This is a genomic window from Arthrobacter sp. TJ-58 (assembly GCF_058269295.1).
Genome location: NZ_JBZCNM010000008.1, coordinates 1 through 56111 on the forward strand (window position 1 = coordinate 1; position 56111 = coordinate 56111).

Sequence of the window (56111 nt, forward strand, 5' to 3'; positions counted from 1 at the left end):
GAGCGAAGAAGCCAGGATCGCTGATTACGATGCCTGGCTTCATCACTACAATCATCATCGACCCCATACCGGGATCGAGGGCCTCTCACCTATCGAACGCGTTCACAACGTCCGTGAGAGTTACAGCTAGCGCCCGGCTGGCGCCCGGTTGGGGCCCGGTTGGGGCCCGGTTGGCGCCGCAGAACGAACGGCCGTCAGGTTGCCGCCAAAGCGGCCCCCGGCTGCCGCCGGACCGCAGCTCGGGTGGATGCGGGTTAACCCGTTAGCGACGCAGGATTTTCGTGTACAGCCGGTGCGCGGAAAGCGCTGCCTTGACCGTGCGGGAGTTCAGCAACCGCTGGTGTTCAGCCTGAAGACCCTCAAGCTCCCGGTCCCGCTGCGCGGCGTACGAGCGGAGCCTGTCTTCTTCGACCTCTGTCTGGGCTGCCGTCGCAGACCGGCCATGGAACCCGGCGGCCGCCTCTTGTACCGCCGCATGCCAGGGCCCTGCGGCACGCAGCACAGGCGCCGGAGCAAGGTCTTCCACAGCAGCAGAGGCGTTCTTGCTGCCGGAAAGCACCGCCGCGACACCGTCCCACCACTGAGTGAACCAGGCTTTCCGGGACGGCTGCAGTTCTGCCAGATGAGCCGAGATTTCGGCCCGGCGCTGCCAGGTCTCGCCCATTGTTTCGGCCAGCAGTCCATCGGACAGTCCCGGCAGGGGAACCACAAAGTCCGCCAGGCCCCAGTTGGCCATGACGCCGGCGAGCCGGACACCGCTGTAATTGTCTACGGTCAGCGCGGCCACGGGCACCGCTGCGGAAAGTGCGAACACGGCGGGGTGGTAGCGCGTTGTCACTACGAGGGAAGCGCCGGCAGTGACCGCCGCGACGTCCCGGGCGGGCAGTACCGGAAGCTGGCGCCGGGGCGAGGTCATGCAGGCCGCGATCCGGGCATGCGTCTCCCTGTCGCAGGTGTCCTGCGTTCCAACACCGAAGTGCGGCAGGAAGACCGTAGCCAGGCCCGTACGGGCATGCAGGGCATCCAGCTGGGCCCCCAGGAGTTCGTGGAACTTCTCGGGGTTCCCTGAATGCGGGGCGACGGTGACGGCAACATAGCCGGTTTCGGGCAGATTAAGACCGAAGGCTTCCTGCCTTGCATCGTTCCCTGCCGTTCCGCCGCCGAAGGCCAGGAACGACGCGTCATCCAGACCGGTCACTGCCCGTACCCCGAGCCGGCGGGAGAGCTCAGCCGAAGACCGCTCCCGAACCGAGCACAGGTTCGCTGCCTCAAACATGTCCGCCAGAATCCCTGCGTCCACACCCGTCAGCTGCGGGCCCAGCGTCTGGCCGGATATCACCACGGGCTTCCCCAGGGAGCGGGCAACGGCAACCACCGCGGCACGTTCATGCAGAAGCCAGCCATAGCGCGAATTCAGGTTGCCTCCGCCCGCGATGACGACGCCGTCGCACTTCTGAAGCTCAGCGATCAGTGCCAGGGCCGGGTCCCCAGCTGGAAGCGGGGAGGTGCCGGAGAGGTGTTCGCGGATGCTCTTCAGATACGCTTCACGCTCGGCCGGAGGCCAGGGAAACGGCAGAGTGGCCGCTGCCTCGGACCCAAAGAGGCGCTGTGTCTGCTCCGGATTGCGGGACAGCAGGAGAACCTCGAACCCGCGGGCCAGGAGTTCATCTGCCGCGGCATGGCCCATGGCCTCATCGCCCGCGTGGTACAGATCCTGGCCAAGATCCGCAAGGACTGCAATCTTTGCAGTCATGATTCGCGCCGTGACTGCAGGGCATCCCGGACCACTGATACAGCAGCTTTCCCTCTGGAGAAAACACTGCTCAGGCTGGTCCGGTGCTTGACCGTGTCTTCCAAGCGCCGCAGAGCCTGGGTCAGTTCCTCCTGCATCCGGTCCATCCGCCGCTGGTTTTCCAGCAGCAGTTCTTCCTGCTGCGCCATCAAGGAGCTGAGCTGGAGCATGAAGCCCAATCCGCCCTTGGCCAGGTCATCCCGGAGAAAATTATCCCGGACCATGCGGTCAAAGTGCCGATGCTCCTCCGCCTTCTCAAAAATACTGTTGGCTTCGGCACCGGAGGCCGTGGGCCGCTGGCACCAGAACGCCAGCGGTTCCCCGTCGAGAAAACCGATGGGGTGCATCGCCAGGACACGAAGGTTGAATTCCCAATCCCCGCACACCGCCAGATTTTCGTTGTAATAACCCACTTCTTCATGAAGTGAACGCCGGTAGAGGAAGGAAATAGGCACCGCGCGATTAATGCGCAGCTGCTCCCCCAGCGAAATCCGGTTGAAAGCCGGCCAACAAGGTTCGGAACGGGTTTCGACGATATCTTCGCCGACCACTTCCTCAAATCGGACGTTCGTCCGGACAACAACTCCGGCATCGAACGAATTTTCAAGATGCCGGACGGTGCGCTGCAGGAATTCCGGATGCCACAGGTCGTCGTCGTCATGGATGGCAATGTAAGGGGAATCACAGCTGCGGATGCCGGCGTTGGATGCTGCTTCCATGCCGGTGCTCTTCTCGCGGTGGAGAATGTTGACCCGCTCCCGGACGTCCAGGGGCAATTCGGCAACCACCCCGTCGACCTCGTCGACGTCGCCTCCGTCATTGACCACGACTACGGAGAAGTCGCTGTGCGTCTGGTCAAAAATGTCGCGGAGTGCCCTTCTCAGGAACAGCGGCCGATCCTTGGTCCTAACGATTACTGCTACGTGCGATGGTTCGTGCGATGCCACTTGGCTCCCATGGTTCGGCTCCACTTCAGCCACTACGATATACCGGCCGGCCGGGGCGGCACTCCGGGGAAAATTGTGTCCGTTCATACTGTTGACATTCGATAAGAGACAAACAAAGGTACAAGCAAGGCCCAATTTGTTTCCTGACCGAAAAAATCGTGGACCTGATTCAGCTCCGTCTTTACGTCACTACGTCATTGCCAGGTCTCGGTCGGTGGACTCGAAATCAACAGATTTCAATTCCGGCTCCGGCGGACCCTTAATAAGGAGAAGTATGAAGCATCCAAACCATCGGAGATCAGGAAAGGCCGCGCTGGCAACAGTTGCCGGCCTTGCTCTGGTCTCCAGTATGTGGACCCCGGCCGCGGCCGTTGAGGGGAACACTCAGGGGGAACCGACGGCCAAGGGCCTTGCCCGTGTGACGCCGGAACTTAAGGTCTCCAGCGACTTGTTGACCAAACAAGGTCAGGTTTCCGTATATGTTCAGTTCACCGGCAAGGGTGCCTTTGAGCAGACCCAGCCGCAGGAAGTCCGCGACGGACTTGCAGCACCGCTGAACAAGACAGCCGAGGTCCAGCAGATCCGGGCCTCCATCGAGGCGCAGGCCGACGAAGTTGCGGCGCAGGCGTCGTCCAGCATTATTTACACCACCACCAACACCATTCCGGGCGTAGCCATCAACGGTGACGCCGAAGCGATTCGGGCACTGGCAGCTCGCGGTGACATCGCCAAGATCACCGGCATTGTGCCCAAGACGTTCGACAACAAGGGCGGGGACATTGATGTCCGGGCCCTGGACTCCTGGGTTCAGCGCGACCAGACAGGTGAGGGCGTCACCATCGCCGTCCTGGATACCGGTCTGGACTACACCCACTCCGATTTCGGCGGCCCCGGAACCATGGAAGCCTTCGCTCAGGCCCAGGCATCGGACACCATTCCGGCCGCGGACTCGGGACTTTACGACCCGGAGAAGTTCGCCGGCGGCTGGGATCTGGTGGGCGACGATTACAACGCCGACCCCTCGGTCCCCGAGCTGTACAACCCCATCCCCAAGCCGGACGCCAACCCGCTGGACTGCCAGAGCCACGGTTCGCACGTGGCCGGTACCGCAGCAGGCTACGGCACCAACGCCGACGGCAGCACCTTCCGGGGCGATTACTCAGCCCTGACCGCCAAGGACGTCAACGGAATGGGCATCGGCCCGGGCACCGCGCCCATGGCCAAGCTTGTCAGCGTCCGTGTCTTCGGCTGTGAAGGTTCCTCGGAAGTTGTTGGCCAGGCACTGGACTATGTTCTTGACCCGAACGGCGACGGCAACTTCGATGACCGCGCCCAGGTAGTCAACATGTCCCTCGGCTCTTCCTTCCCGGCCTATGACGATCCGGAAAACGACATTGTCAATGCGCTCACCGCGCAGGGCATCCTGTCCGTTGTCTCCTCGGGTAACTCCGGCGACATCTACGACATCGGCGGATCCCCGGGCAGCGCCGAAACCGCTCTGACCGTGGCCAACAGCGTTGGTTCCCAGACCACTCTTGATGCCGCCGAGGTTCTCGAACCGACGTCGCAGAAGAAGTCCGGAACTGCATCCGGCCAGTACACCGCGAACTACAACTACGCAGCCGCAACAGATGAAGCGCTGACCGGCACCGTTGTTATGGGCCCGGCCGGAGATAACTCCGACGGTTGTGCCACGCTCGAGCCTGCAGGCGCCAACAAGGGCAAGTGGGTTTGGCTGACCTGGGATGACAACTCCAGCACCCGCGAGTGCGGATCCGGAGTTCGGTGGAACAACGCCGCAGCAGCCGGTTACGCCGGTGTCATCATCGATTCCACACTCAACGGTTTCGATGCCGGCATTGCCGGCAACGCCACCATTCCGGGCATGCAGGTCACCGCGGATTCCGCGAAAGAACTGCGTCCCGCCGCTGAGGCCGGAACTCTTCAGGTCCGCCTGAACAAGGACCTGTTGGGCACCGTGACCGGCGAGTCCGGCGCACTGGATACCCTGAACGCCAGCTCCTCACGCGGTATCCACGGTTCCAACGGCGTCGTCAAGCCGGACGTTGCCGCTCCGGGCACCCAGATCAAGTCCGCTCAGGTGGGCACGGGCACCGGATCCTCCATCAAGAGCGGAACCTCCATGGCGGCACCAAACGTCGCCGGACTTTCCGCCCTCGTCATCGCCGAGACCGACTACAACCCGTACGAGGTCAAGTCGATCATCATGAACACCGCCACCCATGACCTGCTGACTGCTGACGGTGTTGTTTATGCACCCAACCGCACCGGTTCAGGCCGCGTGGACGCGTTGGATGCCCTCAATACGAAGGTCCTGGCCTACGATTCCGAGCAGCCCGGTCTCACCTCGGTGAACTTTGGCGTCCTGGAACTCGGGTCCAACCCCATCGAGGTAACCCGCAGCGTTACGGTCGAGAACAAGGGCGACAAGCCTCAGACCTACTCGGCTGAATACCTGGCCGCAACGGAAATGCCGGGCGTCACCATCACTGCCGGCGGTCAGGTCACCGTACCGGCCAACGGCAAGGCAACGGTTCCCGTCACACTGAGCATCAAGGATCCCGCAGCGCTGGCCAAGACGATCGACCCCGCTGCTGAGAAGACCCAGGGCACAAACGACATTCCGCGCCAGTACCTGGCGGAAGCCTCGGGCCGACTGCAGCTGACGAGCGACACCGCCGGAACCCTCCGGGTGCCGGTCTACTCCGCTCCGAAGCCGACCTCCGACATGCAGGCCAGCACCAAGATCACCTTTGCTGATTCTGCTGCAGGTACTGCCGCAGTGACCTTCAGCGGCCGTGATCTCAACCAGGGCACGGACAGCGAAGCCTACACCTCGCTGGTAACTCCGCTGGTGCTGGGTGAAGAGAGCGCACGCCGGGACAACCTGGCTCTGGAATCCCTCTACTCGCTGGACCTGCGCACTGTGGGTGCCGCTTCCACCGTTCCCGCACTGACCGCCGCCAAGGGAGACCTGGCGGAGTCGATCCTGAATATTGGCGTGAGCACCTGGGAGAACTGGGCGTCACTGAACAGCAACAGCCAGATCTCCGTTGAGCTGGACACCAACAACGACGGCGCTGCCGACTTCCTGGCGGCCACGTCCTCGGCTGACGGCATCGATCAGTCAGTGTTCGCGCTCTACCCGGTTGTCAACGGCACACCGGCTGTGAAGCCGCTGGGCACCTTCCCGGTCAACGGGGTTGTCGGAAATACAGATACCAACAACTTCGACACCAACGTGGTCACCCTGCCGATCCCGGCCGCTGCGCTTGGACTGGACCTCTCCAAGTCTGCTCCGATGCAGTACCGGGTCTCCACCTACAACGCCTTCAGCGTGAACGCGGACGGCGCACAGGTTCCGGTTGATGAAACCGCCTGGGTCGGATTCAATGTCACCGAACCGGCTATGTGGTTCCAGGGAGCTCCCGGCTCCGAAGGCGCCAACGCGTTCGTAGACGAGAACGGCTCGCTCATGGCAGTCAACCGCCAGGCTTCCACCACCAGCGGCAAGGCCCTGTTCCTGCACCACCACAACGCTTCAGGCGTCAAGGATCAGGTCACTCCGGTTGAGGTGGGCGCCCTGCGCTTCACCGATGTTGCCGGTACCAAGTTCGAGAACGAAATCAACTGGATGGCAGATCAGGGACTGACCACGGGTTACGCGGACGGCACCTACCGCCCGCTTGGCTCGATCAACCGTGATGCCATGGCGGCGTTCCTCTACCGCCTGGCCGGATCCCCGTCCTACAGCGCTCCGGCCACCAGCCCGTTCACCGACGTAGCCACGAACAACCAGTTCTACAAGGAGATCTCGTGGCTTGCTGAGACGGGTGTTTCCACCGGCTACCCGGACGGCTCCTTCCGCCCGCTGGCTCCGGTCAAGCGTGACGCGATGGCTGCGTTCATGAACCGGTTCGCCGGCGAGCAGTGCTCGGTTGAGGACGCTTCGGAGTACAAGTCCCCGGCCGCGGCTTCCTTCACCGACGTGGCCACGAACAACCTCTTCCACAAGGAAATCTCGTGGATGAAGGACTCGGGCGTTTCCACAGGTTGGTCGGACAACTCGTTCCGCCCGCTTGAGGATGTCTCGCGTGAAGCCATGGCGGCGTTCATCAACCGCCTGGACGGTTACACCACCGACAACGGCGGTAACTGCAAGTAAGCACCAACAGCTAGAAAGACAGCGGGTCCGGGAGATTATCCCGGGCCCGCTGTTTTACTGTTCCCCGGAACTCTGCCGGCCTCACTTGAGCAGCTTGGACATCCGGCGGTCAGCCAGCAGTTTTCCGCCGGTTTGGCAGTTGGGACAGTACTGGAGGGAAGAATCGGCAAAAGATACTTCCCGGACTGTGTCACCGCAGACCGGACAGGGTTCCCCCGTCCGGGCATGGACCCGCAGCGCCCGGCGTTTGGAGTCCTTCAGCTCGGCAGCGGGCCGCCCCGAGGCATTGGCAATGGCCGATTTCAGCGTGCCGTCCATCGCCTCGTACAGCCGCCGGACCTCCTCGGGCTGAAGCCGGGCAGCGTTGGCGAACGGTGAGAGGTGCGCAGCGTGCAGGATTTCATCGCTGTACGCGTTCCCGATGCCGGCAATCACCGACTGGTCCCGCAGCAGCCCCTTGATCTGGCCGCGGTGCGAGGCAACCAGTGCAGCAAAAGTGTCATAGTCGACGTCGAACGCCTCCGGGCCCAGCCGCGCAATGCCTGGAACCTCCTGAAGATCCTCCACCAGGTAGACGGCTAGGGATTTCTTGGTTCCGGCCTCGGTCAGGTCGAATCCCGGCTCAGCCCCGCCGTCGTCGTCCGGGGAGGCAGCAAAGCGGACCCGCAGCGCCATGGGCCCCTTGCCGGGCCGCAGCCGTCCCGGCTTCAGTGCGTCGGACCAGCGCAGCCAGCCCGCTTTGGCCAGGTGCATCACCAAATGGACGCCTCCGGCGGTGATGATCAGGTACTTGCCCCGGCGCCGGACGGCGGTCACCGGCGCACCGATGAGGGCCGTCAGCGGCACTCCCGCTGTCTTCAGGACGGAGAACGACAGGACCTCGACGTCGGAAACCACGGCGGCGGGTGCATCGGCGGGAAGCAGTTTGGTCCGCAGGAAATCGGCGAGTCCCTGCACCTCGGGCATCTCTGGCATGCCTACACCCTAAACGGTCTGTGCCGCTGCCAGAACAGGCCGGGGTGAACGCCGCCGGAAAGTGGTCCCGGAGTGGGGCAAAGCCTTCAGGAGGCGAGCCGCTCTTCCGTGCCGCCGTCTGATCCGCTGCGCCTGGCACCGGACTGTTCAGCACCGGGCTCGGGCCGGCTGATCTCCTCCCACACCGCGTCCAGGGATAGCCCGAGGACCCCGGCAATGGCAGCGACGGTGGGAAAGGCGGGTGTGGCCACGCGGCCGGACTCGATTTTTCGCAGGGTCTCCGGGGAAACATGTGCCTGCAGCGCGATGTCCAGCATGGTGCGCTCTCCCCGCGCCCGGCGCAGCAGGGCGCCAAGACGCTGTCCGCGCTCGACTTCTCCGGGGGTAAGCGGCAGTCTGACCATGGGCACTATCCTACCGGGATAATATGGCCGGTATAGTTATTGGACATCTCGAAAGGTACCGCATGATCGAAATCCTGAACGCCGCTGAAGTTGCCAAGGCCCGCACCACGGGTGCACTGGTCGCAGACATTCTTCAATCGCTGAAAAGCCGCGCCGTGGTTGGCACGAATCTTCTGGATATTGACCGGTGGGCTGCGGCAATGATCACGGAAGCCGGAGCCGAGTCCTGTTACGTGGACTACGAGCCGTCCTTTGGGCGCGGACCTTTTGGGCATTACATCTGCACCTCGGTCAACGACGCGGTACTCCACGGCCTTCCGCACAACTACACACTTGCCGACGGCGACCTGGTGAGTCTGGATCTCGCCGTCCTCAAAGCCGGTATCGCCTCCGACTCCGCCATCAGTTTCATCGTGGGCGATGTCAGGCCGCCGCAGAGCGTGAAGATGATCAAGACGACCGAGCGCGCCCTGGCCGCCGGCATCGCCGCAGCTCGCCCCGGTGCACGCATCGGCGATCTTTCCGACGCCATTGGCTCGATCCTGAGCGAGGCGGGGTTCCCGGTCAACACGCAGTTCGGCGGTCACGGCATCGGGTCCACCATGCACCAGGATCCGCATGTTCCCAACGCCGGCCGGCCCGGCCGCGGATACAAGCTGCGCCCCGGGTTGCTGCTTGCACTGGAGCCGTGGGTCATGGCTGACACCGATGAACTGACTACCGACGACGACGGGTGGACCCTGCGAAGCGCAACGGGCTGCCGCAGCGCGCACAGCGAGCACACGATCGCCATTACCGACGACGGCGCGGAGATCCTTACGCTGCCGTCTCAGCGTTCCTAGGGGATCCCTAGTCCGCAGCGTGCGCCTGCAGAAACGAATACACCTCGGTTTCATCCACGCCGGGAAAAGCTCCCGGGGGCAGGGCCGCCAGCAGATGCGAATGTGCCCGGGCACTGGGCCAGGCAAACCCGGACCACTGTGAGGACAGCTCGCCCGGAGGCGTGCGGCAGCAGTCCGGATCCGGGCAGCGGGACTTGGAACGTGCGGTGGTGTCACGGCCGCGGAACCATTTCACGTGCGCGTAGGGAACGCCGATGCTGAGGGAGAACAGGCCGCCGGAGCTGCGTTCGGTGCGGGCGGTGCACCAGTAGGTCCCGGCAGGGGTATCGGTGTACTGGTTGAATGCGCTGAATTGGTCCGGCACGGAGAAGACCTCCCGGGACGTCCAGTACCGGCAGATCGGCTGGCCCTCAATGGCGCCGGTGTGATCGGCGGGGAACGTCACGCCGTCGTTCTCATAGGCCTTGTAGACAATGCCGCTCTCGTGCACCTTCTGGAAGTGGGTGGGGATGCCCAGATGCTCCGTGGCGAGGTTCGTGAACCGGTGCGCCGCGGTCTCGTAAGACACGGCGAAGGCATCGCGGATGTCCTCCACAGCAATCTCCTTGGCAGCCTTGGCCTGCTGCAGGAACTCCACGGTGGCTTTCCGGGGCAGCAGCAGTGCCGCCGCAAAGTAGTTTGTGGCCACCCGCTGGCTGAGGAACTCCCCGTAGCTGCTGGGTGTCCGGTGCTGGAGCACATAGTGGCCCAGCGCCTGCAGCAGCACCGAGCGCGGATCGTGGTCCGACCGCTGGGACTGCGTGAGATAGATCCGCCGGTTCTTCAAATCAGTGACGGACCGGGTGGAGTGCGGCAGGTCATGCACGTGATGCAGGCTGAAGCCCAGATGCGCGGCAATATCAGCGATCACGTGCTGGGACAGCGGCCCGGATGTGTGTCCCACCGAATCCAGCACCTTCTGGGCCGCGGCTTCGTATTCGGGAAAGTAGTTGTTGCGCTCCCGCATCATCTTCCGCAGTTCGCCGTTGGCCCGGCGCGCCTCCTCCGGCGTGGCCACCTGCTCGTTGAGCCGGCGCTCCAGCTCCGACTGCAGTCCCACCAGCGATTCGAGGACGTCAATGGGAGTGCGCGAGCTGATCCGCACCTTCGGCAGGCCCAGGGAGGAATACAGCGGTCCGCGCTGGGCCCGCTCCAACTCGATCTCAAGGGCAGCACGCCGGCTCGGAGGCTCGGCACCCAGCAGCGAATCGATGCTGACATCCAGTGCGGCGGCCAGCGCCTGCATCATGCCCAGTTTCGGTTCGCGCTTGCCGTTCTCAATCAGCGACAGCTGTGAGGCCACGGTTCCGACGGCGGCGCCCAGGTCATCGAGCGTCATCCCCTTTGCCTTGCGCAGGTGCCGGACGCGCCGGCCCAGGCTGATCACATCCAAAGTGCGCTCCGCTTCGGACCCCGGAGCGGATTTGCGGGCTGCCGGAGCGGGCCGGTTCCATGTTGTGTCAGTCACAAATTCACATTATGCGAAGAACTGCATTTCTTGCCAGAGAAAAGTCCTAGAAAGGGGGTTGTTATTGCCGCAGAGTGGGTTGCACAGAGGAAATCACCGGTTGAAACGGCCGGAGATGCAGCACCACTTCAAGGAGACGTTGGTCATGACCCAGGAACACAACACCGCACCCACCGCCGAGCAGCTTACCTCCGAATGGGCCACCGATCCCCGGTGGGCCGGCATCGAGCGCGACTACTCCGCCGACGACGTCGTGAAGCTCCGCGGCCGCGTCTCCGAAGAGCACACGCTGGCACGCCGCGGTTCCGAGAAGCTCTGGGACCAGCTCCGCAATGCCGGCGACGAGGGCTACACCAACGCCCTGGGCGCCCTCACCGGCAACCAGGCTGTGCAGCAGGTCAAGGCCGGCCTCAAGGCCATCTACCTTTCCGGCTGGCAGGTGGCAGCCGATGCGAACAACTCCGGCCACACCTACCCGGATCAGTCCCTGTATCCGGCCAACTCGGTTCCCACCGTGGTCCGCCGCATCAACAACGCTTTGCTCCGTGCCGACCAGATTGAGTTCGCTGAAGGCATCTCCACCGTGGATGACTATTTGGTGCCGATCGTGGCCGACGCCGAAGCCGGCTTCGGCGGCCCGCTGAACGCCTACGAGCTGATGAAGTCCATGATCCAGGCAGGCGCAGCAGGCGTGCACTGGGAAGACCAGCTCGCTTCGGAGAAGAAGTGCGGCCACCTCGGCGGCAAGGTCCTGATCCCCACCGGCCAGCACGTCCGCACCCTGAACGCCGCCCGTCTGGCCGCGGATGTTGCCGGCACGCCCACCGTCGTCATAGCCCGCACCGACGCCGAGGCAGCCACTCTCATCACTTCCGATGTGGACGAGCGTGATCAGGAGTTCATCATCCGTGAGAACGGAGAGCCAGTTCGCACCCCCGAAGGTTTCTACAAGGTGCGCAACGGGATCGAGCCCTGCATCGCCCGTGCCAAGGCCTACGCCCCGTACTCGGACCTCATCTGGATGGAGACCGGCACCCCGGATCTGGAACTGGCCCGCAAGTTCGCCGAATCCGTCCGCTCCGAGTTCCCCGATCAGATGCTGGCTTACAACTGCTCGCCGTCCTTCAACTGGAAGAAGCACCTGGACGATGACACGATCGCCCGGTTCCAGCGCGAGCTCGGTGCCATGGGCTTCAAGTTCCAGTTCATTACCCTGGCCGGCTTCCACGCCCTGAACTACTCCATGTTCGACCTGGCCCACGGCTACGCCCGCAACGGAATGAGCGCCTACGTGGAACTGCAGGAAAAGGAGTTCGCTTCCGAATCCCGCGGCTACACCGCCACCAAGCACCAGCGCGAGGTCGGTACCGGATACTTCGATGCCATTGCCACCGCACTGAACCCGACCGGAAGCACCCTGGCCCTGGCCGGTTCCACGGAATCCGCCCAGTTCCACTAAACCCCGCTTCCCCTATCCTCCACCTCCACCCCCGCGAGATGGCAGAAAGTGCACGCACCAGCCCTGGGAAGAGCAGTTTCTGCCATCTCGGCGGGTCCGCAGAAGCGGATTCCCTCATCTTGAAGACCCGAAGGAGAACGCCATGAATGACCCAATCACCCTGAACGGAATTTCCCTCACCGCTCCCGTTGTGCGGCGCCAGGAGGAAATCCTCACCCCGCAGGCGTTGGACTTCGTCAAGGCGCTGCACCGGGCCACGGCCACGCGCCGGCAGGAACTGCTGCAGCAGCGCCAGACCCGCCGCCGGCAGATCTCCAATGGAGCGGACCCCGCATTCCTGGCCGAGACGCGCTCCATCCGCGAGGACGATTCCTGGCGGGTTGCCCCCACGGCACCCGGGCTGGAAGACCGCCGGGTGGAAATCACCGGGCCGGTTGACCGCAAGATGGCCATCAACGCCCTGAACTCCGGCGCAAAAGTGTGGCTGGCGGACATGGAGGACTCCTCCACGCCGTCGTGGTCCAACGTGATCAACGGGCAGCTGAACCTGCGCGACGTCCTGGACCGCCGGATCGATTTCACCTCCCCGGAGGGCAAGGACTACAAGCTGACCGGCTCCTCGCTCACCGATCTGCCCACCATCGTGGTCCGCCCCCGCGGCTGGCATCTGCCGGAAAAGCACATGCTGATTGACAACACCCCGATTGCCGGCGGCATCGTGGACTTTGGCCTGTACTTCTTCCACAACGCCCACCGGTTGATCTCACAGGGCCGCGGCCCCTACTTCTACCTGCCGAAGATTGAGAACCACCTCGAGGCACGCCTGTGGAATGACATCTTTGTCCTGGCGCAGGATCTGATGGGCATTCCCCAGGGCACCATCCGCGCCACCGTGCTGATTGAAACCATCACGGCCGCTTTTGAAATGGAGGAAATCCTTTACGAACTGCGGGACCACGCCGCTGGCCTGAACGCCGGCCGCTGGGATTACATCTTCTCCGTGATCAAGAACTTCCGGACCCGCGGACCCCGGTTTGTGCTGCCGGACCGCAACATGGTCACCATGACCGCACCCTTCATGCGTTCCTACACTGAGCAGCTGGTGCGTGCCTGCCACCGCCGCGGAGCCCACGCCATCGGCGGCATGGCGGCCTTCATTCCGAACCGCAGGGATGCCGCAGTGAACGACGTCGCCATGGAAAAGGTGCGCGCTGACAAGACCCGCGAGGCCGGCGACGGCTTTGACGGTTCCTGGGTGGCCCACCCGGACCTGGTTCCGGTGGCCATGGAGGTGTTCGACGGCGTCCTCGGCGAGCGGCCGAACCAGCTGGAGCGCACCCGGGAGGACGTGGTGCCCAGTGACAAGGCACTGCTGGACATCGCCTCCACGCCGGGCGTCATCACTGAGGACGGCATCCGCAGCAACATTGAGGTGGGCATCCGCTACATCGAGTCCTGGCTGCGCGGCAACGGTGCAGCCGCCATTAACAACCTGATGGAGGACGCCGCCACCGCGGAGATCTCCCGCTCACAGATCTGGCAGTGGATCCATTGCTCTGCCGTCACCGACGAGGGCGAAATCATCACGGACCGCTGGGTGGAGGAACTCCTCGAGGAAGAGTTCAACAGCCTGCAGCGCTTCGACGGCGACCGCTTCGAAGATGCCCGGGCACTCTTCGAGGAAGTGGCCTGCGGCGAGGAATTCCCCACCTTCCTGACGGTTCCGGCTTACGCCCGGTTCCTGCACGAAGCGCGGGAACTGGCTACCGCCTAAACCCTCAGGGGAAGAACCGCAACGTGGGGGAAGCCAACTGCGGAGGAGGCGGAGACCGCTTCCATATCCGCAGAGGCAAGGACCGGAACTGCTCCCGGAGTGTTTGCGCACTCCGGGAATGGCTTCCGGTCCTTTCCGCGTTGCACCGGATATGAAGATTGATATTTGGTCCGACATTGCCTGCCCCTGGTGCTACATCGGCAAGCGCCGCTTCGAGACCGCCCTCGCCGCCTTCCCGCACCGGGACGAGGTGGAGGTCCGCTGGCGCAGCTACCAGCTGGACCCGTCCCTGCCCGAACACTTTGACGGCACCGAAGTCGAGTATCTGAGCGAACGCAAGGGCATCGATCCCGTGCAGCTCGCCGGCATGCTGGAGCAGGTCACCGAACAGGCCGCCGGTGAGGGCCTGCACTATGACTACGACTCCCTGGTGGTTGCCAACAGTTTCTCCGCGCACCGCCTGATCCACCTCGCACGCGCCGAAGGCGGCAACAAGGCCGCCGACGCCGTCAAGGAGGCGCTGCTGTCCGCCCACTTTGAGAAGGGCCGGGACATTGGTGCCGCGGAAACCCTTGCAGAGATTGGTGCCGCGGCAGGCCTGGACCCGGAACGGGTCCGCGCCGTGCTGGCCACCGACGAATTCGCCGACGCCGTCAATGCCGATATTTCACAGGCCCAGTCGCTGGGAATCAGCGGAGTGCCGTTCTTCGTCCTCGACAACAAGTACGGGATCTCCGGTGCACAGCCCGCCGAACTCTTCACTTCGGCCCTGGAACAGGCCTGGCAGGAAGCCCACCCGCTGGTGGACCTGACTCCGGTGCCGGCGTCCGGCTCGGCGGACGGTCCTGCCTGCGGTCCGGACGGCTGCTAGGAGCGGCGCCGGAGGGGGCCGTCCGGCGCCGTACCCTTCACCGGCGTACCATGGATAGGCCGACTATTCGGCCTATCTCCCCAATCTCCAAGGTGCGTTCTCTTTGAAGTCCTCCTTTACCCAGGCGCTGGCCCGCGGCCTGAATATCAGGCACATCCGCTTCATGGCGCTCGGTTCTGCCATTGGCACGGGCCTGTTCTACGGGTCTGCCTCGGCCATCCAGTCAGCCGGTCCGGCGGTGCTGCTGGCCTACATGATCGGCGGCGCGGCTGTGTTCTTGGTCATGCGGGCGCTCGGGGAGATGGCGGTGCGCCATCCGGTTTCCGGCTCCTTCGGCCAGTACGCCAGCCGCTACCTCGGCCCGTTCGCCGGGTTCATCACGGGCTGGACCTTCGCGTTTGAAATGGCCATCGTAGCGATTGCGGATGTCACGGCCCTGGGCATCTACATGGGGTTCTGGTTTGAGGACGTTCCGCGGTGGATCTGGATCCTGGCCGCCGTCCTGCTGATTTCGGCACTGAACCTGATGAAGGTGAAAGTCTTCGGCGAGACCGAGTTCTGGCTGTCCATCATTAAGGTCAGCGCCATCATCGCGATGATTGTGGGCGGCGCGGCCATCGTGGTCTTCGGTTTCGGGCTGCCGGACACCGCCAACCCCGGATTGGACACCATGCTGGGTTCCGGCGGGTTCTTCGCGAACGGCTTCTGGGGTCTGCTGGCATCCTTCTCCATTGTGATGTTTGCCTTTGGCGGGATCGAAACCGTCGGCATCACTGCCGGCGAGGCCGAGAACCCGAAGAAAGCCATCCCGGCCGCGGTCAACACCGTGCCGGTGCGCATCCTGCTCTTCTATGTCTGCGCCCTGGGCGTGCTGATGATGATTTTCCCGTGGCAGGACATCAACGGGGAAACCAGCCCGTTTGTGCAGATCTTCGACTCCCTGGGCATCCCTGCGGCCGCACACATCCTCAACGCCGTGGTGATCACCGCAGCCCTCTCGGCCATCAACTCGGACATTTTTGGTGCCGGGCGCATGCTTTACGGACTCGCACAGCAGGGCCAGGCGCCGTCGTCGTTCTCGAAAATCTCCCGGCACGGCGTGCCGTGGATGACCGTCGCCACCATGGGCGTGGTGCTGCTGGCCGGCGTGGTGCTGAACGCGCTGCTGCCCGAATCCCTGTTTACGATCATTGCCTCGATCGCCACGTTCGCCACCGTGTGGGTGTGGCTGATGATCCTGCTCTCGCACATCGCGATGAAGCGGGAGATCAAGCGCCGCGGCCTGCCGGCCTCCGAATTCGGCACCCCGTTCTGGCCCTTTGCCTCCTACGCGGCCCTGGCGTTCATGGCGTTCATTGTGGTGCTGCTGGGCATCATGCCGGACACCCGCGTGGCCCTGGTGGTGGGTGCGGTCTGGATTGTCCTGCTGTTCGTGGCCTACCGCCTGTGGGTGCGCGGGAACGGACGGATCCGCGCCGAGCTGGCCGACGAAACCGTGGACGGCCGGACGGCCGCGCACGCCGACCGCTAAGTCACCGGCCGTCGGCGGTCCGGCCGGAAGCTGCCGGCGGTGAGCGCAGCGCCAGCACGACGACGGCGGCCCCCACTCCGGCGAACACCGCTTCCAGCGGCTGGAATTCCACGAAGGCGATCTCCCAGGCTTCCAGCCCGATCAATGCCGTTCCCGCGGCGGCCGACACCAGCCGTGCGGCACGGCTGCGGCGCAGCTGCAGCAGCCCCGCGACCAGGTAGCCGCCTCCGCACCCGGCGGCAAGGAGCAGCCCCGGAGCCCGCCAGTCGGTAAACGGCGTGCGTCGCAGGACCGATGGATCGGCGTGCAGGAACGCTCCGTCCGGGCGCAGGGCCAAAAGGATGCCCCCTCCGAGCGCAGCGGCTGCCGTGCCGAACTCCAGGCCCAGCAAGGCACGTTGCTCCCAGGAATGCGGTGATGTCATGAACCCGAGTATTCGCAGCGGGAGACCCGGCGTCCAGCATCAGGGCATCCTTTCGGACACCGGCCCCGAAACCCGGCCCCGGAACCCGGCCCCGGAGCCCAGCCGCGGGTCCCGCTCAGGTGACAACTTTTGCTTGACTGTCGTCATAAGTCTCCCTAGATTGAGAGTGCCGTAGGTCACAGGGCACCACGATCGCACTCAACGAGGAGCAGAGCAGTGACATTCTCCCTTCAGCTGTACACCGTCCGCAGGGAGCTTGAGGCTGACCTTCCGGGGACACTCAAGCAGCTCGCCGCCATTGGCTTCCGCGAGGTGGAACCCTACAACTTCCACGTCAATCCCGAGGAGCTGGCGGCGGCCCTGAAGGACAACAACCTCAGCGCCCCGTCAGGACACGCCCCCCTGCTGCGCAGCGACCAGGATGCCATCTTCGAAGCCGCCCGGCTGCTGGGCATCGGCACGGTGATAGATCCGCACGTTGCAGAGGAACAGTGGACCTCGGAGGAAGATATCGCCGCTACGGCCTCTGCCCTGAACGCAGCGGCGGAAAAGGGCGCGCCCCTCGGTGTCCGCGTGGGATATCACAACCACTGGTGGGAATTGCAGATGCTCCCCGACGGCCGGACCGGCCTGGAAGTGCTGGCCGCACATCTGAACCCTGACGTGGTGCTGGAGGTGGACACCTACTGGGCGGCCGTTGGCGGCCAGGACCCGGTGGAACTGCTGGAACGGCTCGGTGACCGGGTCCGGTTCATCCACATCAAGGACGGCCCGGCAACTTCCAACCCCGCGGACCAGGTGGCCGTGGGAAGCGGCACCCTGCCGATCTGGGACATCATCGATGCCGCATCCGCGCTGGAAAGCGGCGTGGTGGAGCTGGATGACTCCGCCGGGAACATGATGGACGCAGTCACAGCAAGCTTCGAGTACCTCACCGCAGGAAGGCCGTCATGACCAACCGGGGACCAGTCGGCATCGGAATCATCGGCGCCGGTGTCATCAGCAAGGAATACCTCACCAACCTCACGTCCTTTCCGGACGTCGCCGTGCACGTTGTGGCGGACCTGTTTCCTGAGGCCGCCGCGGCACGGGCCCGGGAATTCGGCATTGCGGAATCCGGCGGCGTGGACGCGGCCCTGAACCATCCCGACGTCGAGATCATCGTGAACCTGACCGTGCCGTCCGCGCATGTAGAAATTGCCACAGCGGCGGTCGCGGCGGGCAAACACGTCTGGAGCGAAAAGCCGTTCTCGCTGGACCGCGAGTCGGGGCTGGGGCTGCTTAAAGCTGCCGACGCCGCCGGAGTACGCCTCGGCTGCGCACCGGACACCTTCCTCGGCGCCGGACTGCAGACCGCCCGCCGGATGATTGAAAACGGTGACATCGGCACCCCGCTCACGGCCCTGACCCTGATGCAGTCCCCCGGACCGGAGTCCTGGCATCCCAATCCCGCATTTCTGTTCCAGGAGGGCGCCGGACCGCTGTTCGACATTGGCCCCTATTACCTGACCGCGCTGGTCCAGACCTTCGGCTCCATCCGCAAGGTGGGCGCCTTCGGCTCCCGCTCCCGGGAACTGCGCACCATCGGATCGGGGCCGCGCGCCGGGGAGACGTTCGCCGTCACCGTCCCCACGCACGTCAGCGCCATCGCCCAGTTTGAGGGCGGCGAGTCCTCCCAGAGCATCTTCAGTTTCGACTCGCCCTACCGGCGGCCCGGCCTGGTGGAAGTCACCGGAACGGAAGCCACCATTGCCTTCCCCGACCCCAACACCTTTGACGGCAACGTCATGATCTGCGCGGCCGGCGCCGATGACTGGACCACCGTCCCGTCCGTCGGTGCCACCACCACGCGGGGCAGCGGCGTCCTGGAAATGGCCCGCGCACTGCGGGAGGGCCGCCCGCACCGGGCGCAGGGTGAAATGGCCTACCACGTCCTGGACGCGATGGCCTCCATCACGGAGTCCGTGGAGACCGGAAATTTCGTTTCAGTGGAGAGCTCGGCGGCACGGGTGCCGGCCCTGCCCGAAGACTGGGATCCCACGGCCGCTACCCTGGCCTGATATCCGGGCAACGCACGGCACGCCGGCGTCTCCCCGGCCGGTTATCCGGCGGGAGGCGCCGGCGTTGCCGATTCCCAGGGGCAGCTCATGGGCCCGGCGACAGCTGCAGAAATCTTTTCCACCGGCACCAGCTCGGTGTAACCGGAGCCCAGCACCACGTCGACCGTGCCGTCAGCCCGGTCATCCTGGATATATTCCGTTCCGGGAATCTGTTGCTGCAGGGTGAAGGCAGCGGCTTCGCCCTCCGGGCCGGAGACAATAATGGCCGTCATTCCCTCACGGTTCACTGAACTGTTCCCCACGGTTCCGGCTTGGAACCCGCGGGCCGCAAGGGCCTCGGAGACCTGCGAGGCGAGTCCCGCCGTCGGCGTCGTGTTGTAAACATTGACCGTTATGCTGTCCGGCGCCTGATAGGAGAACGGCCCTGCGGGGCATTCGGTGGACGCCACGGGTGCCGGCTCCGGTTCGGAAAGTACGATCCAACCCTGCAGGACAGCCGCAGCGAAGAGCGCAGCCGCCACCAGCACAGCGGCCAACAGGCCAATGACGATCCGGTGCCGCAGCTGCCTCCGGCGCCGCAGCTGCGCGGCAGCGTCCGCTGCGGGATCAAACACAGCCCCCAGAACATCTTCGGTGACAATCCGGTGGCCGTGCCACTCGGTGGGGTCATTCCTCGCTGCCCTGTTCCGGTGCTGCGCGCCGGAGGGCTCGTCAGTCATCGATCACCAGGACGCGCGCATGCAGGATGGTCCGCTGATGCAGCGCAGTCCTCACGGCCCGGTGCAGCCCGTCTTCCAAGTACATGGTGTCCTTCCATTGCACAACATGCGGAAACAGATCGCCGAAAAAGGTGGAGTCCTCGGCCAGCAGTGCGCCCAGGTCCAGAGTGCTCTTGGTGGTGACCAGCTCATCGAGCCGGACCTGCCGGGGAGGTACCGCTGCCCAGTCCTTGGGTGTCACGTATCCATGGTCGGGGTAAGGGCGTCCGTCGCCAACAGCTTTGAAGATCACTCATACAGAGTATGGAAGATCGGCGGCCTTTGAAACAGCGTGCCCCGGCGGGGCGCCTTCCATTCCGCTACATTACGGGCGCCAAGGGGTTCTTTTTCGATAATTCGTGCTCTCACCAGCATCAATGCGAAGCTACGCCCCGCACGTGCCGTTTTTCGCCGCGGCTGCCGCAGTGAAATACTGGCACCGTGACTTCTCCCCGCTTTGGCCTGCTGCTCGACGTCGACGGCCCGGTAGCCAGCCCGGTTACCCGCTCCGTACCGCCCCGAATCATCACTGACCTCGTGCAGCTGGCGGTTGCCGGCTGGCCCGTTATCTTCAACACCGGCCGGTCCGATGAGTTCATCCGCGAACAGGTCATGGCCCCGATGATCGCCGCCGGGCTGCCGACGGACACCACGGTGCATGCCATCTGTGAAAAGGGCGCCGTCTGGTTCTCCTTTACCGGATCCGGCCCCGGCGAGCCGCAGGTGGATTCCGCCCTGGCGCTTCCCGCGGATTATGCCGACGCCGTCCGGAAACTGGTGGCGGAGAAGTACGCCGCCCACATGTTCTACGACGAAACCAAGCGCGCCATGGTCTCCGTGGAGCAGCACGTGGACGTGGACAACGCAGAATATCTGGCCGAGCAGCAGCAGTTCGATGCCGATGCCCTGGCCCTGATGGGCGAGCTGGACCTCGGCGTCTGCCGGCTGGACCACCATGTTCCGGACAGCGGCGACTCGATCGACTACCGCATCGATCCCACCATCATCTCCACCGACATTGAGGCGCTCGGTGTCGGCAAGGACCTCGGCGCCCGGCGCGCCCTGGCACTGCTGGAGGCCGCCGGCACCGAGGTCCCCCGCATCTGGCGCACCGTCGGGGATTCCCGCACCGACTACGCCATGGCCGATGAGCTGCACGCCCTGGGTTACGACGTCGCGCATGTGGATGTCCGCCCGGCGGACGGCGTGCCCGCCAAGCCGTACCCGGTCCTGACCGCCGGCGACCGCATTCACGACGACGCCGGCGGCGTGTACTTTGCCCGCTGGGCCGCGATGGCAGCAGGCACGGCGGCCAACGACGACGGCGTCAGCTAGCTTCTCAGCTGCCGGGCGGCCCGGCGGACGGCGGACGTGAGCCGATCGAGCCGCTCGGACTGAAGCGTCCACGACTGCCAGTACAGCACCACGTCGCGGTGCGCCTGTTCGTCGAGCAGCGCCAGCCGACCGTCCGCAAGGTCCGATCCAATCTGCAGTTCCGGCACCATCCCCCAGCCGAGTCCGGCCCGCACGGCGGCCACGAAGGCCTCCGATGACGGCACGGTGTGGCTCGGCGGCTCATGCCCCGGGCCGCGGGAGGCCAGGAAGCCCCGCTGCAGATCATCCTTGGCGTTGAAGTGCAGCACCGGCATCGCCTGCCAGTCGACGCCGCCCGGTGCGGTAAACCGCTCGCGCAGTCCCGGAGCCGCAGCGGGGACGTAGCGCATAGCGCCGAGCCGCACGGCCCGGCAGCCGTTGACCGGCGCCGGATCCGCCGTCACCGCTCCCAATACGTCTCCCTGCCGCAGCAGCCGGCTGCTGTGATCCTGGTCCTCCACGTGCAGGTTCAGGGTGCTGTCCGTCCATCCGGCGGCGTCCCTCAGCACGGGCAGGAACCAGGTGGCCAGGGAATCGGCGTTCACCGCCACCGGCGTGGCGGCGGCCGGAGCTGCCGTCCCGAGGGCCTGCCGGGCCTCGGCTTCCAGCAGCTGCACCTGCCGGGCCAGCCGCAGCAGCGCGGCCCCGGCCTCGGTGGGCGTGCAGGGAACAGCGCGGCGCACCACCACCTGCCCCGCCGACTTCTCCAGGGCCTTGATCCGCTGGCTGACAGCGGAGGGACTGATGTGCAGCCGGTCCGCTGCGGCCTCGAAGGTGCCCTCGTCAATAACGGCGGCCAGCGCCCGCAGATGCTCAAAGTTCATGAAGAAAATCTAACGCATCATCAAAATCATTCGTTTGCCTGTGCCGGCTCGCAGAACTACCGTCGAAGGCATGTGGAGCATTGGAGGAACCGGCCTGCTAACCGGGTTGGGGCTGATCGTGGCCATCGGGGCGCAGAACGCATTTGTCCTGCGCCAGGGCATCCGCCGGGAACACATCGGCACGGTGGTGGTGCTCTGTGCAGTGAGCGACGCCGTCCTGATCCTCGCGGGCACCGCCGGCATCGGCGCCCTGGTCGAGAGCTTCCCTCCGATCCTCGACATCCTGCGCTGGGGCGGCGCAGCCTACCTGGTCTGGTTCGCCGTTCGGTCCTTTCTGTCCGCGCTGAAACCCTCCGCCCTGACCGGCCAGGGGCCGGGTTCGCGCAGTTCGGTGATCGCCACCACCCTGGCCCTCACTTTCCTGAACCCGCACGTATATCTGGACACCGTGGTGCTGCTGGGCAGCCTGGCCAACCAGTACGGCGAATCGGCCCGGTGGATCTTCGCCGCCGGGGCCGTACTGGGCAGCATCCTCTGGTTTTCCGGCCTCGGCTACGGTGCCCGGATGCTGTCAGGGGTCCTCAGCCGGCCGCGCACTTGGCAGGTCCTGGACCTGCTGATCGGCATCGTGATGCTGGCGCTTGCGGTGAAACTGGTCCTGGGCTGACGCCGCCGGCGGGAACGGCCGCGGTGGCGGCCGGCAGCATCTCGATGAGCGTTTCCCTAGGCGGGAACGTACGTGGCGGTGACCCAGCGCAGCAGTGAATACAGCAGCTGCGAAGCGCCGGGCATAAACCCTGAACCGTGGTGATAGACCGGATCCATGGTGGTCACCAGCAGACGGGCGGGCTGGTTCACCTCATCCACGTAGAGCAGGACGCCAATTTCCACGCCGTTTTCCTCCATGACCACCGGCGACCGCGCGCCGGCGGGCGGATGCAGCAGACCGTGATGGTGCCATGACACCGCTCGGGGCGTGAAGTATTCCCACATCGGATCCTCGGGCAGACGCAGCCGGGTGCCGTTGTCCTCCCCCGTGCGCCAGGTCCAGAACACGGTGGGCCGGAAGGTGTATCCAACCCCGGGCAGCCACTGTTCCACCTTGTTTTCACCGAGCACAATGACAGTTTTCCCAGGGTCCTGAAGTGCAGCACGGATGGCAGGGGCAAACCGGGCCAGCTGCCCTTCGTGCAGCCGGTCCCCCACGATCATCACGTCCAGGCCGGCGAGCACCGAGGGATCAGCCTCCGGCAGGTGGACGGACTCGAGCCGGTACGGCTGCAGGGCGGGATCGGCCAGGGTGCGCAGCGGCGGGAAGGTGCCGCAGTGCAGCAGGCCGATACGCGGTGCGGTGCCGGGCGCAGGATTGCTGGGGCCGACGGCGGGGGCCCGGTTGGCGCCGCGGCTCGCCTCCACTGAGGCCGCGGGCGCCGGGGGACCCGTTTCCACCACCCGGTGTCCGCCCTCAAGCCAAGCCACCAGGTTGGGGCCAATCCGGCCAATGGAGTAGCGGTCGTCGCTGAAGCTCTCCAGGTCGTTGCCGCCGTGAACCAGCACTTCCCCACGGCCCAGACGGTAGCTGTAATCCAGCGGCAGGGAGTACTGGCCGATGCCGGTGACGACGGTTGCGCCGTCGGGCAAATCCAGGTGGTAGCCGCGCCCGTAGAAGCCGGCGACGCCGATTTCTTCCAGCTTTTCGTAGCTATGGATACCGGGCACACCGGTGCGGTAGTGCAGATCCTTGTAATCCACGCCCTCCCATACCGGATGGGCCGTGACGGCGTGCGGATGGATGTCCCGGGCCCCGCGGAATTCCAGTTTCCGCCAAACGGCCAGCCCCTCGATGAACGGGGTTACCACCTGGGCGTTAACCAGCACGCGGCCGCCGGAACGGACAAATCCGGTGAGCGCTTCGCGGTGGCGGTGCAGCAGCAGATGGTCGGCGCCGCCGCTGATGATGAGGCCGTCTGCGGCGAGAATCCGGGCGCGGGCGGCGTCGTCGTCGAGGTCATAGGCGTCAACGTCCTCCAGCGCGCCGCGCCAGGAGGGATCAGACTGGCCGCGCATCGGCGTGCCGCCGATCAATCGGTAAATCACGGGAGGTCCTTTCGGGAGGGTGCAGCAGCGATCGGTCCGGCGCAGTCCTGGCGGCACGACGGTCCGAAGTCCGGCACCGCGATCACACGGTTGCCCGAGCCGGTGCCGACCGTGGGCGTGCAGATGGGCAGCCCGTACACCGCGGACAGGGCGGAACCGGTCAGAAGTTCGTCAGTGGGACCCCAGCGGGTATCGTCACTGCCCACAAAAAGCAGTGCGTTGCGGGAAACATGCAGCGCGTGGTCGGGATGGTGGGTGGTCATGATGACTGACATGCCGTCGGCGGCCAGGCCGGCCAGGACTCCGAGCACGCGGGACTGGTTGTGCAGATCCAGTGCCGAGGCAGGTTCGTCCAGGACCAGCAGTTCGGATCCGGAGGCCACGGCGCGGGCGATCAGGACCAGCTGGCGCTGTCCGCCGGAAAGCTCGGAGTAGGCGCGGTGAGCCCAGTCGGCCACGCCAACCCGTTCCATGGCAGCGTCAGCGGCTTCGTGGTCCTCGCGGCGGGGGGTTTGGTAGGCGCGCAGGTGACGGCTGCGTCCCATCAGCACCATTTCGGCAACGGTGAAGGAAGTGCCGCCGGCGCCGTGGTCCTGCGGTACGTAGCCGACGGCGGCGGCCGAGCGGATCTGTCCCTCACGCGGAGTCAGCAGCCCGGAAAGGCATTTGAGCAGCGTGGTTTTGCCGCGCGCATTGGGGCCGAGGACGGACAGGATTTCCCCGCGTTCCAAGGTGAAGCCGAGGTTCCGGAACAGCCACGGCCGGACGCGGGAGTAGCGGAAACCCAGCCCGGAGACCTGCATCAGCCCGGTGTTCAGGACGGGGACGGTGGTCATGAGATCTCGCCTTTTTTCTGGGAACGGGCCAGCAGCACCACAAATACGGGCGCGCCGATGACGGCGGTCAGGATGCCCAGCGGCAGTTCGCTGCTGGTGAGGGAGCGGCTGAGGGTGTCGATCAGCATCAGGTAGGTGCCGCCCAGGAGCAGCGAGGCGGGCAGGAGCACCCGGTGGTCCGGGCCGACCCAGAGCCGGGCAAGGTGCGGAACCACCAGGCCCACCCAGCCGACGGCGCCGGCCACCGCCACGGTGCCCGCGGTCATGAGGGCCACGGCGCACAGCAGCACCACCCGGGAGCGGTGCGGATTCACGCCCAGGGCTGCGGCGTCGTCGTCGCCCAGCGAGAGTACGTTCAGCCGCCACCGCATGGCCAGGACCACGGCTGCGCCGACGGCAATCGGAATCAGGGCGGTCAGCACCTTGTCATAACCGGCGGCGGCAATGGAGCCCAGGAGCCAGTGCACGATCGAGGGGAGTTCGGAATACGGGTCCGCGGTGTAGGTGATGAAGGAGACCAGGGCGTTGAAGAACGCCGCCACCACAATTCCGCCGAGGACGATCATCAGCATCGGACCGCCGCTTCCGCCGAGCCGGCCGAGCAGGAGGACGACGGCGAGCGCGGCCAGGCCGAAGCCGAACGCTCCGCCCACCATCGCGCCGCCGGACAGGCCCAGAGTCAGCACGAGCACTCCGCCGAAGGAGGCTCCGGCGGTCACCCCGATGATGTCCGGACTGACCAGCGGATTGCGGAACAGCGCCTGCAGGCAGGCACCGCCCAGGGACAGGGCGCCGCCCACCAGGAAGGCCAGCAGCACCCGGGGCAGGCGTACGTCCAGGATTACCGTGGCTTCCTGCTCGGTCCACGTACGGCGCAGGGCGCCTTCGCCGCCGCCTGCGCCGAAGAGGGCAGTGGCCTCGTTGGCCAGGATGCGCAGGATCTCGTTCGGCGGAACCCAATACCGGCCGGCGGCCATCGAGATCAGGGCCACCGTGCACAGGATCAGGACGCACAGCAGCAGCGGGATGCGGTGGCGGCGGGCCCGGGGCTGCGGCGACGGTTTGGGTGACGGTTTGGGTGACGGTTGGGAGCCGGAAGACGACGCCGGGGCGGCGGCGGCCCCCGCCGTCGTCGTCGTACCGGCCCTAACCGCGGAAGACGTCATAGCCGGCGCTTCCGCTGTTGAGGTCCAGCCGCAGGGCGGCGTCGATCTGGGCTTCGGAAATCTCATAGTTGTACAGGTAGGCAATCTTCTCGGCCATGGCGGCGCGCAGCGTATGGCCGGTGAGCTGCGGGTGGTACAGCTCGGCCGCCCACTGCCACATCAGCGGGGACTCGGCACAGGGGACCTCCCAGCGGTAACCGCCCAGCGGCGCCTTGTAGACGCGGCGGTTGCGCACGGCGGAGACGGAGGCCAGTGACTTGTCGGCGTAGACCTCCGCGGGGGTGCGGGCGTCAAAACCGCCCAGCGTGATGACTTCCGGGTCCCAGGTGATGAGCTGTTCGGCGCTGACCACGTTCTCCGCGGAAATGTTGTCCGCGGCCATGTTCTGCCCGCCGGCCAGTTCCATCCAATAGTGCATGTAGGAGGACTTGTTGGAGGCTGAGTAGCCGTCACCGGACTGGCCCAGGTGGACCACGCGGACCGGGGTGGTAACGCCCGCGAGTTCCTTCTTCAGGCGGGCAATCTCAGCGTGCATCCAGTCCACAATCTCGGTGCCGCGCTCGGGCTTGCCGAGGATCGTGGAGAAGAGGGAAACCCAGGTCTCCAGGTACTCCTGTGTGCCGTAGAGCAGGCAGACGGTCTTGAAGCCCGCGTTTTCCAGCGGTTCCACCAGGCCGTCGCCCTGGTCCGCCCATTGGAAGACGACGTCGGGCTGCAGCTTGGTGATGGTTTCAATGTTGGGGGTGAAGCTCGACGGGGAGATGGTGGTCGTGGACTTCGAGTCCGGATACATCTCCCCGAACAGGCCCTGCTTGTTCGCCTGGAGGGTGGATTCGTTGATTCCCACCACCCGGCCGTAGCCGCCGTCCACTGCGGCCAGCATGGAGGGAGAAGGGATCACCGTGGTGGCGATCCGCTGCACCGGAGCGTCGAAAGAAACTTCGACGCCGCGCATGTCTGTCACCGTAAAGCCCCCGGTACCGGCGGCACTGCCGGCAGCTGCAACTGTTTCACGGGAGGAGCAGGCACTCAGGGCCAGGGCCAGAAAGCCCAGACCGGCACCGCCGAGGAGCGTACGGCGGGAGGTTCCAGGGAGAGGAAGAGAGGCGGGCAACGAGATTCCTATCGCTTGGGCAGGTAAGGCATACCTAAAAACTGATGTAGATATCAGATCATATGGAATCGATTAGCGCATATTTACGTTTCGTAATTATTTGCGGATCCGGGCCGCTGACACGGCCCTCCGTGCCATTGCCCGCGCGGCGGCGGGCGGGTCACGCTTCGACCTTTTTCGATGCCGCCGTGGGCTCCTGCCCGCTGCCCTGCCAGGAACCGTGGAGTCGCCCGAAGAACCCGCAAGGTGACCTCATAAGTCGCTGTGTTACATCGAAGCCCGGTTTATCGTGAGTAAACGCGCAGGTCAGAGGCACCTAAGAGCATCAGTGCGTAACAATTGCTACTTACTTGACAGAGGGCGGTGGTAGCTTCGTCGCATGCCTGAAATTCCCAGCTCCATCCCTGTCCTGGACCTGAGCACGGCCCGCAACGCCGACGGTTCTTTCAACCCGGAGTTCATCACGCAGCTGCGTGACGCAACTCACCGAATCGGTTTCTTTCAGCTGGTGGGTTACGGTGCGGGCGAAGCCAAGGTGGATGACCTGTTCGACATCACCAAGCGCTTCTTCGCCCTGCCCCTGGAAGACCGGCTGGAGCTGGACAACCGGAAGTCTCCGCACTTCCGCGGCTACACCCGGCTGGGCACGGAACTGACGCAGGGCCGCCCCGATGCGCGTGAACAGGTGGACTTTGGTCCGGAGCGGGCTCCGGTCGCGGACTACCCGCAGGACCAGCCTTACTGGCTGGTTCAGGGCCCCAACCAGTTCCCCGATGAGGTGCTGCCGGAGCTGCGGCAAAAGTCCATGGAATGGGGCGAGCTGATGTCGGAGGTCGGCGCCGAACTCCTCAGCGCCATCGCCGTGTCACTGGAACTGCCGGAGGACCACTTCACGGAACCGTTCGAGGGCACGCCCGCCTGGATGGCCAAGCTCATTCACTACGTGGGCGGTGTGGTCAAGGAAGCCGGCACGCAGGGCGTTGGTGCCCACGCGGACTACGGATTCGTGACGCTGCTGCTGCAGGATTCCGTGGGCGGCCTGGAAGTCCGTCCGCATGAGTCAGACACTTGGCTTCCCGTGGAACCGATCCCGGGAGCACTGGTGGTGAACCTGGGCGAGATGCTCGAGGTCGCCACGCAGGGTTACCTCTCCGCCACCATCCACCGCGTCACGGCTCCGGCTCCCGGCGTGGACCGTTACGCCATTCCCTTCTTCTGGTCCCCGCGGCTGGACACCGTCATTGATCCGGTGGAGCTTCCTGCTGAACTGGCCGCACAGTCCCGCGGAATCTCGGACGATCCGGAAAACCCGATGCTGGCGTCATACGGCTCCAACGTGCTCAAGGGCTGGCTTCGTGCACATCCGCAGGTGGCTCAGCTGCATCATCCGGAGCTCCTCGCTTCCAAATAATGCTGACCTGAACAGGAACGAAGAAGTCCGCTGCGCTGCTCCGTCAGCTCACATGCACCCACGGCCTGCGGGAAACGTCCGGTTCTGCTTCGCGCAGCACCTCCCGGGTGACCGGCGCAATCTCACCTTCACCGAAGATAAGGAACTTGAAGAGGTTCGACAGCGGGTCGCCCTCAGTCCAGCGGAAGTACACGTGCGGCATGACTCCGGTGATGTCGCGGATGTGGAGCATCACCGCGGCAACCGTCGTCGGTACGTTCGAACTGTGGACCTGCAGGATACGGAACCCGTGGCGCCTGACGCCGCACACGTACAGGTGCGTTTCGAATTCCGATGAGTCATCCACCATGACCTCGATGAACAGCGGCTCATCCGCGGGGGCGAGGTGGCTGACGCTGCAGGCATGCTGGAATTTACGGCGGTAGGCCGCGGCACTGGACCGGCCGGGCTCGTGGGCGATCAGTGAAATCTGCCCCGAATCCTGTGCTGCGACGAACGCCAGCGCCTCGTCGTCGAGGGTAATGGTGGTGGCCCGCAGCTCAAACGCCCGCCGGGCCCTTGAGACGAAGGACACCACGAGGATCCCGAGGATGAACAGGGCCGCAATCCAGGCGCCGTCGGGCCTGTCCCAGATGTTGGTGAGCGTGGTCCAGATGAGGATCAGGGAAATCACCCCGAATCCCAGTGCGGCGGCAGGCTGAGCGCTGCGGCGGGCGGAGAGTGTCACGGCCACCGACGCCGAGGTGATCAGCACCAGCACTCCGGTCGCATAGGCGCCGCCCTGAGCCTCAACATCGGCGCCGAAAGCAATGGTGACCACGGCGGCGACCAGCGTGAATACCAGGACCATGGGTCGAACGGCCCGCGACCAGGCCGGCGCCATGCCGTAGCGGGGCAGGTACCGCGGCACAAGGTTGAGTAACCCGGTCATGGCGGAGGCACCGGCAAACCAGAGGATGGCTATGGTGCTGATGTCATAGAGGGTGCCGAAGCCTTCGCCCAGGTACTGATGTGCTAGGTACGCGAGCGCACGGCCGTTGGCGTCACCGCCCTCCTCAAACTCGGAGGCAGGTATGAGCAGGGTCGTCACGAAGCTCGAGGTGATCAGGAATCCACTCATGATCACTGCAGCCGTGGTGAGCAGTTTCTGCGCTCCCAGGATCCGGCCGTGGGGGTTGGCCGGCGTGTCGCCCGGCGCCCCCTTGATCTGGGGCATGACAACAACACCGGTTTCGAACCCGGACAGTCCCAGCGCGAGCCGGGGAAAAACCAGCAGCGCGAGGGCGATCATCGTCAGCGGGTTGCTGTGCTGGACGGTGAGCGTGGTCCACCAATCGCTGACGGGTTCGGGATTGGCGGTGATCTGCGCAGCGGCGACCACGACGACGATGAGGTTCAGGATGAGGAAGGTGGCCACGAGGGCGACGGCGATGCCGATCGCCTGGTGGAACCCGCGGAGGAAGACGGCGGCGAGGAGCAGCAGGAACCCGAGGGTCACGGGTACCTCCTGTCCGTGCAGCCAACCCGGGGCAAAGGGGTTCTCGATCAGGTGGGCACTGGCGTCGGCGGCTGACAGGGTGATCGTGATGATGAAGCTGGTGGCGGCGAACCCCAGCAGCGCGAGCACAAAGAGCTTGCCCCTCCATTTCGGCAACAGCTTTTCCAGCATGGCAATGGAGCCTTCACCGTTGGGGCTCTCCCTGGCCACGCGTTTATAGACAGGCAGCGCCCCGAACAAGGTGACGGCAACCAGGATAAGCGTGGCGACCGGCGCCAGGACGCCTGCGGCAGCAGCGGCGATGGCCGGCTGATATCCCAGGGTGGAGAAATAGTCGACGCCGGTCAGGCACATGACTTTCCACCATGGCTGCACGGCGGACCCTGTCCGGCGCTTCGGCTCGGGAGTGCGCTGGTTCTCGTCATCGAGAAGCCAGAGGCGGAATCGGCCGGGACCTCGGGACTGAATGATGTGGTCTTTGGTTGCTGTCACTCGCTCGAATGTATGCCCGGGTCCGGTGTCAAACAGGGGTTCTTAACGGATCCTTAACACCCGATTGTCTCCCCCGTGGGCAAAGGAACCACCGACACGGCGATCGGGCCGTGGCCCGTCCCCACGGTCAGGGCTCGAAGCGGTATCCCATTCCGTTTTCAGTGGTGAAGTAACGGGGACGGGCAGGGTCCGGTTCCAGCTTGCGCCGCAGCTGATTCAGATAAACCCGCAGGTACTGCGCCTCACGGGTGTACGCCGGCCCCCAGACCTCCAGAAGCAGCTTTTGCTGTTCAACAAGCAGGCCGGGATTGCGCACCAGCAGTTCGACAATCTTCCATTCGGTCGGAGTCAGCCGCACCTGCTCGCCGTGTCGCTCGGCCTTTCTGCGGGCAAGGTCCAGACTAAAATCCGCTGTTTTGACCACGGGCATTTCCGCAGTGGCGACGAATCTCCGTTCGGCCGCGCGGAGGCGGGCCAATAGCTCGTCAAGGCCAAACGGCTTGGTCACATAGTCATCCGCACCCGCATCCAGGGCCTCGACCTTGTCCTCGGGACCGTGGCGGGCGGACAGGACAATGATCGGCACCTGGCTCCAGGCGCGGAGAGCGGAAATAACCTGCACGCCGTCCATGTCCGGAAGGCCAAGGTCAAGGAGCACCAGGTCCGGACGATGTTTGGACGCCGCCGCAAGCGCGGACGCGCCGTCGACGGCCGTCACCGGGTGATAGCCGCGGGTACGGAGATTGATCTGGAGCGCGCGCAGGAGCTGCGGTTCATCCTCAACGATCAGGACGGTAATCACTGCCTCACCCCGGTGGAGAGCGGGAGACGGATAATCATCGTCAGGCCGCCGCCCGGAGCCGGTTCGGCAACCAGCTCCCCGCCCATCACTTCAGTGAATCCACGGGCGACAGCCAGCCCCAGCCCCACCCCTGCGGTGCCGGTGTCATCGAGGCGCTGGAACGGCTGGAACATTCGGATGAGCCCGTCCTTACCGACCCCGCGGCCACGGTCGCGGATGCGCAGTTCACTTGCCGGGAAGCCGCCGACTATGCCGGAGACCGCAGAAGTGACCACGATCTCGGAATCTGCCGCGTATTTTTGTGCGTTCTCGGCGATGTTGGCGATGACGCGCTCGAGCATGCCAAGGTCGGCCTGCACCGGAGGAGTATTGGGCTCCAGCAGGATCCGAATACTCTCCGACGGCATACCCCGCAGGGCGGCGGCCAATACATCCGCCCAATGCACGGGACCCAGATGAGCGGTGGCTGCATCACCACTGAGCCGGGACATGTCGAGCAGATTATCAATCAGCGAGGTCAACCGGTCCGAGGAGGATTCGATGGTGCCGAGCAGCTCGGCTTCTTCCTCCGGGGTGAAGGCAATGTCCTGCTGCCGCAGGCTGCTGACGGAAAGCTTGATGCCCGCCAGCGGAGTGCGCAGGTCATGGGAGACCGCCCGGAGGATCGCAGTCCGCATGATGTTCCCGTCGGCCAAGCGCCGGTTCTCCTCAGTAGTGGCCAGCAGCTGCTGCCGCTGCCGCAACGCTGCAAGCTGGGACCCGAAGGCCGCCAGCAACCGCTGCTCCCGAGCCCCCAGGGCATGGCCGTACAGCACCAGCTTCAAGCCCCCGGGAACAAGAATTGCCGCATCACCTTCGCCGGGCGTCCCAACCCCCTGCCGATCTCCGCCGTCGGACGAAGGCTCCTGTGTGCCGGCCGCGGCGAGGACCTCCCAGGTGCCGGACCGGGCGGCGCCGTCGTCGTCGCCTCCGTCCTCACCAGCCGGGCGGGCATACAGCACGGCGCCCGCCATCCTAAAATGCGTGCGGACATGCTGGAGGAAACTCTGCAGCGTGTCCTCCGCGGCCAGCACACCCCGGGCAAGCTCCCCCAGTGTTGCGGCCTCGGCCGCAGCGGCCGCAGCTTCCCGGGCCCGCCGGGCCGCGAGCCCGACCACCAGGGATACCGAGACAGCAACCGCTACAAAAATCAGGACGGTGAGCAGGTTCTCCCCATCAGCGATTTCCAGGGACCCGAACGGCCGGGTCGAGTAGTAGTTCAGAATGAGGCTGCTCCACAGTGCGCCCGGCAGCGCCGGCCACAGCCCGCCCACCAGCGCCACCGCCACCACGCCGGCAAGCTGAAGCAAGACACCGACGGCAAGCAGGTCATTGCCCACAACAAACATGCCCCACTCCAGCAGCGGCGGAAGCAGCAGAGCCAAAACGAATCCGGTGAGGGTACGCAGACGGCCGACTTCCGGTGCAGCTATTCGAGCCATTCCAGAATTCTCGCAGGTGCACCGGGATATCCGCTTATCAGGCCGGGTGCGAAGGTTGCCTGCAGTGGCTGGCGCAGCACAGTCTTGCTTGAGTCCGGCTCAGGCCCGGCCGAACACCGCCACCAGGAAATCGGAATCCGGCGCGAAGGGGCGCAGGTCCCAGGTGGAGAACTTCTGTTCGCACTTCAGCCCCACAGCGGCAGCATCCTCGAGGAACGTTCCAAAGTCGTAACCGCGGCCGGCGCCGAACCCGGTGACCAGGCGGCCGCCGTCGGCCAGATGGTTCCGCAGCCGGGTCAGCACTTCACGGTGAGTGCCGGGGGCAACGAAGGTGAGTACGTTGCCCGTGCAGACGATCACGTCGAAAGGCTCGGCGATACCGGCCGCCGAAAGGTCCAGTTCCGCCAGGTCCCCCACTACCCAGGGAACATCGGGGAAATCGGTGCGGGCGGCTTCGATCAGTTCGGGATCGACGTCCACGCCGACGACGTCGTGCCCGCGGGCTGCCAGCTCGCCGCCCACCCGGCCCGGGCCGCAGCCGGCGTCCAGGATCCGTGCCCCGCGCGGCACCATGGCGTCGATCAGCCGCGCTTCGCCGTGCAGATCCATGCCCTGCTCACGCATTTGGTCGAACCGCGAGATGTACCAGGCGGAATGGCCCGGCGATGAACGTTTTTGGGCTTCCCAAAGGGTTTCTTTTCGCACCCTTCCAGAGTACGCGGCGGCCATCTGTCCCGATCCTCAGTCTGGACCCCTGTTTCCTAGGCTGATCCCCCTCAGACAGGTAGGTTGTTCGCCATGAGCCTCCACCAACCGTCACCTGCCCGCGCATGGTCCCGGCGTGCGTACGGCCTGGGCGAACATGCGACACCCGTGTGGGCGGTGGTATGTGCGGCAGCGGCGTTGACGGCTTTTCTCGTGTCTTCTGCACTTCTGATGACCGATGCCCTCTACTGGCCCGGAGCCGAAAGTGTCCGGGTCGCGGCATCGATGTTCATAGGTCCCCTCGGCCTGTTACTGGCCGTCGTCGTCCTGTGGCATCAGTCAGGCCGGATGTCTGCAGCGGCCGCCGCGTTCACCGCGGTTGCCGGAATCCCTGCGTGTGCGTTGGCGGCTGTCACGGTGGGCAGCTGGTCCGTTGGTTTCGAGGCCGCCGACGCCGGCACTGATCCGGGCTGGTTCGGAGCTTCCACTCTGCTCTTCTTCGCGGCGGCCTGGACGGCCGGGACCGCCGCTTTGGTTCCTGCAGTGGACGATCTGTGGCAGCTGCAGCGTTTCCGGCTTCTCCGCGGTGCACTGAGGGTGTTGCTCGCGGCGGCGGCGGCGTTTGTGCTGGGCCTGGTTCTTCTGGTTGCCTTCCCGCTGGCTCCGCTTGCCGCAGCAGTGCTGCTGTTCGTCTCCCTGCGGGCTGCCAAGGAGAATCAGCCTGCAGCAGATCACCGGAAACCCGGTGTGCCATTCCGTGACGCGGCACCGTCGGCATTCCAGCAGGAGGGGCTCGTCCAAGGCGCAGCCCCGCCCCGGCATCTGCGCCCGGCCGTCGCCGTGATTGCAGCAGCCACCTTGGTTCTCGGTCTGATGTGCGCGGGATTCGCGCTCACCGGCAGTGACTGGTCGAATGCCGTCGAGGATTCCACGGCCGCAATGAACCTCGGCCTGGCTGCCGGAGCGCTCAACGCCGTGCCGCTGACCGTTGCGGCCGGAATCGTGCTCCGGCCGCGGCTTGGCAGAGTGATCCGATGGACGGTGCTCCTGATGTCCGGAGGCCTGTTGGCCGAAGCGGCAGCCCAGTTTGCCGGCGTCGGGCACCCCTGGCAGTGGCCGCTGACGCTGACCGGCGGCATTCTTCTGGGCTTCGGCTTTGCCCTTCCCTTGGCCCGGCTCGCTCCGGGAGGTCCGCTGCTGCGCTTCAGCGTGACCGCTGGAGCCGGCCTGGCCCTGGCATTCGTCGGAGTGATTGTTGTGGCGGGGGCCGGGTTCATTGCCCCTGCAGTATCGGCCGCGCTCCTTATTTGGTGTTTCCTTCCGCCCGCCCGGCAGCGGGCTGTGCTCCAAACGGCCTAAAGCCCGCTCAGCGCACGCGATCCAATTCACGGAACAGGGTGTCGGCGTCCGCGATGTCGAAGAAGGCGAAACCCTGGTCTCCCCGATTAAAGAACTCCAGCCCGGTGTTCTGGTATGCAGCGTTTCGGCCGGTTCCAAAGATAACCGAGGCATGCCGGCCGTCCCGGGAACGAACGGTTTTCATCGGGCCGCCCTTTAGACCGATGTCCTGAACCGACCGGTCGCCGGTGAGGATGATGGCGCGTTCGTCAGTGAGCGCGTAAACCGTTTTCAGCTTGCGCCGCTTCTTGTAGATGAAGCGGCCAAAGAGGAAGTAGAGGCCAACTCCCATGAACGGGATTCCCCAGAGGGCAAAAAACCACGGGGCGTCAGTGGTAATGACCATAAACTCCCAGACGACCGTGAAGCCGCAGAACATCAGGCTGAACGGCACCATGAGCATGTCTGCCGGGGCAAAACGGACGGCAGGATCAGGGCGTCCGGACCACCGCAGCTTTTCTCCGGATCTCAGGATGGGCTCAAGTCGTGACCAGTCATCATTCATCCCCGGAGTCTTCCATAAGATATAACCGCTGGATCAGCACGCGCCGAAGGAGTTTTGAATCAATGGTCATGCCCCGGAATCTGTTCCTCGTCCGCCACGGACAGAGCGAAGCGAATGTCATGCAAAAGGCTTCCAGAGCCGGCGACCAGAGCCTGTACACCGAAGAGACCATGACCGTTCCCGACCGTTCCTGGCGTCTCACCGAACTTGGCGTGCAGCAGGCAAAAGTCGCCGGGGCGTGGATCGCGCAGCAGAACATCGACTTCGACCGGGCCGTTGTCTCCACCTTCACCCGTGCCCGGGAGACCGCCGCAATGCTCGGACTCGACGTGCGCTGGGAGGAAAGCCGGGTGATCCGCGAGCGTTCCTGGGGCGAGATTGGATCCATGTCGAAGCAGGACTTCGCCCAAAAGTACTCGCAGAACGCGTCGTACCGGGACAGTGATCCGCTGTACTGGGCTCCTCCGGCCGGGGAATCCATCGCCAACGTCGCCGAGAACCGTGTCCGGAACATCCTCAGCACCCTGCACCGGGAGAACCCCCGCGAAAATGTTCTGATGGTGACGCACGGCGAATTCATGTGGGCCACGCGCCTGGTGCTGGAGCGCTGGAGTGATGAAGAGTTCCTGGACCGGGATGCGGACAGGTCTGAGATGATCCACAACTGCACTGTCCTGCAATACACCGCCGTTGACCCCTGCAACCCGGAAAAAGTCCACGAAAAGCTCAACTGGGTCCGCCGCAGCTGGCCGGCCCGGGTGGACGGTGAATGGACCATGTTTGTTGGGGAGTGGGAAGAGTTTGGCCGCAAGTACTTCAGCGGCGACGACCTCCTCGAAAAGGTGGAAGCAAACCGGCATTTCTTCCAGGACGCCTTCGGCCACTAACGGAATTCTCTTTCACTCCCGGGAATAGAACACGGGCCCTGCAACTTGTACCGCCCATGAAAGCAATCGTGTATTCAGCCACCGGTCCCTCATCCGTCCTCTCCCTCGAGAACCGCGAGGCCGCAGCGCCCGGTCCCGGCGAAGTGCGGGTCCGCGTCGCCGTTTCCGGCGTGAATCCCACGGACTGGAAGGCGCGCGCCGACGGCGATCTTGCCTTCCCCGAGGTGGTTCCGAACCAGGACGGCGCCGGTGTCATCGACGCGGTTGGCGACGGAGTCACGGACCTGCAGCCCGGTGACCGGGTGTGGCTCTACCTTGCGGCCTACGGCCGTCCCACCGGCACCGCCCAGGAATTCACCGTCCTTCCCGCCGACCGGGCAGTGAAGCTTCCCGAGGGTATCGGATTCGACGTCGCCGCCAGCCTGGGCGTCCCGGCAATGACCGCACACCGTGCCCTGACCATCCACGAAAACGGACCGGCCCGGCTCTCCCCGGGAGCACTGGCCGGACGCATGGTCCTGGTCCAGGGCGGTGCCGGAGCCGTGGGACACGCCGCCATCCAGTTTGCCTCCTGGGCCGGCGCCACAGTGATCGCCACCGTCAGCAGCGACGCGAAGGCCGAGCTCGCCCGCGCCGCCGGAGCGCACCACATTGTCCGCTACCCGGCCGATGCCCAGGCCGAGCGCATCCGCGAAATCGCACCCGACGGCGTGGACCAGATTGTGGAGGTCTCCCCCGCCCAGAACGCAGCCCTGGACGTAAGCGTCATCGCCAACCACGGCAGCATTGCTTACTACGCGAACAACAACGGCGACGAGTTCACCGCCCCCATCATTCCGAGCTTCGCCAAGAACGTCCGCTGGCAGGGCGTGCTCATCTACACGGTCGGAGAAGCAGCCCAGCACGCCGCGGCGGAGGACATCACCGCAGCACTGCGCGACGGCGTGTTCCCTGTGGGTGAGTCCGCCGGCCTGCCGCTGACCTGGTTCCCGCTGGAGGACACAGCCGCCGCCCACGACGCCGTCGAAAACGGCACCACCGGCAAGATCCTCATCCGCGTGGCCGAAGAAACCGCCTAAAGCCGCAAAAGCGCCTCGGACCAGAGGGCTCGATGACGCAGGGCGTACCGGGTTGCGCCCTGCCAGTGGTCTCCGTGACCCTGCTTATACATCGAGCCCCATGGTTCGCGGCCGGCGTCGTGCGATGTTTTCAGCAGCCGGTACATGGCAGCCGCACGGCGGCGCAACGCCTCGGGCAGGTGTTCGCGCAGCCTCCGGTCAGCACCGTATCCGTCCACGAACGCCGCGAGATTGTCCGCTGCTTCCTCGGGATCCTGCCGGATGTCCGAGAGTGTGAATGACTGCGCTGCGTAGGCAAGGTCCCACAGCCGTGTACTCGGTGCCGCGGCATCCCAGTCAATAAACACCCAGCGTTCCCCGAGGATGAGATTCCACGGGGCGAGGTCGTTGTGGCAGATCAGCTCGTCCCCCGGCGCCGGGATGGCCGTGGTCCAGGATGCGTCCGGTGCGGGCACATAGGACTCGCTCGCATCGTGGATCGCCCGGACCATCTTTCCCACCTGGTGGAGTTCGGCCCGGGTGAGCGGCTCCGCTTCGAGTGCGAGCTGCCCGGGGATGAACTCGAGGACCTGCCGGCCCTGATCGTCAGGGTCAAAGACTGCCGGCACATCCACGCCGTTGTCTCGGACTGCTGCCATGAACGCCAGAACGCTTGGAGTGGACTCGGTCCACGGCTTGCGGACAGTTGAGCCGATCCGCACTACGCCGCCGCTGGCGTTACCGCCTGCCAGTTCCTGCTCCTCTTCCATTCTGGAAATGCTAGCTTCGCAATTGCCCGAAACGCGGGCGGCTACCCTTGGGAAATGTCGAGAACAGCGATTGTCCTGCTCAGTATCTGCGGAATTGCCCTTTTTTGGCTATTGTCCCAAGGGGCGATCAGCCAGGGACTGGCCCAGTGGGCAATTCCAGGGTGCTTCCTTCTGATCACGGCCATCATCGCTTTTGGTGCTCTTCGGAGCCAGCGAGAATAATCGTCGCCCGGTATTTGGCCCCGAAGCCGGTGCCAGCGCCGGACGCATGAGGCACACTGGTCGCGTGAACGGAAACCAGTGGGTGCTGCACGTTGACCTCGACCAGTTCATCGCGGCCGTGGAAGTGCTCCGGCGCCCGGAACTTGCCGGGAAGCCGGTCATTGTTGGCGGCCGGGGAGATCCGACGGAACGCGCCGTGGTGTCCACCGCGTCCTATGAAGCCCGCGCCTTCGGCGTAGGTTCCGGCATGCCCCTGCGGGTGGCCGCCCGGAAAGTGCCCGACGCCGTCATCCTGCCGGTGGACCGCGAGGCCTACCTCGCGGCGTCGGAGGAGGTGATGGCCACCCTGCGCGCCCGGCCCGGCGCCGTCGTGCAGGTCCTGGGCTGGGATGAAGCATTTGTGGGCATACAGACGGAAGAGCCGGAGGCGTACGCCCGGGAGCTCCAGGCCGCCGTGCTGGAAAAGACACGCCTGCACTGCAGCGTCGGCATCGGCGACACGCTGGTCCGCGCCAAGAACGCCACCGATCTCGGCAAGCCGGCCGGAGTCTTCCGGCTCATCACGGAGAACTGGCTGGAGGTCATGGGCGGCCGCCCCACCAGGGAGCTTTGGGGCGTCGGCCCCAAGATTTCCGGCCGGCTGGCCAAACTCGGAATCACCACGGTCTCGGAACTCGCCGCCGCCGATCCCCAAAGCCTGGTGCCGGAATTCGGGCCCAAGATGGGTCCCTGGTATGCGGAGCTCGGCCGCGGGGACGGGTCGAGCGAGGTCGATGACACGCCCTGGGTGGCCCGCGGGCACAGCCGGGAAACCACCTTCCAGCGCGATCTGACGGAACTCGACCAGGTGCGCGACGCCGTCCGGGAACTGACCGCGGGCGTCCTCAAGGACGTGGCGGCGGAAGGGCGGCCCGTGATCGGGCTGACCCTCAAGGTCCGGTACGCGCCGTTCACCACCAAGACCCACGCACGGAAAATTCCGGAGACCTTCGACACGCAGGAAGTCCTCGCGCGGGCACTGGATCTCGCGGGCGCCGTCGAAGCCGGCCGTCCCGTCCGGCTGCTGGGACTCCGCGCCGAAATGCCGATGCCGGAGGACGCCCGCCAGGGGCACACCCCCACGCGCGGCGGCTGGTGAGCGCCGCCGTCATCCCGGCGCAGACGGCGGAAAGCCCGCCGCCGGTGCACAGCTCAGGAGCCGTTCCAAGTTGGAAAGGGTATTCTAACGGTACTAATCTTCTCAGGACCCATTAACGGGTCGGATGTCAAGGGTGTGCAGCGAAAAACGCGGGCATCAGGAACGCGGGGTTTGAATGGCTGGCCGGATTTTCCACGTCTCCCGACGGACTCTGGCCGTCGTGGGTCACCTCTTGGTCTATGTCCTGATCTGGGCCGGACTCGCGATGCTCATCGCCGCCGTCGGCATCCGTCACTTCTGGGGCGAGATCTCCCTGGCCCAGATGCGCCTGAACCTGGTCTCCGTCGAAACCGACGGAGGGGGCGGCGCCCTGGTCTGGATCGGCATCCTGGGCATCGGCGTGGCACCTGCCCTGATCACCCTTGGCATTGCCCTGGCGCGGCACTTCCGGCGCCGCAAGCGCCACCGCGCGGCCGTCGTACATTCCCGCCGATCCCAGTGGGTTCGGCGGACGGTTTCCACCGTTTTGGTGTCCGCAGTGGTTGTGGGCGGCACCACCGCCTTCAGTACCACAGTGGGCGTGGCGGACTACATCAAGTCCGCGAACTCCCCGTACGACATCGCTGATTACCATGTGGAGCCCGCTGTCACCGGACATCAGAACAAGAACAACCTGGTACTCATCTACCTTGAGTCCGGTGAAGCCACCCTGGAGGACGACCAGCTCTTCGAAAAGGACGGTTTTGCTCCGCTCAAGGAGGCCACCGACCTTGCAGCCGGCTGGCAGAGCGTGAGCGATCTGCAGCAGTACCGGGGCGGAGGCTGGACCATGGCGGGCCTCACTTCAACCCAATGCGGCATCCCGCTCAAGGGTGCAGGCGGCTCCTCGGGCAGCGACACCGGCAACGCAGACGACGTCGACACCTATCTGGGCGGCACCACCTGCCTCGGTGATGTCCTGGCGGACCACGGCTACACCAACGTTTTCCTGGGCGGAGCCAACGGGTCCTTCGCGGCGAAGAGCACTTTCCTGGACAGCCACGGCTATTCCAAGGAAAAGGACCTCTCCGACTGGCGGGCTGCCGGTGAACCGGAAGAGAACTTCCGCAAGGACTGGGGCTTGAGCGACGAACGGCTCATGGCCCACGCCGCAGCGGAAGTTGATGAGCTGCATGCCGAAGCGCAGCGGACCGGCCAGCCGTTCAACCTGTCGGTGCTGACGCTGGACACCCACGAGCCGGTGCACGTCTATGACTACTGCGACGTGGATACGGAAAGCAACGTCACCTCCGTCTTCGCCTGCTCCATGACCCAGGTGGCGGGCTTCGTGAACCACATGAAGGACATGGGTTACCTCGAGGACACTGCTGTGGTGATCATGGGTGACCACCTCAAGCACATGAGCGCCGGCGACGCTTTCCATGAGCAGCTGGACGGCCACACCAACCGCACCATCTTCAACCGGATCTGGGTTCCGGGCGGCACTCCGGGCAGCACGCTGCGCCCCGGGGTGGACCAGTTGAACATGTACCCCACGATCCTGGAAGCCGCCGGCCTCACCTTGGAGAACGGTGCCGCCGGGCTGGGCGTATCCGCCTTCGCGCCGGAGGTTCCCGCCGGCTCCGCACAGTCCATGGAGCCTGAGGCCTATGCCGAGCTGCTGAATTCGCATTCCTCGGAGTTCTATGCCCAGGCGTGGGGTCCCCGGGACCTGTCCAACTAGCGCCGCTTTTTCCTGCACATTTCCCGCGCAGCAGCGCAGCCGGACCCGGGACCGGGCAAAGATTTTCCGCCGGGGGTGGCACCCGGACCGTGCCGGGTGAAGGATGGGTGAGTCAGACCGGGCCGCACACCGTGCGCCCCGGACCTCAGCGGAAAGGACACCCAATGGCGGATCTGGGCGGCATGGCAGACAAGGCAAAGGACGCGGCCAAGGACAACCCGGAAAAGGTTGACCAGGCCAAGGACAAGGTCAAGGACGCCGTCGACGGCAACAAGGACGACGACCAGAAGTAAACGCGTCCGCAGAATCGGACGGCTTCGAAGCCGGGTCATTCCCTCAGGGAAAGGCCCGGCTTCCTATTGCCCCGGCGCCTGCGCTGCCGCCGGGTTCGATAGCTCACCGGCGGTGTCCGGTGCTGTTTTCAGGACCCTGTCGGCCAGCTCGCTGCCGGCGGGATCCGGGTCCATCTCCATCCGCAGCCCCATAAGGGTGTTGATAAGCATGCCGCGGGCAATGAAACTGTCGGCCTCGGCGGGAGCGAGCCCTGCTTCATCGAGCAGGAATCTCAGCAGTTGAAGGAAACCGGCACGTGCCGCTGCCCCAATGACGGGGTCCGAGCCCATCGAGAAGGCATGCATCAGGGGAAGGTGGATGCCGCGCTGCTTGGCCAGCGCGACGTAGGCGGCGCCGAGCCGGTCCACAGTGGAGGGCCCATCATCGCTGGAAGCGAGAGCCGCGCGGAACGCATCCAGGATGTTGTCCAGCGACTGGCCGATCACCGCCAGGAACAGCTGCTCCTTCGAGCCGAACATCCGTACGACGTAGGCCTGGCTGATGCCTGCTTCCCTGGCTATCCGGTCCGTCGTGGCTCCGTAGTAGCCGTGCTGTGCAAAGACCTCCGCTGCAGCGCCGAGAGTCATCTGGCGACGATCAGCCGCAGACAGGCGAGGGGTTTGATTATTCATGTGATCAGGTTATCGTTCGATTACATGTTGCTGTAATCAATTGATTACAACTAGAGAGGACATCATGAGTTCATCGGAACAATCCGCAGAGCAGCCCCGCCTTGCCGGGGGCCGTCTCGCCGGCATGCTGGGAAGCCAGATTGTTGTGGGGGCCGCTGTCGCAGCTGCCTTCGTGGGTCTGTACGTTGGACTGCAGCGCGACCCGCAGCCGCATGAGCTGCCGGTGGCGGTTGTAGGCGTGGATTTGGCCGAGGCCGCTTCGGCAGCATGGGGCACGAGCGCTGACGTACTTCAGGCCGCGGATGCCGCGGCGGCGAAGCAGCTCCTCGAAGACCACGTGGCTGTTGCAGCGATTGTGCCCGCCTCCGGCGGGCCCGGCTTGGATCTGCTGACCGCCGGTGCCAACGGGCGCAGTGTCGTGGCCGCGGCGAGCGCCCTGTCGGCAGGGTTCGCCGAAGCGGCCGGCCTCCCCGTAGTTTCCACGACCGACGTCGTACCGCTTGCGCCGCACGATATGCAGGGGCTCTCCGGGTTCTATCTCGTTTTCGGGGTCACCCTGGCCTCCTTCATCCTGGCGCAGATCATGTACTCGGTGGCCGCCATCGTGCGGCTCCGCTGGCGGCTGGCCACCCTCGTACTCGGTGCCCTGGCCATCGCCGGGGTAGCCGCAGTCCTCGCCGGACCGGTGTACGGGGCTATCCCGTCCCCCTTGGCTGCGGTTATTCCGGTGCTCACGCTCCTGGGGATCGGCGTCTCGGCCTCCACCCTGGCGGTTGCCGCCCTCCTGGGACCGCTCGGCAACGTCGTCTCAACCATCACGTTCACCACCCTTGGCAACGCCTCCAGCGGCGCAACCGTGAGCGCTTTTCTCATGCCCGCCGGAATTGCCGCTGTCGGGGCCGCGCTTCCACCCGGCGCCGCATTTCGTGCCATCAATGACGCCAGCTACTTCGGCGGCCACGGAGCGGCGGGCCCGATTCTCGTTCTCATCGGCTGGGTGCTCGCAGCAGGCGGCGCAATCACCCTGCACGCCCTGCGCGGCCGACGCCGGACGAACAGCCCGCTCCGAGCGGCCAGCGGGAGTGCGGCCGCGGAGGCAGCCGCGGCGTAGGCGACATTTCTCAGCCCGCTTCGCACGAGGGGGCACGGACCGGCCGGCTGCCGGTGAACCGGCCGGCTGGGTTCTCCCGCTTTGACGGGGAACATGACTTATGCCATCGTCTACGCGTGAACATTCAGCGCGCGGCATTTGCCAAGCTGAGTTACTAAAGGACAGCAACCCGTGACACAGCAAGCCGCCACCCCGGAATCCAAGGTTCCGAAGCGCACCTCCGACGCCGGCGTCGAACACGAGGACGAGGGCTACCACAAGGGTCTCAAACCCCGCCAGGTGCAGATGATCGCCATCGGCGGCGCCATCGGCACCGGACTCTTCATGGGCGCCGGCGGCCGCCTGGCCACCGCAGGTCCCTCGCTCGTCATCAGCTACGCTGTCTGCGGCTTTTTTGCCTTCATGATTCTCCGGGCCCTGGGCGAACTGGTCATGCACCGCCCCACCTCCGGGTCCTTCGTCTCCTACGCCCGCGAGTTCTTCGGTGAGAAGGCTGCCTTTGTTTCCGGCTGGCTGTACTGGCTGAACTGGGCCATGACCGCGATCGTGGACATCACCGCCGTCGCGCTTTATATGAACTTCTTCAAGAAGTACTGGGCGCCGATCGCCGAGGTGCCGCAGTGGAGCTGGGCCCTGGCCGCCCTCCTTCTGGTGCTGGGCCTGAACCTCATCAGTGTGAAGGTCTTCGGCGAACTGGAGTTCTGGTTCGCGCTGATCAAGGTGGTGGCCCTGGTGACCTTCCTGATCGTGGGCATCTGCTTTGTCATCTTCGGCACTCCCGTGGAAGGCCAGGATGTTGGCTTCAGCCTCATCTCCGGCAACGGCGGCCTGTTCCCCAACGGCCTGCTGCCCGCCGTCGTCGTCATGCAGGGCGTGGTGTTCGCCTACGCCTCGATCGAACTCATCGGCACCGCCGCGGGCGAGACCGAGCACCCCGAAAAGATCATGCCCCGGGCCATCAACACCGTGGTGATCCGCATTGCCGTGTTCTACGTCGGCACGCTCATCCTGCTCTCGCTGCTGCTGCCCTACACCTCCTATCACGCCGGCGAAAGCCCGTTCGTGACGTTCTTCGGCTCCATTGGGGTGGGCGGCGTGGACGCCATCATGAACCTCGTGGTCCTGACTGCGGCGCTGTCTTCACTCAATGCCGGCCTGTACTCCACCGGCCGCATCATGCGCTCCATGTCCGTGGCCGGTTCCGCCCCCAAGTTCGCCGCCCGGATGAACAAGGCGGGCGTTCCCTACGGCGGCATTGCGATGACCGCGGCGGTGGCCCTGCTCGGCGTTGTCCTCAACGCCGTGGTTCCCGCCGCAGCCTTTGAAATCGTCCTGAACATCGCCTCCCTGGGCATCATCAGCACCTGGGCGATGATCGTGCTGTGCCAGATGGAACTGACCAAGCGGGCCAAGCTCGGTGAACTGGACCGCCCGGCGTTCCGGATGCCCGGTGCCCCGGTCACCGGTTGGATCACCTTGGCGTTCCTGCTCGCGGTGTTGATCCTCATGGCCTTCGATTCCCCCGTGGGCACGTGGACCATCGGCTCCCTGGTGATCATCATTCCTGCGCTGATGTTCGGTTGGCGGCTGTGCCGCGACCGGGTCCTCGAGATTGCTGCGGCGCGCGACGGAGACGGCCTGCAGGGCTAGGCGGCTTCGACGTCGATCACCCACGTCACGCCAAAGCGGTCCGTCAGCATGCCGAAACCCGGGCTCCACGCGGATGCGGCGAGCGGCTCGATGATCTGCGCCCCGTCCGCCAGTCCGTCCCACAGACGGGCGACTTCTTCCAGGTCCTGCCCGCGCAGGGACTGGAAGAAGGTGCGGTCGGTGACGGTGGTGCCGTTCTCGCGGCGGGTGACCCCGGCAGTTTCGGTGGAGTCAGCGCTGTTCTGGCCGGGGATGTCGTAGGCCATCAGCCGAAACCCGTCGTCGGTCTCGAGCTGGCCGAACACCATCTTGTCCGCACCCGGAACCTCCTTGGGCATTCCGAAGTCGCCGTAGCTGGCCGTGGTCAGGCGGCCGCCGAAGACTGACCGGTAAAACTCCAGGGCGGAGGAGGCGGTGCCGCGGAAGTTCAGGTGGGTGGTGGTGGTGATGCTCATGGGATCTGTCCTTTATCTCGTAGCGGCCGCGGTTTGCGGCTTCAAGAACAGACTGAACCCGGTAGCGGACAGGTTGTGTCCTCTTCTGGCCACATACTGAAACCATGCCCGGAACCTCGTCCCGAATGCTCGCCCTGCTCTCGCTGCTGCAGTCCCGCCGGGACTGGCCCGGCCAGGTGCTGGCCGAACGCCTGGCCGTCACTCCCCGGACCGTGCGCCGAGACGTCGACCGGCTCCGCGAGCTCGGCTACTCCATCACCGCGGCTAAGGGGCCCGACGGCGGCTACCGGCTGGCAGCCGGATCGGAACTTCCGCCGCTGCTCTTTGACGACGAGCAGGCGGTGGCCATCGCCGTTGCGCTGCAGAGCGCGCCCTCCAGCGGAGTGGACCTGGACGACGCCGCCGCCCGGGCGCTGACCACGGTGAAGCAGGTGATGCCTTCCCGGCTGCGGCACCGCATTGAGGGCATCCGGTTTACCGACGCCGGTGCTTCCGCGCGCGTGGATCCAAAGGTCCTGGAAACCGTCAGCACCGCCGCCCGGGACCGGAAGATTCTCCGGTTCGACTACGGCGGGGATGAGTCCCGGCCGCCCCGGCGCGCGGAGCCGCACGCCGTCGTCGCCCGGCAGGGCCGCTGGTACCTGATCGGCTGGGATCTGGAGAAGGCCGACTGGCGCATTTACCGGCTGGACAAGATGGTGCCGAAATTCCCGGGCGGTGCGGCGTTTGCCCCGCGGGCACTTCCCACCGGCGATGCAGGCACGTTCCTCGCGGCGCGGTTGAAGGGGTCCGGGGGCGGGGACGCGTGGCCTTGCTACGGGGAGCTGCTCATCGAACTTCCCGCCGCCCGGATCGCGCCCTGGCTCGGCGACGGCGAACTCCAGCAGGTGTCCGACGGCGCCTGCCGCGTCCGCGTCGGGTCGTGGTCATGGGCGGGGCTGATCTCCTGGACACTGCGCTTCGATGCTCCGTTTACGGTCCTTGGCCCCGACACGTTCCTCGACTCGCTCGCCGGTTTCGCGGCCCGGGTTACCGCCGCTGCAGCCGGACCGTTCCCTCAAAACGGTCTATGACATGGCCGCCGGCCCGCTTACGGCCTGAGGCTGCGCGCCCGGACCTTGATCGCCGAAATAATGCCGGTTTTCGCGTCGGCGTAATCGTTCATGTCCTCCCACTGCCGTTGCAGCAGTGCTCTCTTGGCGGACTCATACAGGGCACGGTCCGCCGCATCCACCCGCAGATGGTCACGCAGCAGCAGGTAGTCATCCACGGCAGGATCACCGCGCTCATACAGATGCACATGCACGTCCCGGGCCGGCGTGCGCACCAGGCGGTGCCCCGGCTCGCGCACCCGCAGCTCGTAGCCGGCGGCCAGCAGCGGGCCGAGGTAGTCCTCCTCGGCGGTGATGTCCTCCACCACAACGACGACGTCGATGATCGGCTTCGCGGCCAGCCCGGGCACCGACGTCGAGCCGATGTGCTCGATCTGAACGCGCGTGGGCGCCAAGGCACCCTGAATTCGCCGACGATGCGTCGCATAAACGTCCGGCCACCGGGTGTCATAGCTGTGCAGTGTGAGTTCGAGCCGCTCGGGGCCGCCGATCAGTTCCACGGTTGTCACGTCCGGCCGTCTCGGTTTTCGATTTGTGCTCACCGAAGCATCCTCTCAGACAGGCACTCTTACGGGTGCACACTGCGGGCGTCAGGAGCCGGCCGGCGTTCCAGCCGCAGTGACGGCGGAGACCCGGAGAAAGTCGAGTTTTTCCGCTGCCCCGGACCCGGCTGCAGCGGTGTAGGCGACAATCCGCAGATCTGTTCCCGCTACGCTGAAAACGTCACAATCCACTTCCACGTCGCCCACCGCCGGGTGCCGCACCACCTTTACCTCGGACTGATGTTCGCTGACGGTGCCGCTGTCCCAGAGCTGCCGGAACCGTGCACTGGTGCCGGCCAGCTCTGCAACGAGCGCCTGGACGCCGGCGTCGGCCGGGTACTGTCCGTAGACGCGGCGGAGGTCCGAAACCAGAGACACTTCAAAACTTTCCCGCCCGCCGGCGGGGGCGATAATCCGGATGTCGTTGCCGCCCAGCGATTCCCCGGCAAAGTGTGCGCGCAGCACGTTGGGACGGCCTTTTCCTGCCGCGGCGGGGTCGCCGAGGAGCGCGGTCCACAACGGACTCCAGGTGAGCAGGTCCCAGGACGCCGTGAACACGGCCACGGGGACCTCCCCGAGCCGCGCGACCAGCCGTTGCACGCCGGGCGGAATGTGGGTGGGAACCGCCCCGGGTCCCGGCGGAAGCAGCCCGGAGATCGTGAAAAGGTGGGCGTGCTCGGACTCGGTCAGCTGCAGCGCCCGCGCCAGGGCCGAGGCCACCTGCGCGGACGGACGCCGGGCGCGGCCCTGCTCAAGGCGCACGAGGTAGTCGACGCTCAGTCCTGCCAGCTGGGCCAGCTCTTCACGCTTCAGGCCCGGTGCGCGGCGGAGGCCGAAGGCCGGCAGACCGACGTCGGCCGGCTGCAGGCGGTCGCGCCAGGAGCGGAGAAGGGCACCCAGGTCACTGCGCGAATCAGGCATGCCTAGAGTCTGCCAGCAGCGGGCCGTCTGTGGGTGGCCCTGCCAGTCCATATGCTGGTCCGGGCCACGACAGCCGGCCCCGCCGTCGGACAGACTGACGCCATGACAACAACACTGATTACCGGAGCCAACAAAGGCCTGGGCTATGAAACCGCACGCCGCCTCATTGAGGCCGGCCACACTGTATGGATGGGCGCCCGCGATGAAGTCCGCGGCCGGGAAGCCGCCGACGCCCTGGGCGGCAACTTCGTGCAGCTCGATGTAACGAGTGATTCCTCCGTGGAGGCCGCCGCCAAAACGGTTGCGGCTGCGGGCGGCCTGGACGTCCTGATCAACAACGCCGGCATCACCGGTCCCCGCGCCCAGCCTGGAGAACTAACCGCGGTGGACGCGGAAGCCGTATACGGCACGAACGTGGTGGGCATTGTCCGCACCATGCAGTTCTTCCTGCCGCTCCTGCGTGAGTCCGAAACGGCAACCGCCGTGTTCGTCACCAGCGGTCTGGGATCCTTCGCCGCCGTGCACGATCCCGCCCGGATCGAGGCCCAGGTCGTGTCCCCGCTCTACAGCTCATCCAAATCCGCGGTCAACATGCTCACCGTGCAGTATGCCCAGGCATTTCCGGAGATCCGCATCAATGCCGCCGATCCCGGCTACACCGCCACCGATCTGAACGGCCGGCAGGGAACCCAGACGGTGCTCGAGGGTACCGACGCCGTCGTGGAGCTGGCCACCCGGGGCGGCACCGGGCCCACCGGCACCTTCATCGACCGGTCCGGTCCCGCCGCCTTCTAGGTGTAACTCTTACGGTGCACGGGGAACCGGCCGGCTGGCAGCTACAGGCGGACGGTTCCCCCGATGCAGCTCGTGACGTGCCCGCCAACCCAAATGTTCCCGTCTCGGAGACTGACATGCACCCGTCCCCGGCGGCCGAGGACTGTTCCCTGTGACGCGGTGTAGGGCGGCGCAGCGAAACCGGTATCGGTCAGCCAGCGCGCCAGGCCCGCGTTCAGGCTGCCCGTCACGGAGTCTTCCCAGACCGGGTCACCTCCCACGAAGGCACGCACCTCGAACCGGGTTTCAGCACCGGGCCCGTACGGACCCACCACACCTATTTCCAGGTTCCCTGCCCTGCCCGGGTCCGGTTGCAGGTTCAGGACGTCGCTCGCCGACGCAAGCCGGACTCCGATCCACTGCGGCCCGTTGACAATCCAGGAGGCGTCGAGGATCTGTTCCCGCGGGATACCCAGAACCCCGGCGATCCTGCCGATGAGCTCTGTCTCGACGGGGCCGTACCGGGTCAGGGGCGGCGCCTCAAAAGCCAGCTGGTCACCCTCCACACGGAGAGGAATCAGTCCGGCCGCACATTCCTGGATAACCATTCCGCCGGGCCGCGGTGATCCGCCCGCCTCCAGCCAGGCCTTGGCGGAGCCGAGCGTTGGATGGCCGGCGAACGGCAGTTCTTCCTTGCCGGTGAAGATCCGCACCCGGTAGTCGGCCGCCGGGCTGCCCGGGGGCAGGAGGAATGTGGTCTCCGAGAGGTTGGTCCAGGTGGCGAATCGCTGCATCTGCTCGGTGCTCAGACCGTCGGCATCATGCACGACCGCCAGCGCGTTGCCCCGGTAGGGCTCAGAGGAGAAGACATCGACTTCACTGTAGGGACGGGCTTTTGGGGCGCTGCTGCCATCCGGGCGGGCGGTCACGGACGCGCCCAGCCGTCCAGCGCCGTCGTGATGCTCCCCACCAGGCGGTTGAAGCTCCGTTCAATGTCGCGGGGCATTCCGTAGCCGCCGCCGGTTTCCAGGGAGACGAAGCCGTGCAATGCCGCCCGCAGGAAACGGATCGCGTCAACGGCGTCATCGTCCGTCAGTTCATAGCCGGCCAGGACACCGGTCATGACGTCCAGGAACGCAGCCTCAACCTCCACTTCGCCGGGATCCGAGCTCTCCACGGGCAGCATGGCCAGGGGATACTGACCGCGGTGCTCCAGCGCCCAGCCGCGGTAGGCCTGCGCAATGCGGCGGATCGCGTCATCCTTGGAGCGCCCGATGGCCGCCTGCGCGATGACCCGGGTGAGCGAGCGCTTCGCCTCGCGGATCACGCCCCGCCGAAGGCCGGCGACGCCGTCGACATGCTTGTAGAGCGACGGGACCCGGACGCCGAAGCTTTCGGCAATGGCCGCAAGGTTGAGGCCGTCACTGTTGGGTTCGTCGAGCATCCGGGCCGCCCGTTCGACGACGGCGGCGGTGGTGAGTCCTGCCCTAGGCACTGTGGGACCCCTCCGGTGCGCCGAGAACCCGGGAGAGGAACGGCAGCGTCAGCGCGAGGAGCTCCCCGGGGGTCTGGACGTGCGGGTAGTGGCCGGCGCCGTCGATCACCGCGAGGGTGCCCAGCCCGGCGGGGAGGTCGGCGAGGATGCGGTCGCCCTCCGCGCGGGGATCGGCCCAGTCCGGGTCGGCACTGCCCTGGATGACAAGGACGGAGCAGCGGACATCGGCCAGGCGCGCCCCGGCGTCGGTGGGTGCAGTCTTCATCATGGCCTGCAGCACCTTCATGCGGGCGGGCTCCTGCATCACGGCGGTGATGTGTGCGCGCTCCGCGACCCAGTCGGCGGGCTTCACAGGGATCGCGATGTCCAGATACTTCAGCCAGCTCGGCACACTCCCGCAGAGCATGGTCAGCAGCAGCTGGACGGAGGAGGTCCGGTAACGCTTGTTGCGGAGCAGGCCCCCGAGGTCCATGGACTGCTTCCGGGTGAACGGTGCAACCTCGACGGCGCCGGCAATGAGTTCGGGGGCATCGGCGGCGGCGATGGTGGCGGCGCCGCCGCTGATGGACTGTCCCATGAGGACAGCGGGTCCGCCGAGGTGCCGGACCAGCGCGACGAGGTCTCCGGCTATCTCGGTGCGGCTGTAGCCGTCCCAGCCGGTGCTGGATTCACCGCAGCCGCGGAGGTCCAGGTTCGCGACCCGGTAGCCGGCGGCGACCAGTGCAGGCGCCACGAACCGGTACGAGCGGCGGCTGTCGCCCATGCCGTGGGCGAGGACCACCAGCGGACCGTCGCCCTGAAGGTCATATGCGACACGGTTGGTTCCAATGCTCAGGTACTCGGTCATAATGCCCTCCAGGCACTCGTTGGTACTGCAAAGCTAACAGTATTAGCTATAGGGGTCAATCACTTAGCTTTGGAGGCATCACTCTGAGCCCGCGCCGGGCCGGGCCGGGCTGGGCCGGGCTGGACTGGGCCGGGCTGGACTGGGCTGGACTGGAGGGAAGCGGGCAGGCAAACGCTGGCGACTTTAGCGCTTCCACCGCCCAGGCCACTGCTGCCCCTGATGGGCCCGGGGTTCGCGGAGATACGATCCTCACGGATCCCTATAGAGGAGCGACGATGACCAATAACAGCGCCTTCACGATCGTGGTCGGCTTTGACGGTTCCCAAGATGCCCAGACGGCACTGGACTGGGCCGTGGACGAGGCCTTGCAGCGCAGCGGCCGGCTCCACGTGGTCACGGCCTGGGCCCAGCAGCCGATGGCATGGTATCCGGCCGTGCTGGAAACGGCCGCGGGCGGAATTGCGGTTATTGACTCCCCGGAGGAAGACGCGAAGGCGATCCATGCCAAGGCCCTGGAGTCGGCAACAGCCAGGGGCGTGGCCGCCAGCGGGCAGCTTGTCCACAGCCATTCAGCGGCGTCGGCGATTTTGGAGGCTGCCAAGGACGCGGATCTCGTTGTCGTTGGTTCACGAGGCCATGGCGGATTCTCCGGGCTCCGCGTCGGCTCGGTGACAACCCACGTCGTCAACCATGCACCGGGGCCGGTGCTGATCGTGCGTCCGAAGGGCTCAGCGAGGGGCGGGCACGCTGAACCGGCCGCCTGAGTTCCTTAGACGCGGTGCGTGCCGGCCAGCGGGCAAGCCCACGTATCGACCCCGCCGCGGCCCACCCTGTTGATATAGGTGGTGACGTCCCGCAGGGATTGCCCAAGCGCGGTTTCGGTGTACCGCACCCCCAGCTGCTCACAGTGCTGGCGGACCAGCGGGGCGACTTTGCGCAAATTCGGGCGGGACATGGAGGGGAACAGGTGGTGCTCAACCTGGAAGTTCAGTCCTCCCATAAAGGTATCCACCCACCGGCCGCCGGTGATGTTGCGGCTCATCAATACCTGACGCCGCAGGAAATCGATGCCCGCGTCCTTGGGCGCGATCGGCATGCCGATGTGGTTCGGGGCGAAGGAGATACCCATGTACAGCCCGAAGACGGCGAGCTGGACACCGATGAACGCTGCACCCTTGCCCGGTGAAAGAACCATGAAGACCAGCACCACATAACTGACCAGGCGCACAGCGATGAAGCTAAGTTCCACCCACCGCCGCTTGATCCGGCCCTTGCCCAGTACCCGCTTGATGCCCTGCACATGCAGGTTAACTCCTTCGAGCAGGAGCAGCGGGAAGAAGAAGTACCCCTGTTTGGTGGCAAGCCAGCGCGTCAAACGGTTCGTGCGCGCTTCGGCTGCCTCGGGGGTAAAGGCCAGGACGCCGGGAGCGATGTCCGGATCCGTGCCGATTTTGTTCGGTGCGGCATGGTGCTTGCTGTGTTTTGCATTCCACCAGCCAAGGCCCATGCCGGCAAAGAGATTGACGACGATCAGTGAGACCCATTCATTCCACTTCGGCGACACGAAGATCTGCCGATGCGCTGCGTCGTGCCCCAGGAACGCGATCTGTGTCATCAACAAGGCCAGCACCACCGCGGTCACCATCTGCCACCACGTGTCCCCCACCAAAATGAAAGCCGCGGCAAGCACCAGGCCAGTCAGGGTGAGTCCGATCAGTTTGGTCCAGTAATAGCCGTAGTTCCGGCGCATATAGCCGGCGTCCTGGACCTGCCGGGTCAAGGCCGTGAAATCGCTGAGATGCCGCTGGCGGGCCGGGCCGGGTGTCCGGCGTTTGCCTTCCGCGCTCGAATCCACACTGGTACCCGTCATCAGGGTGTCTTCCATAATTCACTCTCATATCGGCGGACAACTGCGTGTCATATTAACCACAGCTCGGCGGATGGCCGATCGAAGCTAAGTGTACTTATCTTATATGAGCTCCCGGCGCTGGCCTGGCATCACCGTTCCCGCGGCGTCGGCAGCCGCGGCGGGAACCGCCGTCGGCCGGCTTGAAAGGATGCATCAAAGATCACGGTGAGAGAAAGCACCGAGTTGCCTACAATTTAAGAGGGAAGTGGTTGTGTGCATGTCCAAAAAGGTCCAACCCTCCCCATGGCTTCATTTGTCCTATCTGGTGATGTAAGTGACTCTCACGCATACTGATTCCGTATTCTCACGCTCGGCAGCAACCGCTCGCCGCCCTTCGCCACTGCCCTCCCGCGGCCTGCTCGTTGACTGGGATCCCGCGACGTACCGGCAAACGCTGGAGCGGTTCGCCGGGGAACGGGCGTTCCCGGTCCCCCATCCGGAAGCCGAAACCGGATCTCCGTTTCCCTTCCTCCTCAGAGTCTTGGACGCCGATGTTCCGCCGCCGATCATGCTGCATCCGCATTGGCAGCAGGCGCTGGAGGGTTTCGTGCGGGAACAGGCCCGGGGCGTGCCCATGGGCGCCGCAAACCGCAATTACAAGGACCGCAACCCGAAGTGCGAGGTCGCCGTTGCCCTCACGCCGCTGCGCGTGCTTGCCGGGGAACGGTACCCGGAAGAGCTTCAGGCCATCGCTTCCGGGCTGGACCTGCCCTGGCTGCGTTCCTACCTCCGCTTCCGCCATGAGACCGCCACCCACTCCGTACTGCGCATGACGCCTGAGGAAACCACGGCTGCGCTGCGGGAAACAGCCGATGCCGTGGATCGGGTCCGGCAGGTCGAAGGACCGGCCGCCGAGGCCGCCGCCGTCGTCCGCCGTCTGCAGCAGCTTTTCCCCCACGACCGGGGCATTCTGCTGGCCGTCTGCATGAAGCTGATCCAGCTCGATCCCGGGGAGGCAGCCGTGATACCTCCGGGATGCCTGCATACCTATCTGTCCGGCCAGGCGGGGCTGGTGATGGGCATGTCCGATAATGCGCTGCAGGCCGGATTCGCCGACAGGTACGTGGACCTTGCCGAACTCCAACTCCTGACGGGCAACGGGCAGCCGCAGCCTTCCCTCCTGCCCGTACTCGGTGACGGCGGCGGCGAGCAGCGCATTCCGCTCTGGAGCGATGACCTGGACCTGCGGCGGGTAGTTGTGGGCCATGATCCGAAGCCTGTCCGCGTGGGGCCGTTCAGCGTTGTGCTGGCCGCGATGGAACCCGCCGGCATCACCGTGGACGAGGTCACAACGACCCTGGAGCCCGGAGCGAAGCTCCTTTACGCCGGGGACCCGGTGACGGCCACGTTCACGGGTCCGGCCCAGATCTTCGTGGCCTCAACGTACTAGCTGCGCTCCCCGCAACGGGGTCCGTCCCAGCCCGCGGCCCCTAAAAGGCGCTCGGAGCACTGGCCCGAAGCCTCGAATCAGCGGCCTCCAATGGACGATATTATGGTTAACCAAGCGTCCATTCCCTCCGAGGCCTTCCTGTTGCGACAGACTGGGGCCATGGGCGCCTTCGTATGAATTGGTGAACTACACCCGTGAGTGAAACAACCCAGCGCCGCGTCAATGTCACCGCATTGATGACGGCGCTGCTTGCCGCCTGCATGGCGTTCCAGCTGAACGCTTCCATGCTTTCCCCCGCACTTGTCACCGTGGAGGAGGAGCTGAACGCCACCTCTGCAGCCGTGGCCCTGACCCAGACCGCATTCTTCACCTCCGCAGCATTGTTCTCCCTGTTCCTGCCGCGGCTGGGTGACATCATCGGCCGCAAAAAAGTCCTGGGCGGGATGATCGTAGTCCTGACCATCGGCTCAGTGGCTGCAGCGCTGGCGCCCAGTATTGAAGTGCTGTTCCTGGCCCGCCTGCTCCAAGGCGTTTCCGGACCGACGGTTGCCCTGTCGCTGATCATGCTGCGCGTGGAGGTCCGCGAGCCAAAGCGGTACGGCACGCTGCTGGGCGTCCTCACCGCGGTAAACGGCGGCATTGCCGGCGTCGACGCCATCGCCGGCGGCTACCTGGCACAGAATCACGGGTTCGCCTCGGTCTTCTGGGTCATGGCACTTGTGGGCGCCATCGCGTCCGCACTGGTCATCTTTGCGGTGCCGGAATCCATTGCGGTGGTCAAGGAAAAGATGGACTGGGTGGGAGTGGTTCCCCTGGTTATCTCCGTGGGCACCCTGCTGACCGCGTTCAACGAAGCCGGCAAGCTGGCCGAGGCCAACTGGCCGCTGATCGCGGGCCTGATGGTCGTCGCCGTCGTCGCCTTCACCGCCTTCTGGAAGGTGGAGAACCGCACCGACCACCCCCTGATCGCCACCTATCTGCTGAAGCAGCGCTCCACCTGGGCGCTGCTGCTGACCACTTTGCTGACCATGACCGGCGTTTTCGCGGTGATGAACGGCATCCTGCCCGCTCTCGCGCAGGACGGCGTCGTGGGCTTCGGGATGGGCGCGGAGGCGTCCGCCTGGTGGACCATCACTCCGTACGCCCTCGCCGGCCTGCTCATTGGTCCTTTCGCTGGCCGTCTGGCGGGCAGTTGGGGCTACGCCAAGGTCCTGCGGATCGGCACCATCGGATCCGTTGTCGCCCTGGCGCTGATGCTTCCGGTTATCGGCAGCGATTCCCGATTGGGCCTGCTGGCCGTTTCCATCCTTGTTGGCATCACATACGCCGGCATCGGCAACGTGATGCTCAGCGGGTTGGGCGTCATGCTCTCCCCCAAGGAGAACCCCGGCTTCCTGCCGGGCCTGAACGCCGGAGCTTTCAATCTGGGCGCAGGACTCAGCTTCGCCGTGATCTACGCCGTCAAAACCGCAACCACGGTTGCGGACGGTTCCGGCACCGAAGGCTACACCGGCGGTATCGTCGCGGGCCTGGTCATCCTGGTCCTGGCCCTGGGCGCTTCCTTCCTGATCCCAAAGCCGGTACACGCTCAAACCGTCATTGACTCCCCGGCGAAGGCCGACGGGACCGGGCCAGACCAGGCCGTCATGAGTGGTGACCGGGTGTGGTAGGCCGCGATGAGGACGGCGCCGTCGGGCTTCACGACGGGCCGCCGCCCACATGACTACGCTGTGGGGATGGCAACAGTAATCCTCGTGCGGCACGGCCGCACCACAGCGAACGCCTCCGGACTGCTGGCCGGACGGGCCCCCGGCGTCGAACTCGACCAGCTGGGCCGCGACCAGGCCGTCGCCACCGCCGACCGGCTCGCCTCCGTGCCCCTGGCCGGCGTGGTGTCCCGCCCGCTGGA

52 protein-coding genes and 1 pseudogene (1 of these 53 running past the window's edge) are annotated in these 56111 nt (G+C 65.5%); 26 read left to right on the forward strand and 27 right to left on the reverse strand.

The window, feature by feature from the left end:
* On the forward strand, positions 1-130 hold a 130-nt coding region (locus AC4D2W_RS16390), incomplete at its 5' end, for an integrase core domain-containing protein (RefSeq protein WP_490928050.1).
* Positions 131-262: 132 nt separating this feature from the next.
* Here AC4D2W_RS16390 and AC4D2W_RS16395 read toward each other — a convergent pair.
* Both AC4D2W_RS16395 and AC4D2W_RS16400 read right to left on the reverse strand, forming a co-directional pair.
* A complete protein-coding gene (locus tag AC4D2W_RS16395) occupies positions 263-1753 on the reverse strand; it encodes a polysaccharide pyruvyl transferase family protein (RefSeq protein ID WP_490927976.1) in 1491 nt (496 codons plus the stop codon).
* Positions 1750-2739: a glycosyltransferase family 2 protein gene (locus AC4D2W_RS16400; RefSeq protein ID WP_490927978.1), complete on the reverse strand. Its 990-nt coding sequence runs from the start codon at positions 2737-2739 to the stop codon at positions 1750-1752. Before AC4D2W_RS16400 ends, AC4D2W_RS16395 begins: the two co-directional genes overlap by 4 nt.
* A gap of 274 nt (positions 2740-3013) precedes the next feature.
* Between AC4D2W_RS16400 and AC4D2W_RS16405 the strand changes: the two genes are divergently transcribed.
* Positions 3014-6925, forward strand: coding sequence for a S8 family serine peptidase (locus AC4D2W_RS16405; RefSeq protein WP_490927980.1), 3912 nt, complete (start codon positions 3014-3016; stop codon positions 6923-6925).
* An 81-nt stretch (positions 6926-7006) separates the two neighbouring features.
* Here AC4D2W_RS16405 and AC4D2W_RS16410 read toward each other — a convergent pair whose 3' ends face one another.
* A complete protein-coding gene (locus AC4D2W_RS16410) occupies positions 7007-7900 on the reverse strand; it encodes an Fpg/Nei family DNA glycosylase (RefSeq protein ID WP_490927981.1) in 894 nt (297 codons plus the stop codon).
* Between the two features lie 86 nt (positions 7901-7986).
* Positions 7987-8304 carry a helix-turn-helix domain-containing protein gene (locus AC4D2W_RS16415; protein WP_490927982.1) on the reverse strand — a complete coding sequence of 106 codons (318 nt, stop codon included), beginning with the start codon at positions 8302-8304 and terminating at the stop codon, positions 7987-7989.
* Between the two features lie 62 nt (positions 8305-8366).
* Here AC4D2W_RS16415 and map point away from each other — a divergent pair, with 62 nt between their 5' ends.
* Entirely contained in the window at positions 8367-9146 is a 780-nt protein-coding gene (gene map, locus AC4D2W_RS16420; protein ID WP_490927984.1) for a type I methionyl aminopeptidase, read from the forward strand.
* A 7-nt stretch (positions 9147-9153) separates the two neighbouring features.
* On the opposite strand, the gene AC4D2W_RS16425 is transcribed toward map, so the two are convergent.
* Positions 9154-10653, reverse strand: coding sequence for a helix-turn-helix domain-containing protein (locus AC4D2W_RS16425; protein ID WP_490927985.1), 1500 nt, complete (start codon positions 10651-10653; stop codon positions 9154-9156).
* 145 nt (positions 10654-10798) lie between these two features.
* Here AC4D2W_RS16425 and aceA point away from each other — a divergent pair, with 145 nt between their 5' ends.
* From aceA to AC4D2W_RS16445, 4 genes are all read left to right on the forward strand, one after another.
* Complete coding sequence (aceA, locus tag AC4D2W_RS16430) at positions 10799-12112, forward strand: isocitrate lyase (RefSeq protein WP_490927986.1); 1314 nt, start codon at positions 10799-10801, stop codon at positions 12110-12112.
* Positions 12113-12254: 142 nt separating this feature from the next.
* Positions 12255-13886, forward strand: coding sequence for a malate synthase A (aceB, locus tag AC4D2W_RS16435; protein ID WP_490927987.1), 1632 nt, complete (start codon positions 12255-12257; stop codon positions 13884-13886).
* A gap of 151 nt (positions 13887-14037) precedes the next feature.
* Positions 14038-14757, forward strand: a complete 720-nt coding sequence (locus AC4D2W_RS16440) for a DsbA family oxidoreductase (RefSeq protein WP_490928051.1) — start codon at positions 14038-14040, stop codon at positions 14755-14757.
* A 163-nt stretch (positions 14758-14920) separates the two neighbouring features.
* Complete coding sequence (locus AC4D2W_RS16445; RefSeq protein ID WP_490928052.1) at positions 14921-16288, forward strand: amino acid permease; 1368 nt, start codon at positions 14921-14923, stop codon at positions 16286-16288.
* 1 nt (position 16289) lies between these two features.
* On the opposite strand, the gene AC4D2W_RS16450 is transcribed toward AC4D2W_RS16445, so the two are convergent.
* Positions 16290-16712 (reverse strand): hypothetical protein, encoded by a 423-nt coding sequence (locus tag AC4D2W_RS16450; protein WP_490927989.1) that lies wholly within the window; start codon positions 16710-16712, stop codon positions 16290-16292.
* Positions 16713-16928: 216 nt separating this feature from the next.
* Here AC4D2W_RS16450 and AC4D2W_RS16455 point away from each other — a divergent pair, with 216 nt between their 5' ends.
* On the forward strand, positions 16929-17666 hold the full coding sequence (locus AC4D2W_RS16455; RefSeq protein WP_490927990.1) for a sugar phosphate isomerase/epimerase family protein: 738 nt from the start codon (positions 16929-16931) through the stop codon (positions 17664-17666).
* Positions 17663-18772, forward strand: coding sequence for a Gfo/Idh/MocA family protein (locus AC4D2W_RS16460; RefSeq protein WP_490927991.1), 1110 nt, complete (start codon positions 17663-17665; stop codon positions 18770-18772). The genes AC4D2W_RS16455 and AC4D2W_RS16460 overlap by 4 nt, the downstream gene beginning before the upstream one ends.
* 41 nt (positions 18773-18813) lie before the next feature.
* On the opposite strand, the gene AC4D2W_RS16465 is transcribed toward AC4D2W_RS16460, so the two are convergent.
* The gene (locus AC4D2W_RS16465) at positions 18814-19491 is read right to left on the reverse strand and encodes a LytR C-terminal domain-containing protein (protein ID WP_490927992.1); all 678 of its coding nucleotides are present in this window, start codon (positions 19489-19491) and stop codon (positions 18814-18816) included.
* A complete protein-coding gene (locus AC4D2W_RS16470; RefSeq protein WP_227892491.1) occupies positions 19484-19783 on the reverse strand; it encodes a type II toxin-antitoxin system VapB family antitoxin in 300 nt (99 codons plus the stop codon). Before AC4D2W_RS16470 ends, AC4D2W_RS16465 begins: the two co-directional genes overlap by 8 nt.
* 188 nt (positions 19784-19971) lie before the next feature.
* Between AC4D2W_RS16470 and AC4D2W_RS16475 the strand changes: the two genes are divergently transcribed.
* Positions 19972-20865, forward strand: coding sequence for a hypothetical protein (locus tag AC4D2W_RS16475; RefSeq protein WP_490927993.1), 894 nt, complete (start codon positions 19972-19974; stop codon positions 20863-20865).
* On the opposite strand, the gene AC4D2W_RS16480 is transcribed toward AC4D2W_RS16475, so the two are convergent.
* Complete coding sequence (locus AC4D2W_RS16480; protein WP_490927994.1) at positions 20862-21728, reverse strand: LysR family transcriptional regulator ArgP; 867 nt, start codon at positions 21726-21728, stop codon at positions 20862-20864. The genes AC4D2W_RS16475 and AC4D2W_RS16480 overlap by 4 nt on opposite strands.
* A 70-nt stretch (positions 21729-21798) precedes the next feature.
* Between AC4D2W_RS16480 and AC4D2W_RS16485 the strand changes: the two genes are divergently transcribed.
* A complete protein-coding gene (locus AC4D2W_RS16485; RefSeq protein WP_490927995.1) occupies positions 21799-22395 on the forward strand; it encodes a LysE/ArgO family amino acid transporter in 597 nt (198 codons plus the stop codon).
* Between the two features lie 56 nt (positions 22396-22451).
* On the opposite strand, the gene AC4D2W_RS16490 is transcribed toward AC4D2W_RS16485, so the two are convergent.
* The 4 genes from AC4D2W_RS16490 to AC4D2W_RS16505 are packed head-to-tail and all read right to left on the reverse strand — an operon-like array spanning position 22452 to position 26941.
* A complete protein-coding gene (locus AC4D2W_RS16490) occupies positions 22452-23825 on the reverse strand; it encodes a hypothetical protein (RefSeq protein WP_490927996.1) in 1374 nt (457 codons plus the stop codon).
* Positions 23822-24661, reverse strand: coding sequence for an ABC transporter ATP-binding protein (locus AC4D2W_RS16495; protein WP_490927998.1), 840 nt, complete (start codon positions 24659-24661; stop codon positions 23822-23824). The genes AC4D2W_RS16490 and AC4D2W_RS16495 overlap by 4 nt, the downstream gene beginning before the upstream one ends.
* Entirely contained in the window at positions 24658-25827 is a 1170-nt protein-coding gene (locus AC4D2W_RS16500; protein WP_490927999.1) for a FecCD family ABC transporter permease, read from the reverse strand. The genes AC4D2W_RS16495 and AC4D2W_RS16500 overlap by 4 nt, the downstream gene beginning before the upstream one ends.
* On the reverse strand, positions 25808-26941 hold the full coding sequence (locus AC4D2W_RS16505; protein ID WP_490928000.1) for an ABC transporter substrate-binding protein: 1134 nt from the start codon (positions 26939-26941) through the stop codon (positions 25808-25810). The genes AC4D2W_RS16500 and AC4D2W_RS16505 overlap by 20 nt, the downstream gene beginning before the upstream one ends.
* 379 nt (positions 26942-27320) lie before the next feature.
* Here AC4D2W_RS16505 and AC4D2W_RS16510 point away from each other — a divergent pair, with 379 nt between their 5' ends.
* On the forward strand, positions 27321-28352 hold the full coding sequence (locus tag AC4D2W_RS16510; protein WP_490928001.1) for an isopenicillin N synthase family dioxygenase: 1032 nt from the start codon (positions 27321-27323) through the stop codon (positions 28350-28352).
* Positions 28353-28395: 43 nt separating this feature from the next.
* Here the strand turns inward: AC4D2W_RS16510 and AC4D2W_RS16515 are convergent, their stop codons facing one another.
* From AC4D2W_RS16515 to AC4D2W_RS16530, 4 genes are all read right to left on the reverse strand, one after another.
* Positions 28396-30204, reverse strand: a complete 1809-nt coding sequence (locus AC4D2W_RS16515; protein ID WP_490928053.1) for an APC family permease — start codon at positions 30202-30204, stop codon at positions 28396-28398.
* Between the two features lie 265 nt (positions 30205-30469).
* A complete protein-coding gene (locus tag AC4D2W_RS16520; RefSeq protein WP_490928002.1) occupies positions 30470-31144 on the reverse strand; it encodes a response regulator in 675 nt (224 codons plus the stop codon).
* Complete coding sequence (locus AC4D2W_RS16525; protein WP_490928003.1) at positions 31141-32625, reverse strand: sensor histidine kinase; 1485 nt, start codon at positions 32623-32625, stop codon at positions 31141-31143. The genes AC4D2W_RS16520 and AC4D2W_RS16525 overlap by 4 nt, the downstream gene beginning before the upstream one ends.
* Before the next feature lie 99 nt (positions 32626-32724).
* On the reverse strand, positions 32725-33330 hold the full coding sequence (locus AC4D2W_RS16530; RefSeq protein ID WP_490928004.1) for a class I SAM-dependent methyltransferase: 606 nt from the start codon (positions 33328-33330) through the stop codon (positions 32725-32727).
* Positions 33331-33543: 213 nt separating this feature from the next.
* Here AC4D2W_RS16530 and AC4D2W_RS16535 point away from each other — a divergent pair, with 213 nt between their 5' ends.
* Positions 33544-34689 carry a hypothetical protein gene (locus AC4D2W_RS16535; RefSeq protein WP_490928005.1) on the forward strand — a complete coding sequence of 382 codons (1146 nt, stop codon included), beginning with the start codon at positions 33544-33546 and terminating at the stop codon, positions 34687-34689.
* Between the two features lie 7 nt (positions 34690-34696).
* On the opposite strand, the gene AC4D2W_RS16540 is transcribed toward AC4D2W_RS16535, so the two are convergent.
* On the reverse strand, positions 34697-35125 hold the full coding sequence (locus tag AC4D2W_RS16540; protein WP_490928006.1) for a hypothetical protein: 429 nt from the start codon (positions 35123-35125) through the stop codon (positions 34697-34699).
* A gap of 176 nt (positions 35126-35301) precedes the next feature.
* Here AC4D2W_RS16540 and AC4D2W_RS16545 point away from each other — a divergent pair, with 176 nt between their 5' ends.
* Both AC4D2W_RS16545 and AC4D2W_RS16550 read left to right on the forward strand, forming a co-directional pair.
* A complete protein-coding gene (locus AC4D2W_RS16545; protein WP_490928007.1) occupies positions 35302-36120 on the forward strand; it encodes a histidine phosphatase family protein in 819 nt (272 codons plus the stop codon).
* A 56-nt stretch (positions 36121-36176) separates the two neighbouring features.
* Complete coding sequence (locus tag AC4D2W_RS16550; RefSeq protein ID WP_490928008.1) at positions 36177-37199, forward strand: NADPH:quinone reductase; 1023 nt, start codon at positions 36177-36179, stop codon at positions 37197-37199.
* Here AC4D2W_RS16550 and AC4D2W_RS16555 read toward each other — a convergent pair.
* A complete protein-coding gene (locus AC4D2W_RS16555) occupies positions 37196-37948 on the reverse strand; it encodes a phosphotransferase (protein ID WP_490928009.1) in 753 nt (250 codons plus the stop codon). The genes AC4D2W_RS16550 and AC4D2W_RS16555 overlap by 4 nt on opposite strands.
* A 268-nt stretch (positions 37949-38216) precedes the next feature.
* On the opposite strand from AC4D2W_RS16555, the gene AC4D2W_RS16560 reads away from it, so the two are divergent.
* From AC4D2W_RS16560 to AC4D2W_RS16570, 3 genes are all read left to right on the forward strand, one after another.
* Positions 38217-39308: a DNA polymerase IV gene (locus AC4D2W_RS16560; RefSeq protein WP_490928010.1), complete on the forward strand. Its 1092-nt coding sequence runs from the start codon at positions 38217-38219 to the stop codon at positions 39306-39308.
* A 175-nt stretch (positions 39309-39483) separates the two neighbouring features.
* Complete coding sequence (locus AC4D2W_RS16565) at positions 39484-41031, forward strand: sulfatase-like hydrolase/transferase (RefSeq protein ID WP_490928011.1); 1548 nt, start codon at positions 39484-39486, stop codon at positions 41029-41031.
* Between the two features lie 164 nt (positions 41032-41195).
* Complete coding sequence (locus tag AC4D2W_RS16570) at positions 41196-41324, forward strand: hypothetical protein (protein WP_400933376.1); 129 nt, start codon at positions 41196-41198, stop codon at positions 41322-41324.
* Positions 41325-41387: 63 nt separating this feature from the next.
* Here AC4D2W_RS16570 and AC4D2W_RS16575 read toward each other — a convergent pair whose 3' ends face one another.
* Positions 41388-41996: a TetR/AcrR family transcriptional regulator gene (locus tag AC4D2W_RS16575; protein ID WP_490928012.1), complete on the reverse strand. Its 609-nt coding sequence runs from the start codon at positions 41994-41996 to the stop codon at positions 41388-41390.
* A gap of 64 nt (positions 41997-42060) precedes the next feature.
* Here AC4D2W_RS16575 and AC4D2W_RS16580 point away from each other — a divergent pair, with 64 nt between their 5' ends.
* Together AC4D2W_RS16580 and AC4D2W_RS16585 are read left to right on the forward strand one after the other, a co-directional pair.
* Positions 42061-43107, forward strand: coding sequence for a hypothetical protein (locus AC4D2W_RS16580; RefSeq protein WP_490928013.1), 1047 nt, complete (start codon positions 42061-42063; stop codon positions 43105-43107).
* 171 nt (positions 43108-43278) lie between these two features.
* The gene (locus AC4D2W_RS16585; protein WP_490928014.1) at positions 43279-44757 is read left to right on the forward strand and encodes an amino acid permease; all 1479 of its coding nucleotides are present in this window, start codon (positions 43279-43281) and stop codon (positions 44755-44757) included.
* On the opposite strand, the gene AC4D2W_RS16590 is transcribed toward AC4D2W_RS16585, so the two are convergent.
* On the reverse strand, positions 44754-45212 hold the full coding sequence (locus AC4D2W_RS16590) for a VOC family protein (RefSeq protein WP_490928015.1): 459 nt from the start codon (positions 45210-45212) through the stop codon (positions 44754-44756). The two genes, AC4D2W_RS16585 and AC4D2W_RS16590, sit on opposite strands and share 4 nt — an antisense overlap.
* Before the next feature lie 104 nt (positions 45213-45316).
* Between AC4D2W_RS16590 and AC4D2W_RS16595 the strand changes: the two genes are divergently transcribed.
* The gene (locus AC4D2W_RS16595; RefSeq protein ID WP_490928016.1) at positions 45317-46285 is read left to right on the forward strand and encodes a helix-turn-helix transcriptional regulator; all 969 of its coding nucleotides are present in this window, start codon (positions 45317-45319) and stop codon (positions 46283-46285) included.
* Between the two features lie 17 nt (positions 46286-46302).
* On the opposite strand, the gene AC4D2W_RS16600 is transcribed toward AC4D2W_RS16595, so the two are convergent.
* Both AC4D2W_RS16600 and AC4D2W_RS16605 read right to left on the reverse strand, forming a co-directional pair.
* On the reverse strand, positions 46303-46866 hold the full coding sequence (locus AC4D2W_RS16600) for a GrpB family protein (protein WP_490928017.1): 564 nt from the start codon (positions 46864-46866) through the stop codon (positions 46303-46305).
* A gap of 48 nt (positions 46867-46914) precedes the next feature.
* Positions 46915-47787 carry a helix-turn-helix domain-containing protein gene (locus tag AC4D2W_RS16605; protein WP_490928018.1) on the reverse strand — a complete coding sequence of 291 codons (873 nt, stop codon included), beginning with the start codon at positions 47785-47787 and terminating at the stop codon, positions 46915-46917.
* A 102-nt stretch (positions 47788-47889) separates the two neighbouring features.
* On the opposite strand from AC4D2W_RS16605, the gene AC4D2W_RS16610 reads away from it, so the two are divergent.
* Complete coding sequence (locus tag AC4D2W_RS16610) at positions 47890-48582, forward strand: SDR family NAD(P)-dependent oxidoreductase (protein WP_490928019.1); 693 nt, start codon at positions 47890-47892, stop codon at positions 48580-48582.
* A gap of 41 nt (positions 48583-48623) precedes the next feature.
* Here AC4D2W_RS16610 and AC4D2W_RS16615 read toward each other — a convergent pair whose 3' ends face one another.
* From AC4D2W_RS16615 to AC4D2W_RS16625, 3 genes are read right to left on the reverse strand one after another with little or no spacing between them, the layout of a single operon-like run.
* The gene (locus AC4D2W_RS16615; protein WP_490928020.1) at positions 48624-49490 is read right to left on the reverse strand and encodes a PhzF family phenazine biosynthesis protein; all 867 of its coding nucleotides are present in this window, start codon (positions 49488-49490) and stop codon (positions 48624-48626) included.
* Positions 49487-50056 (reverse strand): TetR/AcrR family transcriptional regulator, encoded by a 570-nt coding sequence (locus tag AC4D2W_RS16620; RefSeq protein ID WP_490928021.1) that lies wholly within the window; start codon positions 50054-50056, stop codon positions 49487-49489. Before AC4D2W_RS16620 ends, AC4D2W_RS16615 begins: the two co-directional genes overlap by 4 nt.
* Positions 50049-50903 (reverse strand): alpha/beta fold hydrolase, encoded by an 855-nt coding sequence (locus AC4D2W_RS16625; RefSeq protein ID WP_490928022.1) that lies wholly within the window; start codon positions 50901-50903, stop codon positions 50049-50051. Before AC4D2W_RS16625 ends, AC4D2W_RS16620 begins: the two co-directional genes overlap by 8 nt.
* Positions 50904-51178: 275 nt before the next feature.
* On the opposite strand from AC4D2W_RS16625, the gene AC4D2W_RS16630 reads away from it, so the two are divergent.
* A complete protein-coding gene (locus tag AC4D2W_RS16630; RefSeq protein WP_490928023.1) occupies positions 51179-51667 on the forward strand; it encodes a universal stress protein in 489 nt (162 codons plus the stop codon).
* Positions 51668-51672: 5 nt separating this feature from the next.
* Here the strand turns inward: AC4D2W_RS16630 and AC4D2W_RS16635 are convergent, their stop codons facing one another.
* On the reverse strand, positions 51673-52788 hold the full coding sequence (locus AC4D2W_RS16635; protein WP_490928024.1) for a fatty acid desaturase family protein: 1116 nt from the start codon (positions 52786-52788) through the stop codon (positions 51673-51675).
* A gap of 298 nt (positions 52789-53086) precedes the next feature.
* Here AC4D2W_RS16635 and AC4D2W_RS16640 point away from each other — a divergent pair, with 298 nt between their 5' ends.
* The 3 genes and pseudogenes from AC4D2W_RS16640 to AC4D2W_RS16650 form a co-directional block, all read left to right on the forward strand.
* Positions 53087-54202 carry a type I phosphomannose isomerase catalytic subunit gene (locus AC4D2W_RS16640; RefSeq protein WP_490928025.1) on the forward strand — a complete coding sequence of 372 codons (1116 nt, stop codon included), beginning with the start codon at positions 53087-53089 and terminating at the stop codon, positions 54200-54202.
* Between the two features lie 194 nt (positions 54203-54396).
* Positions 54397-55872, forward strand: a complete 1476-nt coding sequence (gene uriT, locus AC4D2W_RS16645) for a uridine transporter UriT (RefSeq protein WP_490928026.1) — start codon at positions 54397-54399, stop codon at positions 55870-55872.
* Positions 55873-55938: 66 nt separating this feature from the next.
* Positions 55939-56111 (forward strand): annotated as a pseudogene (locus AC4D2W_RS16650) (histidine phosphatase family protein) (its annotated part continues 220 nt past the right edge of the window); the annotation flags it as partial.

Bases quoted from the DNA above. Each gene is read 5' to 3' on its own strand.
- AC4D2W_RS16395 (WP_490927976.1), bottom strand. From the start codon at position 1,753: ATGACTGCAAAGATTGCAGTCCTTGCGGATCTTGGCCAGGATCTGTAC.
- AC4D2W_RS16405 (WP_490927980.1), top strand. From the start codon at position 3,014: ATGAAGCATCCAAACCATCGGAGATCAGGAAAGGCCGCGCTGGCAACA.
- AC4D2W_RS16410 (WP_490927981.1), bottom strand. From the start codon at position 7,900: ATGCCAGAGATGCCCGAGGTGCAGGGACTCGCCGATTTCCTGCGGACC.
- AC4D2W_RS16415 (WP_490927982.1), bottom strand. From the start codon at position 8,304: ATGGTCAGACTGCCGCTTACCCCCGGAGAAGTCGAGCGCGGACAGCGT.
- map (WP_490927984.1), top strand. From the start codon at position 8,367: ATGATCGAAATCCTGAACGCCGCTGAAGTTGCCAAGGCCCGCACCACG.
- aceA (WP_490927986.1), top strand. From the start codon at position 10,799: ATGACCCAGGAACACAACACCGCACCCACCGCCGAGCAGCTTACCTCC.
- aceB (WP_490927987.1), top strand. From the start codon at position 12,255: ATGAATGACCCAATCACCCTGAACGGAATTTCCCTCACCGCTCCCGTT.
- AC4D2W_RS16440 (WP_490928051.1), top strand. From the start codon at position 14,038: ATGAAGATTGATATTTGGTCCGACATTGCCTGCCCCTGGTGCTACATC.
- AC4D2W_RS16445 (WP_490928052.1), top strand. From the start codon at position 14,921: ATGGCGCTCGGTTCTGCCATTGGCACGGGCCTGTTCTACGGGTCTGCC.
- AC4D2W_RS16450 (WP_490927989.1), bottom strand. From the start codon at position 16,712: ATGACATCACCGCATTCCTGGGAGCAACGTGCCTTGCTGGGCCTGGAG.
- AC4D2W_RS16460 (WP_490927991.1), top strand. From the start codon at position 17,663: ATGACCAACCGGGGACCAGTCGGCATCGGAATCATCGGCGCCGGTGTC.
- AC4D2W_RS16465 (WP_490927992.1), bottom strand. From the start codon at position 19,491: ATGACTGACGAGCCCTCCGGCGCGCAGCACCGGAACAGGGCAGCGAGG.
- AC4D2W_RS16480 (WP_490927994.1), bottom strand. From the start codon at position 21,728: ATGAACTTTGAGCATCTGCGGGCGCTGGCCGCCGTTATTGACGAGGGC.
- AC4D2W_RS16485 (WP_490927995.1), top strand. From the start codon at position 21,799: ATGTGGAGCATTGGAGGAACCGGCCTGCTAACCGGGTTGGGGCTGATC.
- AC4D2W_RS16495 (WP_490927998.1), bottom strand. From the start codon at position 24,661: ATGACCACCGTCCCCGTCCTGAACACCGGGCTGATGCAGGTCTCCGGG.
- AC4D2W_RS16500 (WP_490927999.1), bottom strand. From the start codon at position 25,827: ATGACGTCTTCCGCGGTTAGGGCCGGTACGACGACGACGGCGGGGGCC.
- AC4D2W_RS16510 (WP_490928001.1), top strand. From the start codon at position 27,321: ATGCCTGAAATTCCCAGCTCCATCCCTGTCCTGGACCTGAGCACGGCC.
- AC4D2W_RS16515 (WP_490928053.1), bottom strand. From the start codon at position 30,204: ATGTGCCTGACCGGCGTCGACTATTTCTCCACCCTGGGATATCAGCCG.
- AC4D2W_RS16525 (WP_490928003.1), bottom strand. From the start codon at position 32,625: ATGGCTCGAATAGCTGCACCGGAAGTCGGCCGTCTGCGTACCCTCACC.
- AC4D2W_RS16540 (WP_490928006.1), bottom strand. From the start codon at position 35,125: ATGGTGCCGTTCAGCCTGATGTTCTGCGGCTTCACGGTCGTCTGGGAG.
- AC4D2W_RS16545 (WP_490928007.1), top strand. From the start codon at position 35,302: ATGCCCCGGAATCTGTTCCTCGTCCGCCACGGACAGAGCGAAGCGAAT.
- AC4D2W_RS16550 (WP_490928008.1), top strand. From the start codon at position 36,177: ATGAAAGCAATCGTGTATTCAGCCACCGGTCCCTCATCCGTCCTCTCC.
- AC4D2W_RS16555 (WP_490928009.1), bottom strand. From the start codon at position 37,948: ATGGAAGAGGAGCAGGAACTGGCAGGCGGTAACGCCAGCGGCGGCGTA.
- AC4D2W_RS16560 (WP_490928010.1), top strand. From the start codon at position 38,217: ATGAGGCACACTGGTCGCGTGAACGGAAACCAGTGGGTGCTGCACGTT.
- AC4D2W_RS16565 (WP_490928011.1), top strand. From the start codon at position 39,484: ATGGCTGGCCGGATTTTCCACGTCTCCCGACGGACTCTGGCCGTCGTG.
- AC4D2W_RS16570 (WP_400933376.1), top strand. From the start codon at position 41,196: ATGGCGGATCTGGGCGGCATGGCAGACAAGGCAAAGGACGCGGCCAAG.
- AC4D2W_RS16575 (WP_490928012.1), bottom strand. From the start codon at position 41,996: ATGAATAATCAAACCCCTCGCCTGTCTGCGGCTGATCGTCGCCAGATG.
- AC4D2W_RS16580 (WP_490928013.1), top strand. From the start codon at position 42,061: ATGAGTTCATCGGAACAATCCGCAGAGCAGCCCCGCCTTGCCGGGGGC.
- AC4D2W_RS16590 (WP_490928015.1), bottom strand. From the start codon at position 45,212: ATGAGCATCACCACCACCACCCACCTGAACTTCCGCGGCACCGCCTCC.
- AC4D2W_RS16595 (WP_490928016.1), top strand. From the start codon at position 45,317: ATGCCCGGAACCTCGTCCCGAATGCTCGCCCTGCTCTCGCTGCTGCAG.
- AC4D2W_RS16605 (WP_490928018.1), bottom strand. From the start codon at position 47,787: ATGCCTGATTCGCGCAGTGACCTGGGTGCCCTTCTCCGCTCCTGGCGC.
- AC4D2W_RS16610 (WP_490928019.1), top strand. From the start codon at position 47,890: ATGACAACAACACTGATTACCGGAGCCAACAAAGGCCTGGGCTATGAA.
- AC4D2W_RS16625 (WP_490928022.1), bottom strand. From the start codon at position 50,903: ATGACCGAGTACCTGAGCATTGGAACCAACCGTGTCGCATATGACCTT.
- AC4D2W_RS16630 (WP_490928023.1), top strand. From the start codon at position 51,179: ATGACCAATAACAGCGCCTTCACGATCGTGGTCGGCTTTGACGGTTCC.
- AC4D2W_RS16635 (WP_490928024.1), bottom strand. From the start codon at position 52,788: ATGGAAGACACCCTGATGACGGGTACCAGTGTGGATTCGAGCGCGGAA.